This is a genomic window from Streptomyces sp. BRA346 (genome assembly GCF_052851135.1).
Genome location: NZ_JAIWIH010000023.1, coordinates 1 through 54,763, shown reverse-complemented (window position 1 = coordinate 54,763; position 54,763 = coordinate 1). Strand labels below are relative to the sequence as shown.

The 54,763-nt window shown below is 71.6% G+C and carries 57 protein-coding genes and 2 pseudogenes (1 of these 59 cut by a window edge); 31 read left to right on the top strand and 28 right to left on the bottom strand.

Annotated features, from left to right (window positions below):
- Positions 1-481, bottom strand: a pseudogene (locus LCH29_RS26065) (RNA polymerase sigma factor); its annotated part reaches 71 nt to the left of the window's first position; the annotation flags it as partial.
- A gap of 187 nt (positions 482-668) precedes the next feature.
- Here LCH29_RS26065 and trpS point away from each other — a divergent pair.
- The 3 genes from trpS to LCH29_RS26050 all read left to right on the top strand — a co-directional run bounded on the left by trpS (position 669) and on the right by LCH29_RS26050 (position 3,617).
- Entirely contained in the window at positions 669-1,682 is a 1,014-nt protein-coding gene (gene trpS, locus LCH29_RS26060; protein ID WP_123106313.1) for a tryptophan--tRNA ligase, read from the top strand.
- 227 nt (positions 1,683-1,909) lie between these two features.
- The gene (locus LCH29_RS26055; protein WP_446464148.1) at positions 1,910-2,521 is read left to right on the top strand and encodes a 2'-5' RNA ligase family protein; all 612 of its coding nucleotides are present in this window, start codon (positions 1,910-1,912) and stop codon (positions 2,519-2,521) included.
- Between the two features lie 118 nt (positions 2,522-2,639).
- Positions 2,640-3,617: a YihY/virulence factor BrkB family protein gene (locus LCH29_RS26050; protein ID WP_446464147.1), complete on the top strand. Its 978-nt coding sequence runs from the start codon at positions 2,640-2,642 to the stop codon at positions 3,615-3,617.
- A 3-nt stretch (positions 3,618-3,620) separates the two neighbouring features.
- Here the strand turns inward: LCH29_RS26050 and LCH29_RS26045 are convergent, their stop codons facing one another.
- The gene (locus tag LCH29_RS26045; RefSeq protein WP_446464146.1) at positions 3,621-4,976 is read right to left on the bottom strand and encodes a D-alanyl-D-alanine carboxypeptidase family protein; all 1,356 of its coding nucleotides are present in this window, start codon (positions 4,974-4,976) and stop codon (positions 3,621-3,623) included.
- A gap of 10 nt (positions 4,977-4,986) precedes the next feature.
- Between LCH29_RS26045 and LCH29_RS26040 the strand changes: the two genes are divergently transcribed.
- Positions 4,987-5,238: an SCO4848 family membrane protein gene (locus tag LCH29_RS26040; RefSeq protein WP_055547269.1), complete on the top strand. Its 252-nt coding sequence runs from the start codon at positions 4,987-4,989 to the stop codon at positions 5,236-5,238.
- 88 nt (positions 5,239-5,326) lie between these two features.
- A complete protein-coding gene (locus LCH29_RS26035; protein ID WP_446464145.1) occupies positions 5,327-6,694 on the top strand; it encodes a metallophosphoesterase in 1,368 nt (455 codons plus the stop codon).
- A 240-nt stretch (positions 6,695-6,934) separates the two neighbouring features.
- Here the strand turns inward: LCH29_RS26035 and LCH29_RS26030 are convergent, their stop codons facing one another.
- The 6 genes from LCH29_RS26030 to LCH29_RS26005 all read right to left on the bottom strand — a co-directional run bounded on the left by LCH29_RS26030 (position 6,935) and on the right by LCH29_RS26005 (position 12,712).
- Positions 6,935-8,362, bottom strand: coding sequence for a serine/threonine protein kinase (locus tag LCH29_RS26030; RefSeq protein ID WP_446464144.1), 1,428 nt, complete (start codon positions 8,360-8,362; stop codon positions 6,935-6,937).
- A 223-nt stretch (positions 8,363-8,585) separates the two neighbouring features.
- Positions 8,586-9,359, bottom strand: a complete 774-nt coding sequence (locus LCH29_RS26025) for a succinate dehydrogenase iron-sulfur subunit (protein WP_446464143.1) — start codon at positions 9,357-9,359, stop codon at positions 8,586-8,588.
- A complete protein-coding gene (gene sdhA / locus LCH29_RS26020; protein ID WP_123107237.1) occupies positions 9,359-11,113 on the bottom strand; it encodes a succinate dehydrogenase flavoprotein subunit in 1,755 nt (584 codons plus the stop codon). The genes LCH29_RS26025 and sdhA overlap by 1 nt, the downstream gene beginning before the upstream one ends.
- A 24-nt stretch (positions 11,114-11,137) precedes the next feature.
- A complete protein-coding gene (locus LCH29_RS26015) occupies positions 11,138-11,608 on the bottom strand; it encodes a succinate dehydrogenase hydrophobic membrane anchor subunit (protein ID WP_446464142.1) in 471 nt (156 codons plus the stop codon).
- A gap of 5 nt (positions 11,609-11,613) precedes the next feature.
- A complete protein-coding gene (sdhC, locus tag LCH29_RS26010; RefSeq protein ID WP_123107239.1) occupies positions 11,614-11,994 on the bottom strand; it encodes a succinate dehydrogenase, cytochrome b556 subunit in 381 nt (126 codons plus the stop codon).
- Positions 11,995-12,151: 157 nt separating this feature from the next.
- Positions 12,152-12,712 carry a 2-oxo-4-hydroxy-4-carboxy-5-ureidoimidazoline decarboxylase gene (locus tag LCH29_RS26005; RefSeq protein ID WP_446464251.1) on the bottom strand — a complete coding sequence of 187 codons (561 nt, stop codon included), beginning with the start codon at positions 12,710-12,712 and terminating at the stop codon, positions 12,152-12,154.
- A 168-nt stretch (positions 12,713-12,880) separates the two neighbouring features.
- Here LCH29_RS26005 and LCH29_RS26000 point away from each other — a divergent pair, with 168 nt between their 5' ends.
- From LCH29_RS26000 to LCH29_RS25985, 4 genes are all read left to right on the top strand, one after another.
- Positions 12,881-14,536, top strand: coding sequence for a beta-N-acetylhexosaminidase (locus LCH29_RS26000; RefSeq protein WP_446464141.1), 1,656 nt, complete (start codon positions 12,881-12,883; stop codon positions 14,534-14,536).
- A gap of 496 nt (positions 14,537-15,032) precedes the next feature.
- On the top strand, positions 15,033-15,959 hold the full coding sequence (locus tag LCH29_RS25995; RefSeq protein ID WP_446464250.1) for a DUF4328 domain-containing protein: 927 nt from the start codon (positions 15,033-15,035) through the stop codon (positions 15,957-15,959).
- A gap of 55 nt (positions 15,960-16,014) precedes the next feature.
- Positions 16,015-16,659 (top strand): RNA polymerase sigma factor, encoded by a 645-nt coding sequence (locus tag LCH29_RS25990; RefSeq protein ID WP_446464249.1) that lies wholly within the window; start codon positions 16,015-16,017, stop codon positions 16,657-16,659.
- Positions 16,659-17,858: a hypothetical protein gene (locus LCH29_RS25985; protein WP_446464140.1), complete on the top strand. Its 1,200-nt coding sequence runs from the start codon at positions 16,659-16,661 to the stop codon at positions 17,856-17,858. Before LCH29_RS25990 ends, LCH29_RS25985 begins: the two co-directional genes overlap by 1 nt.
- 252 nt (positions 17,859-18,110) lie before the next feature.
- On the opposite strand, the gene LCH29_RS25980 is transcribed toward LCH29_RS25985, so the two are convergent.
- Both LCH29_RS25980 and LCH29_RS25975 read right to left on the bottom strand, forming a co-directional pair.
- A complete protein-coding gene (locus LCH29_RS25980; protein ID WP_446464248.1) occupies positions 18,111-18,683 on the bottom strand; it encodes a L,D-transpeptidase family protein in 573 nt (190 codons plus the stop codon).
- Between the two features lie 6 nt (positions 18,684-18,689).
- Positions 18,690-19,019, bottom strand: coding sequence for a hypothetical protein (locus LCH29_RS25975; RefSeq protein WP_446464139.1), 330 nt, complete (start codon positions 19,017-19,019; stop codon positions 18,690-18,692).
- 133 nt (positions 19,020-19,152) lie between these two features.
- Here LCH29_RS25975 and LCH29_RS25970 point away from each other — a divergent pair, with 133 nt between their 5' ends.
- From LCH29_RS25970 to LCH29_RS25960, 3 genes are read left to right on the top strand one after another with little or no spacing between them, the layout of a single operon-like run.
- Complete coding sequence (locus tag LCH29_RS25970; RefSeq protein ID WP_446464138.1) at positions 19,153-20,727, top strand: acyl-CoA mutase large subunit family protein; 1,575 nt, start codon at positions 19,153-19,155, stop codon at positions 20,725-20,727.
- 42 nt (positions 20,728-20,769) lie between these two features.
- Positions 20,770-21,369 (top strand): SecDF P1 head subdomain-containing protein, encoded by a 600-nt coding sequence (locus tag LCH29_RS25965; protein ID WP_446464137.1) that lies wholly within the window; start codon positions 20,770-20,772, stop codon positions 21,367-21,369.
- A gap of 14 nt (positions 21,370-21,383) precedes the next feature.
- On the top strand, positions 21,384-21,596 hold the full coding sequence (locus LCH29_RS25960; protein ID WP_055546847.1) for a hypothetical protein: 213 nt from the start codon (positions 21,384-21,386) through the stop codon (positions 21,594-21,596).
- A gap of 1 nt (position 21,597) precedes the next feature.
- On the opposite strand, the gene LCH29_RS25955 is transcribed toward LCH29_RS25960, so the two are convergent.
- Entirely contained in the window at positions 21,598-22,308 is a 711-nt protein-coding gene (locus LCH29_RS25955) for a B3/B4 domain-containing protein (RefSeq protein ID WP_446464136.1), read from the bottom strand.
- Positions 22,309-22,360: 52 nt separating this feature from the next.
- Entirely contained in the window at positions 22,361-22,498 is a 138-nt protein-coding gene (locus LCH29_RS25950; protein WP_446464135.1) for an SCO1431 family membrane protein, read from the bottom strand.
- A gap of 185 nt (positions 22,499-22,683) precedes the next feature.
- Between LCH29_RS25950 and LCH29_RS25945 the strand changes: the two genes are divergently transcribed.
- On the top strand, positions 22,684-24,093 hold the full coding sequence (locus LCH29_RS25945; protein ID WP_446464134.1) for an amidase: 1,410 nt from the start codon (positions 22,684-22,686) through the stop codon (positions 24,091-24,093).
- Positions 24,094-24,285: 192 nt separating this feature from the next.
- On the opposite strand, the gene LCH29_RS25940 is transcribed toward LCH29_RS25945, so the two are convergent.
- The gene (locus LCH29_RS25940) at positions 24,286-24,498 is read right to left on the bottom strand and encodes a hypothetical protein (protein ID WP_446464133.1); all 213 of its coding nucleotides are present in this window, start codon (positions 24,496-24,498) and stop codon (positions 24,286-24,288) included.
- Between the two features lie 102 nt (positions 24,499-24,600).
- Here LCH29_RS25940 and LCH29_RS25935 point away from each other — a divergent pair, with 102 nt between their 5' ends.
- Complete coding sequence (locus LCH29_RS25935) at positions 24,601-25,386, top strand: HipA family kinase (RefSeq protein ID WP_446464132.1); 786 nt, start codon at positions 24,601-24,603, stop codon at positions 25,384-25,386.
- Here LCH29_RS25935 and LCH29_RS25930 read toward each other — a convergent pair.
- Positions 25,361-27,376: a BTAD domain-containing putative transcriptional regulator gene (locus tag LCH29_RS25930; RefSeq protein ID WP_446464131.1), complete on the bottom strand. Its 2,016-nt coding sequence runs from the start codon at positions 27,374-27,376 to the stop codon at positions 25,361-25,363. The genes LCH29_RS25935 and LCH29_RS25930 overlap by 26 nt on opposite strands.
- Before the next feature lie 430 nt (positions 27,377-27,806).
- Here LCH29_RS25930 and LCH29_RS25925 point away from each other — a divergent pair, with 430 nt between their 5' ends.
- Positions 27,807-28,703, top strand: coding sequence for an alpha/beta fold hydrolase (locus LCH29_RS25925; RefSeq protein ID WP_446464130.1), 897 nt, complete (start codon positions 27,807-27,809; stop codon positions 28,701-28,703).
- A 4-nt stretch (positions 28,704-28,707) separates the two neighbouring features.
- Here the strand turns inward: LCH29_RS25925 and LCH29_RS25920 are convergent, their stop codons facing one another.
- Both LCH29_RS25920 and LCH29_RS25915 read right to left on the bottom strand, forming a co-directional pair.
- On the bottom strand, positions 28,708-28,893 hold the full coding sequence (locus LCH29_RS25920) for a hypothetical protein (RefSeq protein WP_446464129.1): 186 nt from the start codon (positions 28,891-28,893) through the stop codon (positions 28,708-28,710).
- A gap of 12 nt (positions 28,894-28,905) precedes the next feature.
- Complete coding sequence (locus tag LCH29_RS25915; RefSeq protein ID WP_446464128.1) at positions 28,906-29,499, bottom strand: TetR/AcrR family transcriptional regulator; 594 nt, start codon at positions 29,497-29,499, stop codon at positions 28,906-28,908.
- A gap of 114 nt (positions 29,500-29,613) precedes the next feature.
- On the opposite strand from LCH29_RS25915, the gene LCH29_RS25910 reads away from it, so the two are divergent.
- A complete protein-coding gene (locus tag LCH29_RS25910; protein ID WP_446464127.1) occupies positions 29,614-30,702 on the top strand; it encodes an AI-2E family transporter in 1,089 nt (362 codons plus the stop codon).
- Positions 30,703-30,800: 98 nt separating this feature from the next.
- Here LCH29_RS25910 and LCH29_RS25905 read toward each other — a convergent pair whose 3' ends face one another.
- Both LCH29_RS25905 and LCH29_RS25900 read right to left on the bottom strand, forming a co-directional pair.
- Positions 30,801-31,667: a hypothetical protein gene (locus LCH29_RS25905; RefSeq protein WP_446464126.1), complete on the bottom strand. Its 867-nt coding sequence runs from the start codon at positions 31,665-31,667 to the stop codon at positions 30,801-30,803.
- Between the two features lie 63 nt (positions 31,668-31,730).
- The gene (locus LCH29_RS25900; RefSeq protein WP_446464247.1) at positions 31,731-32,843 is read right to left on the bottom strand and encodes a tetratricopeptide repeat protein; all 1,113 of its coding nucleotides are present in this window, start codon (positions 32,841-32,843) and stop codon (positions 31,731-31,733) included.
- Between the two features lie 347 nt (positions 32,844-33,190).
- Here LCH29_RS25900 and LCH29_RS25895 point away from each other — a divergent pair, with 347 nt between their 5' ends.
- The 3 genes from LCH29_RS25895 (at position 33,191) to LCH29_RS25885 (ending at position 35,037) form a co-directional block, all read left to right on the top strand.
- The gene (locus LCH29_RS25895) at positions 33,191-33,568 is read left to right on the top strand and encodes an ATP-binding protein (RefSeq protein WP_446464125.1); all 378 of its coding nucleotides are present in this window, start codon (positions 33,191-33,193) and stop codon (positions 33,566-33,568) included.
- 353 nt (positions 33,569-33,921) lie between these two features.
- A complete protein-coding gene (locus tag LCH29_RS25890) occupies positions 33,922-34,695 on the top strand; it encodes a helix-turn-helix domain-containing protein (RefSeq protein ID WP_446464124.1) in 774 nt (257 codons plus the stop codon).
- Between the two features lie 162 nt (positions 34,696-34,857).
- Complete coding sequence (locus LCH29_RS25885) at positions 34,858-35,037, top strand: hypothetical protein (protein ID WP_446464123.1); 180 nt, start codon at positions 34,858-34,860, stop codon at positions 35,035-35,037.
- 80 nt (positions 35,038-35,117) lie between these two features.
- Here LCH29_RS25885 and LCH29_RS25880 read toward each other — a convergent pair whose 3' ends face one another.
- Entirely contained in the window at positions 35,118-35,525 is a 408-nt protein-coding gene (locus tag LCH29_RS25880; protein ID WP_446464122.1) for a hypothetical protein, read from the bottom strand.
- Between the two features lie 109 nt (positions 35,526-35,634).
- Complete coding sequence (locus LCH29_RS25875) at positions 35,635-36,177, bottom strand: MepB family protein (RefSeq protein WP_446464121.1); 543 nt, start codon at positions 36,175-36,177, stop codon at positions 35,635-35,637.
- 26 nt (positions 36,178-36,203) lie between these two features.
- On the opposite strand from LCH29_RS25875, the pseudogene LCH29_RS25870 reads away from it, so the two are divergent.
- Positions 36,204-36,539: pseudogene (locus tag LCH29_RS25870) on the top strand (aldo/keto reductase); the annotation flags it as partial.
- A 16-nt stretch (positions 36,540-36,555) separates the two neighbouring features.
- On the opposite strand, the gene LCH29_RS25865 reads toward LCH29_RS25870, so the two are convergent.
- Positions 36,556-37,155 carry a TetR/AcrR family transcriptional regulator gene (locus LCH29_RS25865; RefSeq protein ID WP_446464246.1) on the bottom strand — a complete coding sequence of 200 codons (600 nt, stop codon included), beginning with the start codon at positions 37,153-37,155 and terminating at the stop codon, positions 36,556-36,558.
- Between the two features lie 119 nt (positions 37,156-37,274).
- Here LCH29_RS25865 and LCH29_RS25860 point away from each other — a divergent pair, with 119 nt between their 5' ends.
- Positions 37,275-38,294 (top strand): aldo/keto reductase, encoded by a 1,020-nt coding sequence (locus LCH29_RS25860; protein ID WP_446464120.1) that lies wholly within the window; start codon positions 37,275-37,277, stop codon positions 38,292-38,294.
- 207 nt (positions 38,295-38,501) lie between these two features.
- Positions 38,502-38,906, top strand: a complete 405-nt coding sequence (locus tag LCH29_RS25855; protein ID WP_446464119.1) for a VOC family protein — start codon at positions 38,502-38,504, stop codon at positions 38,904-38,906.
- Positions 38,907-38,916: 10 nt separating this feature from the next.
- Here the strand turns inward: LCH29_RS25855 and LCH29_RS25850 are convergent, their stop codons facing one another.
- On the bottom strand, positions 38,917-39,630 hold the full coding sequence (locus LCH29_RS25850) for a FadR/GntR family transcriptional regulator (RefSeq protein ID WP_446464118.1): 714 nt from the start codon (positions 39,628-39,630) through the stop codon (positions 38,917-38,919).
- 167 nt (positions 39,631-39,797) lie between these two features.
- Here LCH29_RS25850 and LCH29_RS25845 point away from each other — a divergent pair, with 167 nt between their 5' ends.
- The 4 genes from LCH29_RS25845 to LCH29_RS25830 are packed head-to-tail and all read left to right on the top strand — an operon-like array spanning position 39,798 to position 43,611.
- The gene (locus LCH29_RS25845; RefSeq protein WP_446464117.1) at positions 39,798-40,313 is read left to right on the top strand and encodes a gluconokinase; all 516 of its coding nucleotides are present in this window, start codon (positions 39,798-39,800) and stop codon (positions 40,311-40,313) included.
- Positions 40,314-40,333: 20 nt separating this feature from the next.
- The gene (locus LCH29_RS25840; RefSeq protein WP_446464116.1) at positions 40,334-41,731 is read left to right on the top strand and encodes a GntT/GntP/DsdX family permease; all 1,398 of its coding nucleotides are present in this window, start codon (positions 40,334-40,336) and stop codon (positions 41,729-41,731) included.
- Between the two features lie 48 nt (positions 41,732-41,779).
- On the top strand, positions 41,780-42,550 hold the full coding sequence (locus tag LCH29_RS25835; RefSeq protein ID WP_446464115.1) for an SDR family oxidoreductase: 771 nt from the start codon (positions 41,780-41,782) through the stop codon (positions 42,548-42,550).
- Between the two features lie 26 nt (positions 42,551-42,576).
- Positions 42,577-43,611 (top strand): L-idonate 5-dehydrogenase, encoded by a 1,035-nt coding sequence (locus LCH29_RS25830; protein ID WP_446464245.1) that lies wholly within the window; start codon positions 42,577-42,579, stop codon positions 43,609-43,611.
- A 302-nt stretch (positions 43,612-43,913) separates the two neighbouring features.
- Here LCH29_RS25830 and LCH29_RS25825 read toward each other — a convergent pair whose 3' ends face one another.
- Complete coding sequence (locus LCH29_RS25825) at positions 43,914-44,786, bottom strand: D-alanyl-D-alanine carboxypeptidase family protein (protein ID WP_446464244.1); 873 nt, start codon at positions 44,784-44,786, stop codon at positions 43,914-43,916.
- 163 nt (positions 44,787-44,949) lie between these two features.
- Positions 44,950-46,476 (bottom strand): FAD-dependent monooxygenase, encoded by a 1,527-nt coding sequence (locus tag LCH29_RS25820; protein ID WP_446464114.1) that lies wholly within the window; start codon positions 46,474-46,476, stop codon positions 44,950-44,952.
- 69 nt (positions 46,477-46,545) lie between these two features.
- Here LCH29_RS25820 and LCH29_RS25815 point away from each other — a divergent pair, with 69 nt between their 5' ends.
- Together LCH29_RS25815 and LCH29_RS25810 are read left to right on the top strand one after the other, a co-directional pair.
- On the top strand, positions 46,546-47,202 hold the full coding sequence (locus LCH29_RS25815; protein ID WP_446464113.1) for a TetR/AcrR family transcriptional regulator C-terminal domain-containing protein: 657 nt from the start codon (positions 46,546-46,548) through the stop codon (positions 47,200-47,202).
- 4 nt (positions 47,203-47,206) lie between these two features.
- Positions 47,207-48,541: a CoA transferase gene (locus LCH29_RS25810; protein ID WP_446464112.1), complete on the top strand. Its 1,335-nt coding sequence runs from the start codon at positions 47,207-47,209 to the stop codon at positions 48,539-48,541.
- Positions 48,542-48,547: 6 nt separating this feature from the next.
- Here LCH29_RS25810 and LCH29_RS25805 read toward each other — a convergent pair whose 3' ends face one another.
- Complete coding sequence (locus tag LCH29_RS25805) at positions 48,548-50,851, bottom strand: serine/threonine-protein kinase (protein ID WP_446464111.1); 2,304 nt, start codon at positions 50,849-50,851, stop codon at positions 48,548-48,550.
- 198 nt (positions 50,852-51,049) lie between these two features.
- On the opposite strand from LCH29_RS25805, the gene LCH29_RS25800 reads away from it, so the two are divergent.
- Positions 51,050-51,337 carry a hypothetical protein gene (locus LCH29_RS25800; protein ID WP_446464110.1) on the top strand — a complete coding sequence of 96 codons (288 nt, stop codon included), beginning with the start codon at positions 51,050-51,052 and terminating at the stop codon, positions 51,335-51,337.
- 99 nt (positions 51,338-51,436) lie between these two features.
- Here LCH29_RS25800 and LCH29_RS25795 read toward each other — a convergent pair whose 3' ends face one another.
- A complete protein-coding gene (locus LCH29_RS25795; protein WP_446464109.1) occupies positions 51,437-51,976 on the bottom strand; it encodes a TetR/AcrR family transcriptional regulator in 540 nt (179 codons plus the stop codon).
- 162 nt (positions 51,977-52,138) lie between these two features.
- On the opposite strand from LCH29_RS25795, the gene LCH29_RS25790 reads away from it, so the two are divergent.
- Together LCH29_RS25790 and LCH29_RS25785 are read left to right on the top strand one after the other, a co-directional pair.
- Entirely contained in the window at positions 52,139-52,537 is a 399-nt protein-coding gene (locus LCH29_RS25790) for a PPOX class F420-dependent oxidoreductase (protein WP_446464108.1), read from the top strand.
- Entirely contained in the window at positions 52,534-53,379 is an 846-nt protein-coding gene (locus tag LCH29_RS25785) for an SDR family NAD(P)-dependent oxidoreductase (RefSeq protein ID WP_446464107.1), read from the top strand. Before LCH29_RS25790 ends, LCH29_RS25785 begins: the two co-directional genes overlap by 4 nt.
- Before the next feature lie 28 nt (positions 53,380-53,407).
- Here the strand turns inward: LCH29_RS25785 and LCH29_RS25780 are convergent, their stop codons facing one another.
- Complete coding sequence (locus LCH29_RS25780) at positions 53,408-53,833, bottom strand: hypothetical protein (protein WP_446464106.1); 426 nt, start codon at positions 53,831-53,833, stop codon at positions 53,408-53,410.
- A 311-nt stretch (positions 53,834-54,144) separates the two neighbouring features.
- On the bottom strand, positions 54,145-54,456 hold the full coding sequence (locus tag LCH29_RS25775) for a hypothetical protein (protein ID WP_446464105.1): 312 nt from the start codon (positions 54,454-54,456) through the stop codon (positions 54,145-54,147).
- Positions 54,457-54,763 lie beyond the last annotated feature (307 nt).

Genomic DNA, 54,763 nt, shown 5'->3' with positions numbered 1-54,763 from the left:
GCGACTTCACCGTGCCGCGCGGCCAGCCCAGGGCCGCCGCGGTCTCCCCCTCGTCCAGATCCAGCAGATAGCGGTAGGTGACCACCCACCGCTGCGGCTCGCTCAGCTGCCCCAGCGCGGCCATCAGCCGCGCCCGCCGCTCGTCCGCGAGCGCCATGGCCGCCGGATCCGCGCTCTCCGGTATCGCCGGATCGGCCCCGGCCATGGCCCGCTCCCGGTCGACCGCCGTCTGCTGCCGACGCGCCGAGCGCACCGCGTTCCGCGTCTGATTGGCGACGATCCGCAGCAGCCACGGCCGGAACGCCGCGTCGTCCTTGAAGGTGCCCAGCGCGAGATACGCCTTCACGAAGGCGTCCTGCACCACATCCTCGGCGTCCGCTCCCGCGCCCAGCAGCGCGGCGGTGCGCAGCGCTATCGGCGTGTGGGCGCGCACCAGCTCGGCATAGGCCCCGGTCTCCCCGGCCCGCACCCGAGCGATCACGCCCGCATCCGGCCCTGTTTCGACGAGCCCTGCTTCGTCCTGCGCTGCGTCCTGCGCTTCGTCCTGCGCTGCGTCCTGCGTTTCGTCCCGCGCGACGAGGTCCCCCTCCCGCGCCCCCTCACGAGTCCTCACACCTTTGATACACCGGCGGACCGAGTCCGGTTCCACACCTGAGAGAATGGGTGACATGGCCCTTGATCGTCCCCGTGCGCTCTCCGGTATCCAGCCCACCGCAGGCTCCTTCCACCTCGGGAACTACCTCGGTGCGATCCGGCAGTACGTCGCGCTTCAGGAGACCCACGACGCGTTCTACACCGTGGTCGACCTGCACGCGATCACCGTTCCGCAGGATCCGGCGGAGCTGCGCGCCAACAGTCGGCTCGCCGCAGCCCAGCTGCTCGCCTCCGGTCTCGACCCGGACCGCTGCACGCTCTTCATCCAGAGCCATGTGCCCGAGCACGCCCAGCTCGGCTGGGTGATGAACTGCCTCACCGGCTTCGGCGAGGCCTCCCGCATGACCCAGTTCAAGGACAAGTCGGCCAAGCAGGGTGCCGACCGGTCGACCGTCGGCCTCTTCACGTACCCGATCCTCCAGGTCGCGGACATCCTGCTCTACCAGGCCAACCACGTCCCCGTCGGCGAGGACCAGCGCCAGCACATCGAGCTGACCCGCGACCTCGCGGACCGTTTCAACGGCCGCTTCGGCGAGACCTTCACCGTTCCCGACGCGTACATCGTCAAGGAGACCGGGAAGATCTACGACCTCCAGGACCCGACGGTCAAGATGAGCAAGTCGGCCTCCACGCCCAAGGGCATCGTCAACCTCCTCGACGAGCCGAAGGTCTCGGCGAAGAAGATCAAGAGCGCGGTCACCGACCTGGAGACCGAGATCCGCTTCGACGAGGAGAAGAAGCCCGGCGTCAGCAATCTGCTGACCATCTACTCCACCCTCACCGGCAGCTCCATCAAGGAGCTGGAGGGGAAGTACGAGGGCAAGGGGTACGGCGCGCTCAAGACCGACCTGGCCGAGGTGCTGGTCGAGTGGGTGACGCCGTTCCGCGAGCGGACCCAGGAATACCTGGCGGACCCGGGGACGTTGGACGGAATCCTGGCCAAGGGCGCGGACAAGGCTCGTGCCGTCGCCGCCGAGACGCTGGCGCTCGCCTACGACAAGGTGGGGTTCCTGCCCGCGACGCGGTGAGCGTCCCGGTGGGCCGCGCGTCGAGCGTCCCGGTGGGCTCCCAGGACGCGCGGGGCCCCGGCGGGCGCCGGGGGAGTGTACCGCGGCCCACCCCTGACCAGGGGGTTCTTCGGCCCGAGTGCCGAAGAATCGAGGAATCTAGCCGCGAAGGCGGCACAGCCGCCACACTGGCACCGGTGCAGCGGACTGAAGCCCAGCAGCCCGGGAGGGCCAGGAGGGAGAACGCAGTGGGGACCGTAACGCTCGGCGTTTCGATCGCGGTCCCGGAGCCGTACGGCAGCTTCCTCCAGGAGCGGCGCGCGGGCTTCGGGGACCCGGCCGCCCATGGCATTCCCACCCACGTCACCCTCCTGCCACCGACCGAGGTCGACGCCGCGGCGCTGCCCGCCGTCGAGGAGCATCTGGCCCAGGTCGCGGCGGTGGGGCGGCCGTTCCCGATGCGGTTGGAGGGGACGGGCACCTTCCGCCCGATCTCTCCCGTCGTCTTCGTCAAGATCGTCGAAGGCGCCGAGGAATGCATGCTGCTACAGGAGCGGATCCGGGCGGCGCACGGGCCGTGCGCCCGTGAGCTGCTGTTCCCGTACCACCCCCACGTCACCGTCGCGCACGGGATCGACGAGGAGGCGATGGACCGGGCGTTCGCGGAGCTGAAGGACTTCGAGGCCGCCTGGACGATCAACGGCTTCGCGCTCTACGAGCAGGGGACGGATGGAGTCTGGCGGCTCGACCGCGAGTATCCCTTCGGCGCGGGCGGGCCCGGCGAACAGCCCCAGACGGCCACCCCGGTGGTGCCCCGTCAGGTCGATCTCACCCGCCCGGCCGCGCCCTCTCCCTGGTGACCTCCCGCCCCGCCCGATGAAGCGGTCGGCGGAATGGCGTAGCGAAAGTCGTGGAGTGGCCGAGAAACGGGAACCCGCCGCCGAGGAGTAAAAATCGGCGGAAGGGTAGTTGTTGATCATGGACTGGCTGACCCGGTTGCCGCTCATCGGCCCCGCCCTCGCCCGCGTGATGCGCACCCACGCCTGGCGTTCCTACGAACGGCTGGATCGCGTCCACTGGACCCGCCTGGCGGCCGCGATCACCTTCATCAGCTTCCTCGCCTTCTTCCCCCTGGTCACCGTGGGGGCGGCCATCGGCGCCGCGACGCTCACCGAGTCGCAGATGCATCAGCTCCAGCGGAAGCTCGCCCAGCAGATCCCCGGCATCTCCGGTCAACTCGATCTGAGCGGCCTGATCCAGAACGCCACGACCATCGGGATCGTCGCGGGCGCCCTGCTGCTGTTCACCGGCATCGGCTGGGTGGGCTCGCTGCGCGAATGCCTGCGCGCCGTCTGGGAGCTGGAGGAGGATCCCGGGAACCTGGTGACGCGCAGGCTCAAGGACGGCCTGGTCCTCATCGGTCTGGGCGGCGTCGCCCTCGCCTCGTTCGCGGTCTCGACGCTCGCCGTCACCGTCGTCCGCCGGCTGACGCAGCTCCTCCACATCCCCGAGCACGGGGTGGGCGGCTGGCTGTTGTGGATCGCCGCGTTCCTGATCGCCGTCTCCGCCGACTTCCTGCTGCTGTGCTACGTCCTGACCTGGCTGCCCCGGGTCGAGCCGCCGCGCCGGAGGGTCGTGGTCGCGGCGCTCATCGGCGCGATCGGCTTCGAACTGCTGAAGCTGCTGCTGAGCAGCTATCTGCGGGGAGTGGCGGCCAAGAGCATGTACGGGGCGTTCGGCGTGCCCATCGCGCTGCTGCTGTGGATCAACTTCACCGCGAAGCTCACGCTGTACTGCGCCGCCTGGACCGCCACCGGATCGGCTGCCGAGGAGGCGGGCGAGAAGGCCGCCGAATCCGACGACGGGGACGGGGACGGGGACGGGGACGGGGATGAGGGTTCCGCACCCCTCGGGCCGAGCGGCCGGGCCGAGGGGCCCGGCCGCTCGGCGGCGTGACGTTCACCCCCGGCGCGGCCAGCGGCGGTGCACCGCGTACGCCACCGCGCCCAGCACGGCCAGCGAACCGGCCGCGATCCCGGCCGCCGTCCACATGCCGCCCGAGTCACCGCCCGAGATGGACGCCTGGGTGTGCTCGTCCCCGTTCTTCTTGCCGTCCGCCGAGGCATGGCTCTGGTTCAGGCCCGCCGGTCCGGGGCGGACGAGGGTACCGACGGGATTCACCGAGTCGGCCGCGTTGAACCCCCAGTCGAGCAGCTTCGCCGTCTCCTTGTAGACCCCGTAGGGCTCCGACTTCTGCGGGTTCATGACCGTGACCAGCAGCACCCGCTTGCCGCGCTGGGCCACCCCGGTGAAGGTGGAGCCCGCCTTGCTCGTATAGCCGTTCTTGACCCCCGCCAGACCCTTGTAGGGCTTTACGTCGATGCCGGTCAGCAGGCGGTCGGTGTTCTGGATCCCGAAGCTCATGCGGACCTTCTTGCCCTTTTTGTCCTTTTTGTATTCCCCCGGGAACTGGGCGGTCGCCGTCGCGCAGTACTCCCGGAAGTCCGCGTTCTGTAGCCCGGACCGGGCGAACAGCGTGAGGTCGTACGCGCTGCTGTACTGGCCGTCCTCGTCATAGCCGTCCGGCGTGACCACATGGGTGTCCAGCGCGTTCAGCTTCTTGGCGTGCGCCTGCATGTCCCGCACGGTCGCCGGGACGCCGCCGTTCATCGCGGACAGGACGTGCACCGCGTCGTTGCCCGAGCGCAGGAAGACGCCCAGCCACAGGTCGTGCACCGTGTAGTCGAGGTTCTCCTTCACCCCCACCAGACTGCTGCCCGCGCCCACCCCGGCCAGGTCGGACGCCCGCACGGTGTGCTTCTGCGTCTTGGGGAACTTCGGCAGCACGGTATCCGCGAACAGCATCTTCAGCGTGCTCGCGGGCGGCAGCCGCCAGTGGGCGTTGTGCGAGGCCAGCACCTTGCCCGACTCGGCGTCCGCGACCATCCAGGACTTACCGCTCAGCTCCTTCGGCAGCGCGGGCGCGCCCCGCTTCGGATCCACCTGGGTGCCGGGTCGGCCGAGCCGCGCCCCGCCCACCGTGGACATCCGGGCGGGAGGCTTCGCGGCCTCGGCCCCCTTGGCGCCGCCCGGGTCGTCGGCGGCGAGAGCGGGGGAGGCGAGCAGGGGGGACATGAGGGTGGACAGCAGCAGGGCGGCGATGATGGCCGGCGGCGCGGCGGCGCTTCGCGACGTGAAGGTGTTCGAAGAGATCGGCACGTCTGCGAACGTACCCGCAGCCGTGGCGGACGGCGAAAGTGCCGCCACCTTACGGGCGGTGGCCCCCCGCGTGGAGGTACGCGGCCGGGTGCCCATACTGGAGACCATGAAGCTCAGCCGCCCCGTGTCCTGGTTCCTGCTCGCCTTCGGGGTCTGGAGCTGGGTCATCTGGTTCACCTTTGTCAAAAACCTGTGGAAGGACGCCAGCGGGCTCGCTTTTGACGACGCCGGCGACCCCACCGCGTACTTTTGGGTGCATCTGCTGCTCGCGATCACGTCCTTTCTCTTGGGGACGGCCATCGGGGTGATCGGGTTGCGTGGGTTGCGCGCTCTGCGCCGAAATGACGCCGAAGAGTAGCCGTCCGGACAGTTCCACAGCCGCGTAGCCACACAGCCGCGTAGCCACACAGCCGCGTAGTCACATAGCCGCATAGGGGAGACCAGGGATGGTCGTGCTCTTCGTCCTGATCGCACTGGCCGTCGTCGGTCTGCTCGTCGGCGTGCACTGGTACGTGTGGCGGCGGCTGATCCGCGACACGACCGCGCCCGGCGGACGGGCCCGCCGTACGGGCACGGCGGCGGCCTTCGCGCTCCCGCTGATCAGCGTCGGGGCCCTGGCCGCGGGGCGTACGGGCGTGCCCTTCCCGATCCAGCGGGCGCTGGCCTGGCCGGGGTACCTGTGGCTCGCGCTGCTGCTGTACCTGACCCTGGCCCTGCTGGTCGGCGAGGCGGTACGCCCCGTCCTGCACGCCTGGCCGAAGCGCCGCCGCTCCGTCGCCGCCGAGATGGCCGCAGCCCCGGCCCCGGCCTCCGATCCGGCCCCGGCCCCGGCCCCCGATCCGGCCCCGGACCCGGCCCCGGACCCGGTGCCCGCCGCCGCGACGGGAGGCACCGCGACCGTGACGGCGGAGGCGTCCCGGACACCCGAGACCGCGGAGGCACCCGCGACGGCCGGGGTGACCGACGCCGCCGAGACCGGACGTACGACGACCTCGCGGCGGCTGTTCGTCGCCCGGGCCGTGGCCACGGGTGCGGCGGTGGCGGCCGCCGGAACGGTCGGGTACGGCACGTACACCGTGCTGCGCGGGCCGCGGGTCAAGCGCGTCACCGTGCCGCTCGCCAAGCTGCCGCGCCGCGCGCACGGCTTCCGGATCGCCGTCGTCAGCGACATCCACCTCGGCCCGGTCCTCGGCCGCTCGCACACCCGGCGCGTGGTCGAGACGATCAACCGTACGAACCCCGACCTCGTCGCCGTCGTCGGCGACCTCGTGGACGGCAGCGTGGCGGACCTCGGCCCGGCCGCCGAGCCGCTGCGCGGGCTGCGCAGCCGTCTCGGGAGCTTCTTCGTCACCGGGAACCACGAGTACTTCTCCGGCGCCGAGCAGTGGGTCGACCACGTCCGCGAACTCGGCGTCCGCCCTCTGGAGAACGAGCGCGTCGAGCTGCCCTGGTTCGACCTCGCCGGGGTGAACGACGTGACGGGGGAGGACGAGGGGCAGGGGCCCGACTTCGACCGGGCGCTCGCCGACCGCGACCGGGCGCGGGCGTCCGTCCTGCTCGCCCATCAGCCGGTGGTGATCGACGACGCGGTGGAGCGGGGCGTCGACCTCCAGCTGTCCGGCCATACCCACGGCGGGCAGCTGTGGCCCGGGAAGTACGTCGCGGCGCTGGCCAACCCGACCGTGGCGGGGCTGGAGCGGTACGGCGACACCCAGCTCTACGTGACCCGCGGCGCGGGCGCCTGGGGCCCGCCGGTGCGGGTCGGGGCGCCGCCGGACGTCACCGTCGTGGAACTGGCCTCAACGCGCGCCTGACGCCCATTCCGGGGCGCGGTGCGCGGCCGGTACGGGCTGCTCGTCGGCCACCGCCGCGCGTCGCGAATCCGGCGGCCACGGCGAGCAGTTCGACGGGATCGAGGGCCGAGGACCGCCGCCGCGCCCGCGCGCCCGGGGCCAGGCCGACGACCAGCGTCGTCAACCGCCGCCCGAACGGGGCGCCCGAGCCGTCCCGGGAGGATCCGAGGACGGCGGCACCGGCCGTAATGATCTTGAGGGCTACGAGCCCTTCGTGCTCTTCTCGAAGGAGCTGAGGAAGACGCCGAGCGCCTGCTTGTTCTCCTTGGCGTTCCAGTCGTGGGCCGGTGTCGTCCACCGGATGGAGAAGCCCCGGCCGCCGCCGACCAGGAAGCCGCGGCCGAACGTGCGGAGCCGGTCCTGCCCGACCGCGGTGCTCCACTCCATGTCGGCGGCCTCCCAGTCGCGGTAGTCGACCCGGCGGATGTCGTCGATCCGCTGGAAGCCGGGGTACAGCTTCTCGATCGTCGGGATGAGGCGGCGCCAGCCGTCGACGGGGTCCTCTTCGGGGCCCTGCCCGAAGGTCACCACCAGATTGCGGTCGTCGCCCTCCGCGGCGAACTTGATGTGGAAGCGCGAGCCGCTCTTGACCTGCTTCCAGCCCTTGGGGAGGTCGATGGAGAACCCGCCCGCCTCGCTCGTGTAGCGGTAGTAGCCGGGCGGCGGAGGGTCGTCGGGGCCGGGGTAGGCACCGCCACCGCCTCCGGCGGGGGGCGGCGAGGAAGAGGGGGACGACGGGGGCTGACCGGGGGCGGACGATCCGGGCGGGGCCGAATCGCCGGGTGCGGAGGACGGGGGGTCCTCGCGCGGCAGGCTGGGGGCTCCGCCCGTCGGCGGGGCGGAGGGGGAGGTGTCGGAGGCGCGGTCGTCGCCGGTCAGGCCGCTGGTGGTGGCCAGGGCGAACACGGAGGCCACCGTTCCGAGGACCAGGGTGGCGACGGCCAGCGCTAACGGCCCGACGCGGCGCTTGCCATGGCGGCCCTCGGGCCCGCCGTCGCCTCTGCCGCCTCCGCTTCCTCCTCCGCCGCCGCGCCGTGCCGACGGGAACCACGCCTCGTACGTATTGCGCAGCCACGGCAGGCGCGGCGCGGAGCGGATCGGGACGGGTTCGCCCTCGTTGAGGATGCGTTCCAGGGCCTGGCGCACCACCGGTGCGGTCAGCCGCTCCCGCGGATCGTCGCGCAGCAGCCCGTGGATGACCTGGACGAGCGGCCCCGCGTGCGGCGGGGACGGTGCGGGTTCCTCCCGGATGATCCGCAGCGTCTCCTCCGGCGAGGCCCGGCTCCGGTGCGGCGGACGGCCCTCGACCATGGCGAACAGGACCGCGCCCAGCGCCCACAGGTCCGACGCGGCGCACGCGCCGGTGCCGCGCGCCTGCTCCGGGGAGGCGTACGCGGGGTCGGTGACCTGCCGCGACGGCTCGGTGCCGACGTGGCCGAAGCCGGACAGGACGACCTCGCCGTCCGAGCGCATCAGGACCCGCGCGGGGCTGATGTCACCGTGGACGATGCCCGCGCGGTGGGCGGAGTCGAGAACGGCGAGGAGTTGCAGGCCGATGCGGGTGGCACGGACCGGATCCAGCCCGCCGCGCCATTCGAGTTCCACACTTAACGGGCGGCTGTCGCTCATGGGCCGGCCGATTCGTTCCTCTGCGCCGCGCTCCTGCGTGCCGGTCACGCTTTCACCCCTTGATGAACGTGCCCCATCCACCCTCTTCCCCTGGAGGTACGTCGAGGTCGCGGCGGGCGTTCAACGGCTGTGAAAACGCTATGAGTCGCCACAGCGCGACGGGCCCGCCCCCGGGCGAGGGGGCGGGCCCGTACGAACCAGCGGAAGCCTCAGCGGCGACGGTTCAGAAGCGACGCGTGATCAGCGCGCGCTTCACCTCCTGGATGGCCTTGGTGACCTCGATGCCACGCGGGCACGCGTCGGTGCAGTTGAAGGTGGTGCGGCAGCGCCAGACGCCGTCCTTGTCGTTCAGGATCTCCAGCCGCTGCTCACCGCCCTCGTCGCGCGAGTCGAAGATGAAGCGGTGCGCGTTGACGATCGCCGCCGGGCCGAAGTACTGGCCGTCGTTCCAGAACACCGGGCACGAGGAGGTGCACGCGGCGCACAGGATGCACTTGGTGGTGTCGTCGAAGCGCTCGCGGTCCTCGGCGGTCTGGAGGCGCTCCCGCGTCGGCTCGTTGCCCGTCGTGATCAGGAAGGGCATCACATCGCGGTAGGCCTGGAAGAACGGCTCCATGTCCACGACCAGGTCCTTGAGGACCGTGAGGCCCTTGATGGCCTCGACCGTGATGGGCTTCTCCGGGTTGATGTCCTTGATCAGCGTCTTGCAGGCCAGCCGGTTGCGGCCGTTGATCCGCATGGCGTCGGAGCCGCAGATGCCGTGGGCGCAGGAACGGCGGAAGGTCAGGGTGCCGTCCAGGTCCCACTTGATCTTGTGGAGGCCGTCGAGGACGCGCTCCTTGGGGTCGATGTCGAGCTGGAAGTCCTCCCAGTACGCCTCGGCCGCGACCTCCGGGTTGAAGCGCCGGATCCGGAAGGTGACCGTGATCGTGTGCGCGGCGGTGGCGTCGGCCGGCTCCGGAGCCTGGTCCTGCTTCTCAAGCGTGGGGGTGCTCATCAGTACTTACGCTCCATCGGCTGGTAGCGGGTCTGCACGACCGGCTTGTAGTCGAGGCGGATGGACTCGGAGCCGTCCGCGCCCACCTCTCGGTACGCCATGGTGTGCCGCATGAAGTTGACGTCGTCGCGGTTCGGGTAGTCCTCGCGGTAGTGGCCGCCGCGCGACTCCTTGCGGGCCAGCGCGGAGATGGCCATGACCTCGGCCAGGTCGAGCAGGTTGCCCAGCTCGAGGGCCTCCAGGAGGTCGGTGTTGAACCGCTTGCCCTTGTCCTGGACGGAGCAGTTCTTGTAGCGCTCGCGCAGGCTGCCGATCTCCTCGACGGCCTCCTTGAGCGTCTGCTCGGTGCGGAAGACCATGACGTTCTTGTCCATGGTCTCCTGGAGCGCCCGGCGCACCTCGGTGACCCGCTCGGTGCCGGTGGCGTCGCGCAGGTTCTCGACCTGGTCGCGGACGAACCCGGCCGGGTCCTCGGGGAGTTCGACGAAGTCGGCCGTGGCGGCGTACTCCGCGGCGGCGATGCCCGCGCGGCGGCCGAACACGTTGATGTCGAGCAGCGAGTTGGTGCCCAGCCGGTTGGCGCCGTGCACGGACACGCACGCGACCTCGCCCGCGGCGTACAGGCCCGGCACGACGGTGTCGTTGTCGGACAGCACCTCGCCCTCGACGTTGGTCGGGATGCCGCCCATCGTGTAGTGCGCGGTGGGCTGGATCGGGATCGGGTCGGTGTACGGCTCGATGCCCAGGTAGGTGCGCGCGAACTCGGTGATGTCCGGCAGCTTGGCGTCCAGCTGCTCCGGCGGCAGGTGGGTCAGGTCGAGGAAGACGTGGTCGCCCTCGGGGCCGCAGCCGCGGCCTTCGCGGATCTCCGTGTAGATGGACCGTGACACCACGTCGCGCGAGGCCAGGTCCTTCATGACCGGCGCGTACTTCTCCATGAAGCGCTCGCCGTCCTTGTTGCGGAGGATGCCGCCCTCACCGCGGGCGCCCTCCGTCAGCAGGATGCCCATGCGCCAGATGCCGGTCGGGTGGAACTGGAAGAACTCCATGTCCTCCAGCGGCAGTCCGCGCCGGTACGCGACGGCTTGGCCGTCACCGGTGAGGGTGTGCGCGTTGGAGGTGACCTTGAAGAACTTGCCGCAGCCGCCGGAGGCGAAGACGACGGACTTCGCCTGGAAGACGTGCAGTTCGCCGGTGGCCAGCTCGTACGCCACGACACCGGCGGTGCGCTTGACCCCGTCGACCTCGGTCATCAGGAGGTCCAGGACGTAGAACTCGTTGTAGAACTCCACGCCCTCCTTGACGCAGTTCTGGTACAGCGTCTGGAGGATCATGTGGCCGGTGCGGTCCGAGGCGTAGCAGGACCGGCGGACCGGGGCCTCGCCGTGGTTACGGCTGTGGCCGCCGAAGCGGCGCTGGTCGATCGTGCCGTCCGGGGTCCGGTTGAACGGCAGGCCCATCTTCTCCAGGTCGAGGACCGAGTCGATGGCCTCCTTCGCCAGGATCTCGGCGGCGTCCTGATCGACCAGGTAGTCGCCGCCCTTGATCGTGTCGAAGGTGTGCCACTCCCAGTTGTCCTCCTCGACGTTCGCGAGGGCGGCGGCCATGCCGCCCTGGGCGGCGCCGGTGTGGGAGCGGGTCGGGTACAGCTTGGTGAGCACCGCCGTACGGCTGCGCTTCGTCGACTCGATGGCCGCGCGCATGCCGGCGCCGCCGGCGCCCACGATGACGGTGTCGTACTTGTGGATCTTCATGAGTGGATACCTCAGCCCCGGGGCCTAGCGGATGTTCGGGTCGAAGGTGAAGATCACCAGGGTGCCGAGCACGATGGTGAATCCGGCCGCCGTGTAGAGCAGCCCCTTCAGCCACAGGCGGGTGTTGTCCCGCTCCGCGTAGTCGTTGATGATCGTGCGCAGGCCGTTCGCGCCGTGCAGCGTGGCGAGCCACAGCATGATCAGGTCCCATGCCTGCCAGAACGGCGAGGCCCAGCGGCCGGCCACGAAGGCAAAGCCGATCTTGGTGACACCGCCGTCCAGCACCAGCTGGATCAGCAGATGGCCCAGGACGAGGACGACCAGCACGATGCCGGACAGGCGCATGAAGAGCCAGCCGTACATCTCGAAGTTGGTACGGGTCGCCTTGGGCGTCTTACGGGTACGGGCCCGCGGCGGCTCGATGACCGGCGCCGGGTGGTCCACGTCGTACGCGCTGACGGCGTCGGTCGCGGGGGTGGTGGTCTCGGCGGACATGTGCGTCAGCTCCCGAACAGTTCGCGCAGCGTGTGCTGGAGGATCGGGTAGAAGGCACCGGCCATGAGGACGGCCCAGATTCCGACCACGGACCACAGCATCTGGCGCTGGTACTTCGGGCCCTTCGACCAGAAGTCCACGGCGATGACGCGCAGCCCGTTGAGGGCGTGGAACAGGATGGCGGCCACGAGGCCGTACTCCATCAGGTTCACGATGGGCGTCTTGTACGTCGCGACCACGTCGTCGTACGCCTCGGGGGACACACGGACGAGCGATGTGTCCAGGACATGCACGAACAGGAAGAAGAAGATGAGGACGCCGGTGACTCGATGAGCCACCCAGGACCACATGCCTTCCCGGCCGCGGTACAGCGTTCCAGCCGGCACGGAAAACCCTCCGGAAGCGGGGACTGGGGCCTGCCGGCTTGACTGTCGGTCGGGCCCGGCCGGGTACGGTCCACCGGCCCTGGCCATCGTAGCGACGTGCTGTCGGAACGCTCGCGCGGGGGGCTCAGGTGTGATCAAAGAAGCACGTGTGGGCAGGTCACGCGGGTCTGAATCGGGAGATATCCGACATAGGTGCACCCGGGGTCGCCAGCCGGGTGAGCCGCCCGCGGGCGATGCGGCGCAGCTCCTCGGCGGCGTTGACCCGCTCCTCCTCCGGTTCGTTCCCCAGCCGGTCCCGGATTCCGGTCAGCAGCCGGTCCAGCGTCTCGTCGGGGGCCAGGCCGTCCAGGCAGATCACGAAGGCATGGCCGAAGCGCTGCTCGTACGCGGCGTGCGCGGCACGTAACGCGGTGTGCGCGGCCAGCGAGCCGACCCCGGTCTCGGCGGGCGGCGGATGGCCGGTCATGGACTCGTCGGCCAGCGCCTCGGCGAGATCGGCCGGGGTGAGGTCGTAGCTCGCCTCGTCCCCGGCGGCCAGCAGCGCGTCGAGATCGGGGTACGGGCGGTGGTCCGCGATCAGCCGGGCCCAGCGGCGGCTGCCGCAGCAGGAGAGCAGCGCCGCCTCGGCGGCGTCGGCGGCCAGGCGGTTGAGCCGGTCGAGGCTGTCTGTGGTGCTGAAGCTGGACAGCGTGGACTCCTTGGGCGCGCGGGGACACAGGGGGCGCGTGGGGGAGGTGTGCTGGGAAGCGTGAGCAGTACACGGTAACGACGCGAAGAGGTAGGTGTGGCGGAGAGAGCGTAAATTCACTCGTAGGGGGACGTTTTATGGCGTGAAGTAGACATCGCGGCCCAGCACAGCACAGTCCGACAACAGGAGGTGCGCGCCATGGGGTTGCCCGTCGGGGCCGCCAAGGCGGCCATCCTCCGCGGCAGCGTCGCCGGCGCCGCCGCGACCGTCGTCCTCATCGGCCTCGGCTGTCAGCAGACGCAGCCCACGCAGCACGGCTCGGGCTCCCCAGGGGCTCCCTCCGTCCCCACGCGGCACACCGCGGGCTCACCGGCCACCCACGCCAGTACGGCGCCCACCTCCGCCTCTCCCACCTGGCCGCGCTCCACCGCACCCCGCACGATCCCCTCCGTCCGCGAATTCACGCCGCGGTCCGGGCCCGGCTGGAAGCCCGGCAAGAACAGCCGGGTGGTCGCCGACCTCAAGGGCCCCCTCGCCGATGAGGCCCGCATGACCGCCGCCGAGCTGGGGCTGCGCACCGCCTCCGGCACCCCGCGCCGCGGTGATCTGTCCCTCGCCGTCGCGCCCGGTCAGGGCGGCGGCGCCGAGGGGTACACGCTCACCGTCCGCAAGGGCAGCGCCCGCGTCACCGGCCCGGCCACCGCGGGCGTCTTCTACGGCACCCGGACCGTGAAGCAGGCCGTTGCTTACGGCGGCAAGCTCCCCGAGGGCGTCATCCACGACCGCCCCGGCCGCGCCCAGCGCGGGCTGAACCTGGACATCGCGCGCAAGTTCTACACCGCCGGATGGATCGAGGCGCGGCTGCGCGAGATGGCCGACCTCAAGCTCAACCAGCTGGGCCTGCACTTCTCGGACGACCAGGGATTCCGTATCCAAAGCGATACCAACCCCGGGATCGTCTCGCCGCAGCACCTCACCAAGGCCCAGGTCCGGCGGATCGTCGCGCTCGCCCGGCAGCTGCACATCACGGTCGTGCCCGAGATCGACTCGCCCGGCCACCTCGGCGCGGTGATCAAGCAGTACCCGGAGCTCCAGCTGCGCAACGCGGGCGGCACCTCGTTCCAGGGCGACGTGGACATCTCCAAGCCGGGCTCCGCCCGGATCGTGGACCAGCTGATGCGCGAGTACGCCCCGCTCTTCCCCGGCCGCTACTGGCACCTGGGCGCCGACGAGTACCTGGCGCTCACCGTCAAGGACCCCGAGGCGTCGTTCCCGCAGCTCGTCGCCGCCGCGAAGCGCCAGTACGGCTCCCGGGCCACCGTCCAGGACCTGGCCACCGGCTGGCTGAACGACCGGGCGGCGGTCGCCCGGTCGCTCGGCAAGGAGCCCAAGGCGTGGAACGACGGCTTCTTCAGCGGCGGCGTCATCGCGCCCGACAAGAACATCGAGGTCGAGTACTGGACCGGCCGCACCCGCTGGCCCGCCCGGCCGCCGGTGGAGTACCTGCGCGAGGGCCGGAACGTGGTGAACCTCAACTCCGAGTACCTCTACTACGTGCTCGGCGAGCCCAACGGCTTCTATTACCCCACCGGCAAACGCATCTACGACGAATGGACGCCCGCCACCCTGCGCGCGACCCAGCCCGTCTCCGACAAAAAGCTGACCGGCCCGAGCCGCATCCTCGGCGCCCGCTTCGCGGTCTGGTCCGACCATCCCGAGGCGCAGACCGAGCAGCAGGTGGCCCGGGGCATCCGGCTGCCGCTCGCCGCGCTCTCCCAGCGCCTGTGGAACCCCGGGAAGCCCCCGCTGAGCTGGTCCGCCTTCACCCGTCTCGCCGAGCGGCTGGGAGTCTGAGCAGCACGAGGCAGGGCAGAACGCGGCACGAGCCAGGCACGGGAAGGCAGGGGGAGAAGGAGGGACGGCCGGGGCCGCCACCCCCCACAGGAGAGGCCCCGACCGCCGTCCAGCGCGGGCCCGTGAAGGCCCTTGCTCCTTATAGCGTCGCACGCTTCGAATGCGTCACACCCGCTGTGGACCCGAAACCTGACCGTTACGGGCACGCGCACGGGCCCGCCCGGCGTGTCCATGCCCTGGGCCGACTCTGGACGGGACCGGTCGGATGCCCGTAACGTGCAGGTCCGCGCTGCGGGCGCGGTCAGATTTATTTTCTCGCGTGGCTCCGATCGGGCCACGTCCCCAGGGGGATCAAGAAATGTATCCGTGCGGGAACTGCCGCGCTGTCGCCGTCGGCCCCGACGGTCGCTGCGCGGCGTGCGGCACCTATCAGCAACAGCTGAATCCGGCTCCGACCACCGGACCCGGGGGATACGCCGCGGCGCCGCCCGTGAACATGCCCGCGGCGGGCGCCATGCCGCCGGGCGGCGTCGACCTGCGCCGCGGACTGTCCACGGCGCTCACTGTGCTGTTCTCTCTGATGATTCCCACGCTGATCCTGGTCATGATCGGGCGCGGGGGCCAGTACGGTGTCGTCTCGGACATGCTCAGCAACAACGGCGATGTGTCCCTCGACGACGCCAACGAGGCCGACGCCTTCTACGTGGCCATGACCGGCCTCAACGCCCTGGTCGCCATTCCGGCCACGATCGTGTGGGCCATCTGGTTCCGGCGGCTGCGGCGGAACGCCGAGGCGTTCGCGCCCGGCCAGCATCGGATGAGCCCTGGCTGGGCCGCCGGGGCCTGGTTCACCCCCGTGGTGCAGCTCTGGTTCCCCAAGCAGATCGCCAACGACATCTGGCGCGCCAGCTCCCCGCAGGGACCGCACCAAGTCAACCGTGGTCTGCTCAACGGCTGGTGGGTGACCCTCCTCGTCTCGATCGGCGTCGGCTTCATGGGAAGCGTGCAGTACACGGCCGCCGACACGAAGCTGACGCAGATGGAGAGTGGCGACGTCAGCGGCTTCGGCGAGGTGCGCGGGGTGATCGAGGACATGAAGTCGGCCCTCGGCATCAGCATCTTCGCGATGGTGATCACCATCGCCGCCGCGATCCTCGCCCTGCTGCTCGTCCGCCAGATCACCGCCATGCAGGAGCAGCGCGCCGCGCTGCCGCCGCAGGGCCCGCAGGGCCAGATGCCGCCGTCCCCGTACGGCGCGCCCGCGCCCAACCCGTACGGTGGCGGCGCCCCCGCCAACCCGTACGGCGCGCCCGCCTCGTCCCCGTACGGTGGTGGCGCACCGCAGATGCCTCCGGTCGTCCCGCAAGCCCCGCCCGCCCCGCCGTCCGGCCCTCCCGCCGGGTCGCCCTACGGGCAGGGCTAGCGCGCCGCCCGGCATCGCTGGACCGAGACTTCTCCGAGTGGGGCAGGAAGAGAGCGTGCAGGGGGACGACGCGGAACTGACCGCCGCGGTGAACGCGGCGCAGGATGGGGACGAGACCGCCTTCCGGACCGTGTACCGATGCGTGCACCCCCGGCTACTCGGTTACGTCCGCACCCTGGTCGGTGACGCCGACGCGGAGGACATCACCTCCGAGTCCTGGCTCCAGATAGCCCGCGACCTCGGACGGTTCAGCGGGGACGCCGACCGGTTCCGCGGCTGGGCCGCCCGCATCGCCCGCAACCGCGCCCTCGACCACATACGGATGCGCGGCCGCCGCCCGGTCATCGGCGGTGACGAGACCGAGCTGGAGGCCCGGGCGTCCGAGGCCGACACCGCCTCAGAGGCGCTGGAGTCCCTCGGCACCGGCCGCGCGCTCAGCCTCGTCGCCCAGCTCCCGCAGGACCAGGCGGAGGCGGTGGTGCTGCGGGTGGTGCTCGGACTGGACGCCAAGAGCGCGGCCGCGGTCCTCGGCAAACGCCCCGGCGCGGTACGCACCGCCGCCCACCGCGGCCTGCGGCGGCTGGCCGATCTCCTCGGTGACACGCCCGTGCTCGACGGGATACCCGGGCAGCGGGAGACGGGGGTGGCCAGGTCCGCGGGTGTGACGGAATCGGGCGCGCCAACGCAGAAAGACATGTGATGGCCGACGACCACCGCTATAGCTGGCTGGATGACATGGCCGCGGAGCGGCTGCTTCGCGGTGAACCGGTCGAGGGGCAGCACGGCACCCCCGACGGCCGGAACGATCGGCCGCACGCCGAAGCGGAACGCCTGGCGGCCGTGCTCGGCGCCGTGGCCGAGGCGGGGCGCCGCACCGACGGCGCCAACGCCGACAGCACCGCCCCGCTCCCCGGCGAGGAGGCGGCGGTGGCCGCTTTCCGCGCCGCCCACGCCAAGCCGTCGGTGGTCGCCATTTCGGCGGAAGGCCAGGTGGGGGACAAGTCAACGCGCATAGCGCGACCGGCCGACCCTGCCGCGCCGCGGACCGGATGGCGCGGGAGGCGGCGTCCGCTGCGCGCGGGCATGGTGGCCGCGGTCGCCGGGTGCGCGCTGAGCGGCTTCGCGGTCGCGGCGGCGGCCGGTGTGCTGCCGTTCGGGCAGAGCGGCGGCACCCCGGGCCCGGGCTCGAGCGTGTCGGACACCGGCCCCGGGAGCGGGGAGTCGGCGCGGCCGGAGATCTCCGAGGACGACGGCTCGCCCGATCCCCACGCCCCCGGCACCTCGGAGGGTGCCCAGGGCCGCGGCGTGCCGGGCGGCCACGACGGCAAGGGCAAGCACGGCAAGCACGACCGGCAGGACAAGCCCGGCAAGCAGGGCAAGGGCAAGGGGGCGAAGTCCGGCGCCTGGGGCACCGGCACCGGCCCGGACAACGGCACCGGACAGCGTGCCCTGGGCGCCTGCCGCCGCTACCTGGCGGCGGAGGCCGGAACCGGCCCCGGCGTCGGCCCGGAGGCGATGCAGAAGCTGAAGCGGGCGGCGGGCAGCCGGTCCGCGATCCACGGCTACTGCGTACGGCTCGTCGGCGACGACCCCGTTCCGCGCGGCGGTACCGACGATACGGGCACGTCCGCCGGTACCGGGGACGACTCCGGGAGCGACGACGGCGGGTCCTCCAACCCCGCGCCCCCGCCGCCCTCCGGGGACGGCGGCGGTACGCCGAGCCCGGAGCCCACGCCGTCGTCCGACACCCCGTCGAGCACCCTGTCCGGCACCCCGTCGAAGGAACTGTCCGACACCCCGTCCGGCGGCTCGTCCGAGACCTCGTCCGGCGGCTCGTCCAAGGACTCGTCCGCGACGCCGTCCGACTCCGCGACGCCTGCGAAATCCGGCGCTCCCTGAGGCGCCCGCGCACCCCCCGCGCATCTGGTGTGACGTTTTTTTCAGGGGTGACGCTGTAAGAAACGGGCCGACTGGTCATCGGCCGCGCGAGAGCCGAGGTTCCCCCCGTACCGACGGCTCCGCGCATCGGCGCGGGCAGAGCACGTTCCCCCGGCTCTGCCCGCGCCACCCCTTTCTTTGCACACTCAGCCGGCGCCGCTCTCGCGGACCGGGTTCTCACCGTCGTGGTCCCTCCATTGACGGTTGCGGCCCTTACTTGTAGACCACGACCTTGTCGCCCGCTTTCACTTGGTCGAAGACCGCCGCGATCTTCTTCTTGTCGCGGACGTTCACACATCCGTGCGACGCCCCGTTGTAGCCGCGGGCGGCGAAGTCGGCCGAGTAGTGCACCGCCTGGCCGCCGCTGAAGAACATCGCGTACGGCATCGGGGTGTCGTAGATCGTCGAGACGTGGTCCCGGCTCTTGAAGTTGACCTGGAAGAGCCCCTCCCGGGTCGGCGTGTACTGCGAGCCGAAGCGCACGTCCATGGCCGAGACGACCCGGCCGTTGATCATCCACGCCAGCGTCCGGCTGCTCTTGCTGATGCACAGCACCCGCCCGGTCAGGCACCGCGAGTCCGGCTTGGCCGGCGGGTTGGTGGTCGGCGGGTACAGCTCGTCGCGGGTGGGCGGGGTGGTGCGGGACCGCAGGGAGGTCCAGGTGCGGCTGTCCACCGAGCCGGTGGCCGGCAGGCCGCGGGCGCGCTGGTAGGAGGTCACCGACGCGCGCGTCACCGTGCCGAAGTAGCCGGTCGGGTTGCGGTCGAAGTGCCCGAGCCGGCGCAGCCGCGCCTAGAGTTCGCGCACCCGTTCGCCGCTGGTGCCGAAGGCGATGACGGGCGGCGCCACCCGCGGGGCGCCGCGCGGCTTCGCCGCCACCCGGGTGCGGGGCGGGGCGGCCCGGTGGGGCGTGGCCCGCGGGGTGTGGGTGAACGTGCGGTGCGGGCGCGGCGCTGCCGTAGGGGTGCGGGGCGCCGCGCTCGCCGTGCTCGCGCCCGCACGCGGCTCCGCTCTCGTATGTCGCTGTCCGTCCAGGGTCACCGTCTCGCCCCGGCAGCCCGCCACGAGCGCCGCCGCGGCGGCCGTGGCGAGTGCGGTGCGGACGACCGATCTTCCATGCATGGATCCCCCTCTTCACCGGTTCGTCGCCCGGAATGTTGCCCGGGGCTGCCATGCGCCGAACATCGGCGCATGCTGTGAAGAAGGCCCTGAATGGGTACAAGGGCAGGTATAAGCCACCAGAAGGCAGGGACCCATGGCGCGCGAGTCGGAGTCGGGATTCCCGATCGAGCCGGTGTACGGGCCCGGCCGCGACCGCGGCGCGCTCGGCGAGCCCGGCGCGTACCCCTTCACCCGCGGCGTCTATCCGTCGATGTACACCGGCCGTCCGTGGACGATGCGTCAGTACGCGGGGTTCGGCACCGCCGCCGAGTCCAACGCCCGCTACCGGGAGCTGATCGAGCACGGCACGACCGGTCTTTCGGTCGCGTTCGACCTGCCCACCCAGATGGGCTACGACTCCGACGCGGCGCTCGCGCACGGCGAGGTCGGCAAGGTCGGCGTCGCCATCGACTCGATCGAGGACATGCGGATCCTGTTCGACGGCATTCCGCTCGACCAGGTCTCGACGTCGATGACGATCAACGCGCCCGCAGCGATGCTGCTGCTCCTCTATCAACTCGTCGCCGAGGAGCAGGGGGTGCCGGGGGAGCGGCTGACCGGCACCATCCAGAACGACGTCCTCAAGGAGTACATCGCGCGCGGTACGTACATCTTCCCGCCCGCACCCTCGTTGCGGCTCATCGCGGACATCTTCCAGTACTGTCGGACTGCCCTGCCCAAGTGGAACACGATCTCGATCTCCGGTTACCACATGGCCGAGGCCGGTGCCTCGCCCGCGCAGGAGATCGCGTTCACGCTCGCGGACGGCATCGCGTACGTCCGTACGGCGCTCGCGGCGGGCATGGGCGTGGACGACTTCGCGCCGCGCCTCTCCTTCTTCTTCGTCTCCCGTACGACTCTCCTCGAAGAGGTCGCCAAGTTCCGCGCCGCGCGCCGGATCTGGGCGCGGGTGATGCGCGAGGAGTTCGGGGCGCGCGACCCGAAGTCGCAGATGCTGCGCTTCCACACGCAGACCGCGGGCGTCCAACTCACCGCCCAGCAGCCCGAGGTGAACCTCGTCCGGGTCGCCGTCCAGGGGCTGGCGGCGGTGCTCGGCGGCACCCAGTCGCTGCACACCAACGCCTTCGACGAGGCCATCGCCCTGCCCACCGCCACCTCGGCCCGGCTCGCGCTGCGCACGCAGCAGGTGCTGGCGTACGAGACGGACGTGACGGCGACCGTCGACCCGTTCGCGGGCTCGTACGCGGTGGAGGCGCTGACCGACGCCGTCGAGGAGGCGGCGGTGGACCTGATGCGCCGGGTGGAGGATCTGGGCGGCGCCGTGGCCGCCATCGAACAGGGCTTCCAGAAGGACGAGATCGAGCGCAACGCGTATCGCATCGCCCGCGAACAGGAGGCGGGGGAGCGGGTGGTGGTCGGGGTCAACCGGTTCCGGACCGACGCGGACGAGCCGTACGAACCGCTGCGCGTGGACCCGGCCATCGAGGAGCGCCAGCGCGACCGGCTCGCCCGGCTCCGGGCCGGGCGGGACCGCGCGGCGGTGGGGGCGGCGCTGTCGGCGCTGAAGAAAGCGGCCGAGAGCGAGCCGGGCACGGCCAATGTGCTCTACCCGATGAAGGACGCGCTCGCCGCGCGGGCCACGCTCGGCGAGGTGTGCGACGCGTTGCGGGAAGTGTGGGGCACGTATGTCCCGGCTGATGCATTCTGAGCGGTAACGGCTGTATCCGGGGGGTCAGGGGGGATGGGTCCGATGAGGGCTTCATGGGGGCGGGCCGCGGCGGCGGTCTGGTGCGCGCTGGCCGCGACGGCGATCGCGGGCTGCGGCGGCGAGGGGGAGGACCGGGTCTTCGGCGGGCCGAGCGGCAGCGCCGCGTCATCGCCCTCCGCCGCGCCGCCCTCGGCCGTGGCGCGGGACGCGGAGCCGCTGCGGTTCCTGCCCGTCGAGGCGACGGCCCAGGGGGCGTGTCCGAGCCGTACGGCGCTGGGCGCGAGCCCGGACGCGTACGCCACGTACCGGGACGCCGCGGCGGACACCTGCTACGTGGTCACGCCCGCCTCCGGTATGACGGCGCGTCCCGCCTGGGCGAAGGCGGGTTACGAGGCGACGTCGGGCGCGGGCTGGGTCGTGACCGTCGGCCTCACCGGCCGCGACCGTGCCCGCTTCGCGCGGCTCACCGGCACGCTGGCCGCGCAGGCGCCGCCGCGGAACCAGCTCGCCATGGTGCGCGACGGCACGCTGCTGTCCGCGCCGTCCGTCGCCCAGGCCCTCACCGGCGGCACCGTCCAGATCTCCGGGAACTTCACCGCGGACTCGGCCCGGAAGCTCGCCCGGGACATCCGCGGCGGGTGAGCGACACTGGGGTCATGTCTGCTCCCCGCCGCACCTGTCCGGTCTGCACCCGTGAGATCGCGGTGGTCGGCGGGCGCTTCGCCCGCCACGATCCGCCCGGCCGCCGCTCCGACTACGAGCTGGTGTCGTGCCCCGGATCGCGGCGGATCGCGCCGCTGCTGACCACCCCGCCGAAGCTGTTCGGCGGGGACGAGCCGCCGACTCCGGGCCAGCAGCCGCTGTTCTGAGTCAGCTCACGAGCCGGGAGGCGAGCACGACCCCGGGGCTGGACTCGGCCAGCGCCTCGCCGAGCCGGTCACCGGCCGCCGTCAGCGCGGCGTCGTCCATCGGCCCGAGCGCGTCCAGCACGAACATGGCGCGGGTGGTGGTGTGGGTGAGCCGGGTGCGGGTGCACTGCCGCCAGTTCCACCGGCGGCAGGTGACGCCCGCGTCGTCCCGCCACACCACCTCGCCGGGCGCGGGGTGCTCCACGGCGGGCTCGCCGCTCGCCGTCGTCTCGAACGCCTCGTCGCCCGTGGCGCGCACCAGCCGGGCCGCGCCGGTGTAGTGGTCGAGGTCTTCGCCGCCCAGTGGGATCACATGGCCGACCGAGATCGCGTTGTAGAGGTCGGTCAGCCGGTCCACCCGGGGCAGCCCGGCGTCCAGCCTGCGCAGCAGCGCCTCCGCGCTGGGCCGGGTGCGCTGCGGCTTCGCGCCGAAGCCGCGGAACGCCTCGCGCCAGGCGGCCAGATGCGGATGCTCCTCCACCGGCTCGCCCCCGAAGCGCTCCCGCGCCTCCGTCTCGGCGGCGGACAGCCACTTCTCGCTCAGCTCGTCACTGGGCCCGGGGCGCAGGCCCTCTGCGGTGATGAGCAGCGCGCGGTAGTCGGGGCGCAGCGCGTGCACGGCGGGGTCGACGGTGGCGGAAGCGAGCCAGTGGGATGCGGTGGACGTCGTCATGCGGTCCACTATGACATACGTATCAGTGCATTGTTTTGCACTGTCCGCGGTCCTAGAACAGGCCGATCTGGACCGTGAGCATCGCCATCACGATGGCGAGGACCCAGCCGATGGCGTGCTCCACCAGCTCGTCGCGGTCGGAGCCGGAGGGGCCGCCGGTGCCGGTGTGCGGGACGGCGATCTCGGTCATGCGGGTCGTCCTTGCTACTGGGAGAGGCTGAGTCTGCTGGGAGAGGCGCTTGGAGATGCTGCGGAGGATGGTGATGATGGTGATGAAACGGGCAACCACTGTTGCCCAGGGTGCGTGGCGTCCCCTCCCCGGGTAAAGGGGGAGTGGCCTAATTCACCTCTGTGTGAGAGCGAGGAGGTCCATCGTTGACCAGCGTCATTCCGAAGGGGCTGGGCCAGCAGGTCAAGGCGCTGGCCGACGGCGAGGTGACCTCGCGGGCGCTGGTCGAGCAGGCGCTGCGCCGCATCGCCGAGACCCAGGCCACCCTCAACGCCTTCCGGCGCGTCCGGACCGAGGCCGCGCTGCGCGAGGCCGCCGACGCCGACCGGCGGCTGGCGGCGGGTGAGCGGCTGCCGCTCCTCGGGGTGCCCATCGCGGTCAAGGACGATACGGACGTGGCGGGCGAGCCGACCGCCTTCGGCTGCTGCGGCGACTTCCCGGCCAAGACGGAGGACGGCGAGGCGGTGCGGCGGCTGCGGGCGGCCGGGGCCGTGATCGTCGGCAAGACGAACACGCCCGAGCTGGGCCAGTGGCCGTTCACCGAGGGCCCCGCCTTCGGCGACACCCGCAACCCCTGGAACCTCGCCCACACCCCCGGCGGCTCCTCCGGCGGCGCCGCGGCCGCCGTCGCCGCCGGGCTGGTCCCCGCCGCGCTCGGCTCGGACGGCGCGGGCTCGGTCCGCATCCCGGCCGCCTGGAGCCATCTCGTCGGCATCAAACCGCAGCGCGGCCGGATCTCCACCTGGCCGGACGCCGAGTCCTTCAACGGCATCACCTGCAACGGCCCCCTCGCCCGCACCGTCGCCGACGCCGCCCTGCTGCTGCACGCGGCCAGCGGCAACCGCGACGGCGACCTCCACTGTCCGGACCCCGTGGACGTGCTGTCCGCCCCGGGCCGCGACCCGGGGCGGCTGCGGATCGCCCTGTCGTTCAAGCCCGCCTTCACGGGCACGCCGAAAAGCCTGGACCCGGCCGTCCGCGCCGCCGTCACCCGGCTCGCCGAACGGCTCGCCGCCCTCGGCCACGAGGTCGAGGAGGCCGAGCCGCGCTACGGCGCCGTCGGGCTCGCCTTCCTGCCGCGTGCCACGGCGGGCCTGTGCGAATGGGCGGCCCGCGTCCCCGATCCGCTCCTGCTGGACGTCCGCACCCGCGCCGCCGCCCGCAACGGCCGCCTCCTGCGCGGCACAGCCCTGCGCCTCGCCCGCGCCGCCGAAGAGCCCCTGCGGCGCCGAGTCGGGGCCATCTTCCAGCGGTACGACGTCGTCCTCTCTCCGACGACCGCCACCCCGCCCCTGCCCATCGGCGCCATGGCCCGGCTGTCCGGCTGGCACACCGACCGCGCGGTGATCGCGGCCTGCCCGTACGCCTGGCCCTGGAACGTCCTGGGCTGGCCCGCCGTCAACGTCCCCGCGGGCTTCGCCGACCCCGCCACCACCCTCCCCCTGGGCGCCCAACTCCTGGGCCCGGCCTGTAGCGAACCCCTGCTGATCTCCCTGGCGGCGCAGCTGGAGGCCGACCAGAGGTGGTACGAACGCTGGCCCCGGGTCGAGCGCTAGGGGGGTGTCTTGCCGATCATGCCGGGCTCGCGACGCCGCTGTCCGCGCTCGTCGCGCGCAGCGCCTCCCCCAGCTACCGCTGGGAGGTGCCCCCTGCGCTCTCCTCACGCGGGTTGCGAGCTTCCCCCAGCTACCGCTGGGAGGTGCCCCCTGACGCCGCTCGCTGATCCGGCCTGATCGACAAGACACCCCCTAACGCCGGTCGGCCGCGTGCCGGTCCCGGGCCCGCTCCAGCGCGGCGTCGAAGTCGCGCTGGGTGTCGTCGCACCAGTGCAGCAGATCGGCGAGGAGCAGCCGCAGGGTCTCGCCGGGGCTCCGGCGCCACCCGTCGCCGGAGAGCGTGTAGGTCTGGAGGGCCTCGTTGGCGCGATGCACGGCCTCTTGGTGTGCGCTCGGCGTCGTCATGCCCGGGTGTCCTCTCGTTCCTGGTCGTCCGTCGAAAACTGAAACGCATTGTATATTTGCAACGCAATTCAGGATTGGGGGATGTCGCTTGGGGGGTCTGAGATGAACAGCGCACTGCGCGAGGTGACGGCCGTCCGATACGTCACCCCGCTGCGCACCGGCGGCTCCGTCCCCGGCGTGGTGGAGGCCGACGACCTGGGCACGTACGTCGTCAAGTTCACCGGCTCCGCGCAGGGGCCCAAGGCGCTCGTCGCCGAGGTCATCGTGGGCGAGCTGGCCCGGCGACTGGGATTACGCGTCCCGGAACTGGTCCTGGTGCACTTCGATCCCGCGGTCGCCCAGGAGGAGCCGCACCAGGAGATCCAGGACCTGCTGCGCGCCAGCGCGGGCCTCAACCTCGGCATGGACTACCTGCCGGGAGCCGCCGACTTCACGCCGGACGGGCGGGACGCGCTCGGCCTCGACCCACTGGAGTGCGCCCGGATCCTCTGGCTGGACGCGCTCACCGCCAACGTGGACCGCACACGGCACAGCACCAACCTCATGACCTGGCCCACCAACGGCCACCAGCCGCCCCGGCTGTGGCTCATCGACCACGGCGCCTCGCTCGTCTTCCACCACCGGTGGGAGACTGCCGCGGCCGTGGCGGCCAAGCCGTACGATCTCCGTCACCACGCCCTCGTACGCGGCGTCCCCGCCCTCCCGGCGGCCGCCGCCGAACTCGCCCCCCGGGTCACGCCCCGGCTGCTTCGCGAGATCGTGGCCGCGGTCCCCGGCGCCTGGCTGGCCGCCGAGCCGGGCTGGGCGACGCCCGCCGACCTCCGCGAGGCATACATCTCCCACCTGGCCGCCCGCGTCCGCCTCATGCCCGAGTGGTTCCCGCCGTGATCGCGGCCAGCCAGCGGTCCACCGGACCGGCCGTGAGGAGTCCGCTGGCCGCGCCCGCGAGCTGGCCCGTGGCCGCGAGCAGGCGGGCGTGGGTCCGTTCCAGGGCGGCCCGGTCGCCGATCTCCAGGGCGACCGCCGCCTCCAGGGCGCACAGTGCCTCGTACAGCAGATCGGGCGGCGGCTCCGGCAGGGCCCGCAGCGCCGCCCGCGCCTCGTGCCCGGCACCCGCGCCGAGCAGCGCGAACGGCTCGGCCCACGGGCGGTACGGACCCCAGTCCGCGCCCAGATCGACGCCCCGACCCGCCTCGCGCGCGGACGCCCCGTCCGACAGCCGCAGGCACAGCAGCGCGAGCGGCAGCAGCCCCCGCTCGACGCCGGGCATCCCGGCGCCCGCCAACCGCCGGGCGGCGGCCCGGTACGCGGCCTCGGCCCGCGCCGTCTCTCCGGTCGCGGCGAGCCGCAGCGCCCCGTACCACTGGGTGAAGACGCCCACGAGCGGCAGTTCATGGCGCGCGCCCAGCCGTTCCGCGGCGGTGGCGTGCTCGTCCGCCCCCGCGAAGTCGTCGAGGGCGGCGCGCGCCTGAAGGCGGACCAGGTGGCCCAGCACCTCGTACGTCACCAGCCCGTGCCGGGCGGCCACCGTCACCAGTTCCGCACCGATCGCATCGCGCCGCGGCGCGAGCCCGGCGCGGGTGCAGGACTGCATGAACGCGCCGTTCAGGGCGAAGACCAGCAGCGCCGGATCGTCCAGCCGCCGGGCGATCTCCTCCGCCTCGCGCGCCGCGCCGGGCCCGCGCGGGGAGCGGGTGCCACGCATCTCCAGCGCGACGGTGGCCAGCAGACGGCAGCGGGCCGCGTCGCCTCCCGGCAGCGCGGCGAGGGTGCGCTCGGCCGCGCCGACGATCCGTTCCGCAAGCTCCGGATCGTCGCTCCGGGGCCAGATCGCGGGGACGTCGTAGGCGCCGATGACCCGCGCGGTCAGCTCCGGGTCGCCGCACTCCTCGGCGGCGGAGATGGCCGCCATTCGGTGCTGCCGGGCCGCCTCCAGCCCACCGCCGCCGGTCACCGCGAGGTTCCGGATCAGCCCCACCGCGGACTCCAGCCGAGCCCGCGCCCCACCGCCGACCGTCCGCTCGTAAACCGCCGCCGCCTCCGCCCACAACCGGGCCGCGACCCCGGCGGACTCGTCGAGTCCGGCCCCGCCGACCGCCTCCACCGGAGCGGGGGCCTCCAAGGCGGGGTCCTGGGCCAGGATGTCCGCCTGGAGGCGGCTGAGGCGGGGGGTGGGGTCGAGGCCCAGCTGGTCGATCAGCGTGGTGCGGGCCCGGCGCAGGACGGCGAGGGCGTCGCCCTGACGGCCCGAGCGGTACAGGGCGAGGGCCAGCAGGTGCCAGGCGTCCTCGCGCCAGGGGTGCTCGGTCAGGTGGGCGTCGAGGTCGGGGACCGCCTCGGCGCCGCGGTCCAGGGCGAGCAGGGTCTCGGCACGCCGCTCGACGGCGCGGAGCCGCAGTTCGGCCAGGCGGGAGCGTTCGCCGCGGGCCCAGTGCTCCCGTTCGAAGTCGGCGTACGCCGGACCGCGCCACAGCTCCAGTGCCTCGTCGAGCCGTCGCAGCGCCGCCGCGGGCGGCAGTTCCGCGGCGGTGGCGACGGCCGCCTCGAAGCGCCACGCGTCCACCGCGTCCGGCGCGGCCCGCAGCGCGTACCCGGGGCCCTCGGTGACCAGGAGCCGGGCCGGGGACCGTGGCGGACGGTCGGGTTCCAGGGCGCGGCGGAGTGCGCCGACGAAGGTCTGTACGGCGCCGACGGCCCCCGCCGGGGGCTCGTCCCACAGGTCCTCGACGAGCCGGGCCACCGGTACGACCCGTCGGCGGGCCACGATGAGCCGGGCGAGGACCGCCCGGTGCCGTGGCCCCTTCAGCGCGAGCGCGCCGCCGTCGCCCTCGGCCACCACCGGCCCGAGCACACCGAACGCGACCCGTTCCCACGTCACCGGGCCACCGTAACGGGCGAGGGGAGCCTCACCGCCAAGCCGGACTCCCAACGCCGGGCCCGCCACCGGGTACGGCACTCGTGCCACCGGGTGCGGGGGCCTGGCGGGTATCTGGCGCGTCACCGTGCGTCACCGGGTACGGCGCCCGGCCTGCCACCGAGTACGGCGCCCGGCCTGCTACCGAGTACGGCGCCCGCGCTACCGAGTACGGCGCCCGCGCCACCGGGTACGGGGCCTGGCGGCACCCGGCACGCCACCTCGTGCCACCGCTGGCGGGCCCCGCACCCACCAGACTCCGCCCGCCGCCATCCGGCCGATCCGCAAGGCCGCCCCTGCCCGCGCTGACCCGTTGCTGATCCGGGCGCGGCACCCTCGACACGTCCGCCGAAAGACCCGGCGGATCCGCCACCAGCCGAGAGCAGCGCGCGCCATGCCACAGAGCCCCGTCATCCCCGGTTTCGCCCACCACCGCATCCCCGTCAGCGACGACGGCGTCGCCCTCAACGTCGCCGTCGGCGGCACCGGCACCCCCGTCGTCCTCCTGCACGGCTTCCCGCAGACCCACCTGATGTGGCGGCACGTCGCGGCCGACCTGGCGGCCGACCACACCGTCATCTGCCCCGATCTGCGCGGCTACGGCGCGAGCGACAAACCCGCCGAGGCCGACGACGGCACGACGTACGCCAAGCGCACCATGGCCGCCGACATCGTGGCCGTGGCCCGGGCCCTGGGCCACGACCGGTTCGCCCTCGCCGGTCACGACCGCGGCGCCCTGGTCGCGTTCCGGGCCGGGCTCGACCACCCGGACGCCGTCACCCACCTCGCCGCGCTCGACGTGCTGCCGACCCTCGACATGTGGGAGGCGATGCACGGCGTCACCGCTGCGGTCGGCTTCCACCTCTATCTGATGGCGCAGCCGCCGGGTCTGCCGGAGCGGATGATCGCCGCCGCCCCGGACGTCTTCTTCGGCCACTTCCTCGACCTCTGGGGCACGGACCCCGCCGCGATCCCCGCCACCGTCCGCGCCGCGTATCTGGACGCCTGCCGTGCCGCCGTCCCCTCGATCGTCGCGGACTACCGAGCCTCCGCGGGGATCGACGTCGCCCACGACCGGGCCGACCGGGAGGCGGGCCACCGGCTGCGGATGCCGGTCACCGTGCTCCAGCAGGACTGGGGCGCCGCCCTCGGCTTCGACGCGGAGGGGCTGTGGCGCGCCTGGGCGCCCGATCTGCACCACGAGACCGTGGCGTACGGCCACTTCATGGCCGAGGAGGCGCCCGCGGACGTCGCGAAGGCGCTCCGCGCGCTCCTTGCCCGCCCCTCCTGACGGCTCACACCGCCCGCGTCACCGCCACCGCGGCCTTGAGGTCCGCCCAGAAGCCGGGATGGGCGGACACGCGGTAGCCCAGCCGGTAGACGGTCGTCCTGGCGGGGCCGCGGACCCGGAGCCGCACCTCGCTGGGGCCCGGGTACTGCGTATGGACGTGCAGATGCGTGAAGGGGCGTGTGGCTGACACCGCTGCCCCCTGTCAGGCGCCGGAGGGGTCGAGGTCCTCGGCGATCCGCCGCAGTCCCGCGGCCACCTCCCGCGCCGACGGGGCGCGTTCGGGATCGATCAGCCACTGCTGGGTCAGGCCCGCGACCAGGGCCATGTGCACCGACCCGACCGCGCGGGCGAGTTCCTTGTCCTCCGCGCTGTCGGTGGCGTCGATCCCGTGCAGATCCGCCGCCATTTCCGTACGGGACCGCTCGAACGCCTCCGCGATCTGCTGACGGATCTCCGGGAAGCGCTCGGCCTGCGCGAACGCCTCGACGCTGGCCACCAGCAGCGGACGGTCCACGGCCTCGGACCCGACCACCCCCGCCCACATCGCCTCCAGCCGCGGCCCCACCCCGGCATCCCGGGCGGACCCCGCCGACCGGGTCAGGACCTTCTCGCCCCACTCGTGGAGCATCTCCAGAAGCGCGGCGTTGAGCAGCGCTTCCTTCGAGGCGTAGTGGTAGTTGATCGTGCCGAGCGGTGCGTTGGCGGCGGCGGCGATGTCGCGCGAGGTGGTGCGGGCGTATCCCCGCTCCTCCAGGCACTGCTTCGCCCCGGCCATGAGCTGTTCGCGGTGTCGCATGCGGGGCAGCGTACCCCACATCTGAACGCGCGTTCAGGACGATCGTTCAGAATGGTTGCCCCTAGCGCTCCTGGGCAGCAGCGATAGCGAAGCGTGAACGGGGTACGGTGTCCCATGCCTGCCACCTTCAGTTCCGCGAGAACCCGTGCCGCACTCCGCTCATCGGCGCGCATATCCGTCGATGTGCTCCTGGTCCTCGGGATGACCGCGGTGACCCTGTGGCTTCTGGGGCAGATGTGGTCGATCGTCTGGCCGCTCATCATCGGCTTGCTGCTCACCACGCTGACCTGGCCCCTGACGCGTTTTCTCCGCGGGCACGGGTGGCCTCCCGCCGTGGCCGCGTCGGCCGTGACCGCGCTGTTCCTCCTGGTCGCCATGGGTGTCGTGGCGCTGATCGCGGTCCCGGTGGCATCCCAGTCCGGCGAGTTGGTCGACGGCGTGACCCAAGGTCTGCACACGGTGCGCGAGTGGGCCGCCGGGCCACCGCTGAACATCGACGACGCTCAGATCGCGCAGGCAACCGACACCGCGGCCGCCCGCCTGCAAAAGAGTGCCAGCAGCATGGTCGCCACGGTCGTCACGGGAGTGAACGCCGTGGTCGGTGGTCTGGTCACCGCCGTCCTGGCCCTCTTCCTGATGTTCTTCTTCCTCAAGGACGGCCCGCGGTTCCTGCCCTGGCTCGCCCGCCAACTGCCCGGTCGGCTCGCCACCGATGTCCCCACCGTGGCCGCGCGCAGCTGGGACACGCTCGGCGCGTTCGTGCGGTCCCAGGCGCTGGTGGGGCTGCTCGACGCCGTCTTCATCGGCCTCGGCCTGTTGATTCTGGGCGTCCCGCTGGTGCTGCCGCTGGCGGTGCTGACCTTCGTATCCGCGTTCGTGCCGATCGTCGGCGCCCTGTTTGCGGGCTTCGTCGCGGTGCTCATCGCGATGGTGTCCAACGGCCCGACGGACGCGTTGATCACGCTGGCGATCATCGTGGCGGTGCAGCAGCTCGAGGGCAATGTGTTCCAGCCCATGATCCAAAGCCGCGGGCTCGGCCTGCACGCCGCGGTGGTCCTGCTGGCGGTGACGCTGGGCGCCAGCCTGGCCGGTGTCGTGGGCAGCCTGCTCGCCGTACCGGTCGCCGCGCTGATCGCGGTGGTCTGGAACTACCTGCGCGAGCAGCTCAGCGACCCGCTACAGGAGCCGGAACACCTCGGTTAGCCGGGCGTTGGCGGCCTGGCCTCGCAGCGCCCTGCTCGGAGGGTGCCCCGGCTACTCGACGCCCTCCTCGACCGCTGTTCTCCAGCCGGACGGCACGGTTACTGCGTGAAGAAGGACGGCGGGTGGGTGGGGTCCGTCATGCAGAGGAAGAGGCCCGCGTGGCTGCCGCGTCCGACCGTCATGCCGGTCGGCTCGCGTGCCGCGTTGAAGGCCGGGGTGCCCGGTTCGAGGTGGCGTTCCTCCAGCGGCCAGAACCGGTCCGGTTCGCGGCCGCCGTACGTGAACTCGTACGTATCGAACTGCACGAACAGCACGAGCGCACCCCCGCAGACCCCGCACGTCAGTGAATACGGCATGTCCGTCGTCGCCCAGCCCATGCCACCGCCGAGCTTGCAGCCGGGGACCGTCGACACGTCGTCGTACACGTCGTCGTCCAGCCACTCCCTGAGGTCGTCCGGCAGTTCCTCCGGCCACGGGTACTCGACCACCCGCTCCGGATGCAGCGCGCACGGGCGCGGCACCATGTCGCTGTCGTACTCCCAGTGTTCGGCGGGATCGGGCTGTTCGGCCAGCACCTCGCCGACGTCCGCGGCCCGCCGCCAGAACACCCGGCAGGCCTGCCCCCACCCCTCCGGGTGCGGCTGGTCGTGCCAGTCGGGGCACCAGAGGACCTGGGCGAGGTCCGTCCCGGCGGGGAAGGCGATCTCGGGGAAGTCGGCGGCGGTGAACTGAGCCACGGCGACGAGCGGATACGGGCCGAGCGGCCTGCCGTTGATGTCCTTGTGCTCGTCGCAGTACGGCCACGGCTCGGCACCCGGCCACCACAGCGGCCCGCCGATGTGACTGTCCCGCACACCGGGCTCACCCCGCCGGGGATGCAGCCGGACGGTGGTCCGGGCATACGGGGCGATCTCGGGGAGGCTCGTGGCGAGGTCGACGGGCGGTGCGCCGGTGGTGAGGGCCATCGCGGCAGTCTCGCAGCCGCCGTGCGCGGCCGTCTTCGGGGACGGCGCCCGCGTACGGTGCGGTCACGCTCGGGCGGCGATGCGCTCGCCGAGTTCGGCGGCTGCCGGACTGTCGGGCATAGATGTGACGCGGGCGGCGACGTTGGTCAGGCCGTCGTTGATCCGTACGGACTGCACGCCGTCGGCGCAGTCGAGGAACTCCCTCCAGGTGGCCAGAGCCGTCTCGCTGTTGTCGCGTTTGAGCTGGACGTGTCCGAGGTCGGCGAGCACGATCGCCCGGGTGCGCTTGCGGTCGAGGCCGTGGATGTCGAGGGCGAGATGGAGGTGTTCTTCTGCGGCGGTGAGGTCGCCGAGCTTGGCGTGGATCATGCCCGATTCATGGGCCCACCGGCCGTGGCTGTAGTGGCTCGCCCAGGATTGGCCCGGCCGGGACGGCGCCTGCTCGATGGCGGCTTGGGCGGAGGTGAGCATCGTCGTGGCGGTGGGGTGGTCGCCGTCGGCGGCTGCCGCGCGGGCGAGGGTATTGCGGTAGTACGCGAGCGCCTTGGGGTTGTCGAGTCTCCGGCCGCGCTGTTCGCACGCCTCGGCGAGCCGTACGGCGGTGGGAATGTGGCCGAGGTCGATGGCCTGTTCGGCGAGTCCGCGCAAGGCCGTCGCCGCGAGTTCGTTCTCCCCGGCCTCGGCGGCGAGCTTGAAGCTGTGCAGGTGGTATTGCTGGCTCAGCCCCTGGTCGCCCTCGTCACGGGCCATCCAGCCGATCAGGTGCACCAGTTCGCTGGTCGCGGCGAACAGCTCGCGGCCGACCTTGTCCGTGTAGCGGCCGTCCAGCCATCGTTTGACGTCGACGGTGAGGTAGCGCACCGCGAGATGCCGGGCGTGGCCGCCGCCGGTCTCGGAAGCGGCATCGCCCAAGGTGGTGGTCATGGTGCGGACGGCGGCGACTTCGCCCATGCCGACCGCCACGGGGCCGGGACGGTTCACACGGCGGGTGACCGCTTCGGCGTCAGGGAGGTCGAGCGCGGCCAGGCCGACGGCGGCGGATGCGGCGAGGAACTGTCGTCGGTCCACGTCGCTGCCTCCCAGGATCATGACCGAGGTCACGGTATCGGCGAACTCAGACTCATTGTCCTCGGACAGACTGACGGTGAGGACTTGTTCGATGAACGGCAACCACACCTGGGGCACCCGGCGTCCCGTTTCCCATCGGTAGACCTGCTGCCGGTCGCAGAACCCCGTCTTCCCCCAGCGCGCCACTGAGAGTTCGTCCGCAAGCCTCGCCTGGCTGCACTTGGGGCGCCGTGCCGTGCGTGCTGTGCGGATGCGCTCCCCGATGGTCATGTCCGGCCCGATCGTCGGTCCTGGTTCACAACTGGCCTACAGGTGGCAGACATTGCGGCAGCTCCCCACACGCCGCATCCGGGCGTTGACTGATGGTAACCACTCGGTGGGGCAGCCGCCGGGTAGCGGGCGGAAGGAACACCCTCATCATCACCCGAACTGGCACTTCCGCTTCGCACTACACCGTGCTGCTCTCCGCCACCCGCAAGGGCGCCCGCCTTGCCCGGCTGCTCGCGACCGAGCGCATCCGGGCCTGGGAGCTGCCGCATGAGAACGCGGCGCTGATCGTCGCCGAGCTGGCCGCGAACGCCGCGCTGCACGGCCGCGTCCCGGGTCGGAACTTCCGGCTCTCGCTCAACAGGACCTCCGACACGCTCCGCATCGAGGTGAAGGATCCCCGGGCCGACCGCCTGCCCGCCGTTCGTCCGCAATTCGAGACCGGCGATCAGCCGCACGAATCGGGGCACGGGCTGCTGCTCGTCGAGGAGTTGGCGGACCGCTGGGGCGTTCAACCCGAGCTGATCGGCAAGACGATCTGGGTCGAACTCGACCTCCCCACTTGAGCCCGTCCCTCCGGAGGCCGGGAACCCTGGACCCGGTGGGCCGCGCACCGGTGCGGCGGGCCATCAAAGACCAAGAACCCTGGGAAAGAACCCCTCCCAACCCATCCAAACCTCACACTAGTCACCCGGACGGGTGATTCCGCCCAACTCGGCTGGCGCGGGAGCGGATTGGCGCGGCAGGCTCGGTCACAACAATCCCAGACATGCGACGGCCCCCGGCCGGGACTGGCATCCCGAGGCGAGGGCCTGACCACCGAGGAAGAGACAGAGGCTTCCCGATGGCTGAGCAGCACCCTAGCGCGCCTGCGCGCGCCCTATCTCTCGTTCGCCGATCCGTCGGCGGAGTCACTCATGTGAGGGAACGCCACCCGAACCGCTACACGATCGTGGGCAACCACCTCACCCAGCACCGCGACCTCTCCCTCACCGCGATCGGCCTCGCCGCGCACATCCAGTCGCTGCCGGACGGCGCGTCCGTCGACATCCGTACGCTGGCCGAGCGGTTCCCGGAGGGGCGGGACCGGATCGCGGCCGCGCTGCGGGAGTTGGAGGCGTACGGGTACCTCGAACGCGTGCGGGAGCGCACCCCGGACGGTCGGATGGTCACCCGTACGCTCGCGTACAACCACCCGGAGGCCACCCGCACCCGCCGCGCCCGCGAATCGCAACCCGTGGAGCCGGAGCAGCCGGTACGCGAGCCGCAGCCCGTACGGCCCGTACGCGAGCCGCAACCCGAGCCCGCGGCCCCCGAGCGCGCCCACCCCGCAGCCGCGGCGCTCCTCGCCACGCTCCGCCGCGACGACGACCGGTTACTGCTCTCGCAGCGCGACGTACACCGCCTCGCCCCGGCCGTGGCCGCCTGGCTGGAGCGGGGCGCCGCGCCCGACGCCGTACGTCGCACCCTCACCGCGAGCCTGCCGCCCGACCTCCGCCACCCCGCCGCGTTCCTGGCGCACCGCCTCACCGCGCTGCTCCCGCCGCCTCTCCCAGCAACTCCCGCGCCCAGCCCCCGACCGGCGGTCGTGCCCCTCCGGAACTGCAACGGCTGCGACCGTGCCTTCCGCTCGCCCACCCCCGGCGCCCGCTGCCGCGACTGCCGCCACGCCGCCGCACCTGTGGCCGCGTGATCGGCCCGCCCGGAGCGCGGAGGGGACGCAGGGGGCGTATCGCCGTAAACGGGCTTTCGGAGGGTGGATGCCACCCTGCGCCGGAGACCACCGCACCTCATCTGGTCATTCCCTGTTGCTGTGCAGATGGTCACCACGTCACCAGAGAGGTCAGGGATTGCCATGGCTACGGTGAGCGTCCGGTACGTTTCCCCCTTCTCCTGGGTCACTCTCGATGCGAGCGATGCGCTGGAGGTCTTCGCCCTCTTCGGCGACGGCACCATCAGATGCACCTGGCAGAACACCGCCGGTGACGACACCGACTGGTCGGCCTGGCACTCGCTCGGCATCCCCGGGCAGTAGTCCTCCGCCGCCCGCAGGGGCTGGTCCCACCCCTCACGCGGCGGCGGGACCAGCCCCCTGGATCCATCCGGATCTACCTTTTAGTTCTTCTCGCACTTCTTGGTGTCTTTGCTGACACCCATGATCTCGTTGATGTGCCCGAACTTGTACGTGCCCTGGGTCATTCCCTCGAAGCTGACGCACTTGTACCAGGGCGTCGACCCGTCGTTCCAGAACTTGAAGGCGACCTTGGTCTTGAAGCCGCCCAGGCAGTGGTTGTTGTAGTACACCTTGGTGCTCGCGTATCCGGTCTTCCAGGAGAAGTTGATCCGCGAATTGTTCTCATTGCACTTGACGCTGCCCCTGCCCGCCTTCGGCGGAGGGCCCTGTACTGCCGCCGCGGTGGCTTCGGACGCCGAAGTGGGTGCCGCGAATGCCGGTGCGGACATCAGGCCGAGTGCGAGACCGGTGGCGGCGAGCATGCCTCCGGCCATGGTGAGCGTGCGCATGGATTCCCCCGTGGGAAGTCGCGTTTCAGATTGGTCGCGATCACTCAATGCTCCCGGACCGGTAGACGTCAACCCCTAGGCCATGACGGGGCGTTGGGGTCAGCAATGCTCACGGGGAGCTACGGCCGTCACGGCCGTAGAGGGCGTGGGCGCGCGTCATATCGACAGACCCGTCCCCTGTGAAATCCAAGAAGTATTTTGTCTGCCATGCCTGAGTTCTGTTCGCCTGGCGATTGGTCGTGGTCACCCACGGCGGATAGACGCGGAAGCCGCGCTTCCCGCCGGAACCGCCGCGGGACACGATGCCGTGCTCGCACAGCACGTCTCGCGGGAACACGAACTGCCCGAAGTGGCCGCTGTCGCGGCAGCTGATGATGAAAAGGTCAATTCCGTCCTCGGCGTCGAAGGGCCGGATCGGGCCTTCCGTGGATCGCTGCCACACGGTCACGAACTGGCCGACCTTCGTCGGAGTGGTCTTGGCCACGCGAAACCGGACCGACAGCCCGTCGATCGTGAATCCGTGAGCCGCGTATTCGGCGCTTTCCGGTTCCGGCACCGGTCGTGAGCAACGAAAGCCGCTCGGGTTGTACAGCAGCGTCTTCGCCGCCAGCACATCGTCGTGAAACTCCGCCCACGGCTCATTCGTCGCCATCCTCACATCCTGCCAGGGCCGTGTTCATGGTGAGCGTCCAGAACCGCTACAACGTGCTCGACCGGGAGCACGAGCCGGTGCTCGCGGCGTGCGAGGCGGCACGTATCGCGTTCCTGCCGTGGCGGCCGGTCGCGGCGGGGGCGTGGGACGAGACGTCCGAGGTCGCCGCCGTGGCGGCCGAGACCGGCGCCACGCCCACGCAGGTGTCCCTGGCCTGGCTCCTCGGCCACTCGCCGGTCATCCTGCCGATCCCGGGCACCGCCCGGATCGACCACCTGGAGGAGAACGTGGCCGCGGCGGACCTCCGGCTGAGCGCGGAGCAGCGGGATCGCCTCGACCGGGCAGGGGGCGCGGCCGCGTAGACCGCGCGTACACCGCTCAGCGCGGGTGGCGCAGGCCCGCGATGAGCAGCTCGACCAGGGGGCGCGGGTCGTAATCGGCATCGCTGCCCGCGCCGATGCAGAGGTTTCCCACGCCGCGCATCAGCTGGTACGCCTCCACCCCGGGGCGGATCTCGCCGGCCTCGGCCGCGGCGTCGAGCAGTTGGGTGCACACCGGCAGGAGGCGGTCGATGAAGTAGGTGTGCAGCGTGTCGAAGCCGGAGCTGTCGGACCGCAGTACGGCGGCGAGGCCGTGCTTGGTGACCAGGAAGTCGACGAAGAGGTCGATCCATTGCCCCAGCGCGACGTGCGGGCTCGCGTTGGAGGCCAGCAGGGCCGGTCCGGCCTCGGCGCACGCTTCGACCTGGTGCCGGTAGACGGCGATGATGAGGTCCGCCCGGGTGGGGAAGTGGCGGTAGATCGTGCCCATGCCGACGCCCGCCTCGGCCGCGATGTCGCGTACGGGCGCCTCCACGCCTGACCGGACGAAGACCGTGGCGGCCGCGTCGAGCAGCGTCTCCTTGTTGCGCCGGGCGTCCTTCCGCTGGGGCGGGGCCGCGCGCCCCGCGCCGTCCCCGCCCTTGCCGCCGTCGTTCACCGTGCCGCTCCCTTCGCCGTCGCGCTTGCTAAAACGGAACAGCGTTCCGTATCGTCCAAACGGAACGAGGTTCCGTTTGTTCATGATGTCAGCTCCACCCGCAATGGAGGAACACCGTCATGCTCTACCGCACCCTGGGCCGCACCGGCGTGCAGGTCAGCACCCTCGCGCTCGGCGCGATGAACTTCGGCGCGATCGGGCGCACCACCCAGGACGAGGCCACCGCCATCGTCGACGCCGCCCTCGAAGGCGGGATCAACGTCATCGACACCGCCGACATGTACGGCGGCGGCGAGTCGGAGGAGATGGTCGGCAAGGCCATCGCGGGCCGCCGCGACGACCTCGTGCTGGCCACGAAGGCGGGTTTGCCCATGGGGGACGACCGCAACCACCGGGGCAGTTCGCGCCGTTGGCTGGTCACCGCGCTGGAGGACAGCCTGCGCCGCCTCGGCGTCGACCACGTGGACCTCTACCAGATCCACCGGTGGGACCCGAACACCGACGACGAGGAGACGCTGTCGGCCCTGACCGACCTCCAGCGCGCGGGCAAGATCCGGCACTTCGGCACCTCGACGTTCCCGGCCTACCGCCTCGTCCAGGCCCAGTGGGCCGCCCGCGAGCACCACCTGAGCCGTTACGTCACCGAACAGCCCAGCTACTCGATCCTCCAGCGCGGCGTCGAGACGCACGTCCTGCCCGTGACCGAGCAGTACGGCCTCGGCGTGCTGGTGTGGAGCCCGCTGGCCTCGGGCTGGCTGTCGGGCGCGGTCCGCGCGGGCCGGTCCATCGCCACCAGCCGCTCGACGGTCATGCCGGAACGCTTCGACACCACGATCCCTGCCAACCGGGCCCGGCTCGACGCCGTCGAGCGACTGGCCGAGGTCGCCGACGACGCCGGGCTGACGATGATCCAGCTCGCGCTCGGCTTCGTCACCGCGCACCCCGCCGTCACCAGCGCCCTCATCGGCCCCCGCACCCTGGATCACCTGCACGCCCAACTCGCCGCCGCCGACACCGTGCTCCCGGCCGACGTACTCGACGCGATCGACGCCATCGTCGCCCCCGGCACCGACCTCGCCCCGCACGAGAAGCACGACACCCCGCCCGCGCTGCTGGACCCGTCCCTGCGGCGGCGCTGACGGCAACTCGGCGACGTAGAAATCCCGTTGATGTTCGTGGTGACGACCGCTAGATTCAGCCGGGTGACTGCCGGGTCGGCCCCTGAGGGCCATGCACGAGTGAGGCGCCCGGCCTCGGCGTGAGGCCGGGGCGGGCCAGAGCCCCGCCCCTCCATCTCCGTGTTCTTCGTCCGCACCGCGACCATCGCGACCACGACAACACCGGAGATGCCTCACGTGTCCCACGCACACGACATCCAGCTGAACCACACCGCCGTCTACGCCTCGGACCGGCACCGGTCGGCCGAGTTCCTCGCCACGGTCCTGGACCTGGAGGTCGGCGCCCCGTTCGGGCCGTTCCTCCCCGTCGACCTCGGCAACGGCGTCACGCTCGACTACTACGAGAAGCGGGACGAGCCGGTCCAGCCGCAGCACTACGCGTTCCTCGTCCCCGAGGAGCGCTTCGACGCCATGATCGCCCGCCTGGAGGCGGCCGGGGTCACCTATTACGCGGACCCCGGCCACACCGACCCCGGCCGGATCAACACCCTCTTCGGCGGCCGCGGCGCGTACTTCGACGACCCGGACGGCCACAACATGGAGATCATGACCCGGCCGTACGTCCGGCCGTGATCCCCCGGCGCTACGGCGCCAGGATGTCCAGCTCGCGCAGGGCGCCCATGGTGATCTCCCGGGTGTAGCGCTCGGCGCGCTCCGCGTCCCTCGCGCGGACCGCTTCGGCGACCCGGACGTGGAGGGTGACCGCCTCCGGGTCCGGGTCGCTGAACATCACCCGGTGCTCGGTGCGGCCCGCCAGGACCTCGGCGACCACATCGCCGAGCCGCGCGAACATCTCGTTGCCCGAGGCGCGCAGGATCGTCCGGTGGAAGGCGACGTCGTGGACGAGGTAGGCGGGGAGCTGCTGGCCGCGGGAGGTGGCGACCATGTTGAGCGCGTGCTCGGTCAGCTCGGCGCACTGGGCGGCGGTGGCCTGCTCGGCGGCCAGGGCGGCGGCGGCCGGTTCGATGGCCGAGCGCAGGGAGGTCAGGGAGCGCAGCTGGCGGGGGCGGTCGGGGCCCGCCAGCCGCCAGCGGATGACCTGCGCGTCGAAGACGTCCCACTCCTCCGGAGGGAGGACGGTCACGCCGACGCGGCGGCGGGAGCGGACCAGGTGCATGGACTCCAGGACGCGCACCGCCTCGCGGACCACGGTCCGTGAGACGTCGAAGCGCCGCTCCAGCTCATCGGTGCGCAGCACCGTCCCCGGCGGGTAGTCGCCCGCGGTGATCGCGGGCCCGAGGGACGCCAGCAACCGAGCGTGCAGTCCCCGCCCCGTGATGGGCCCCTCGTTCTCCATGGAGTCAGACTACGTGGCTGGCCGCTCACGCTTTAAGTATGACTTTTAAATCACGAACTCTTGAATACGTCGTATCAGTGGGGTTGAGTGTGCTGCCAGCGGTGCCGAGGTCGAGAACGACAGTCGAGGAAGACAGCAGCACCGGAGCAGACAGCGAGGTTTTCCACATGCATGCCCCCCTGGTCGTCGTCATGGGAGTGTCCGGCACGGGCAAGACCACGATCGGCCCCCTGCTGGCGGACGCGCTCGGTGTGCCGTACGCCGAGGCCGACGACTTCCACCCGCCGGCCAACATCGCCAAGATGTCGGCCGGGACCCCGCTGGACGACGAGGACCGCAGGCCGTGGCTGGACGCCATCGGCGCCTGGGCCCATGAGCACATCGGTCACGGCGGCGTGGTCAGCTGCTCCGCGCTCAAGCGGATGTACCGGGACCGGCTGCGTGCCGCCGAGCCCGGGGTCGTCTTCCTGCACCTGACCGGTGAGCGCGAGCTGATCGCCGACCGGATGAAGGAGCGCAAGGGCCACTTCTTCTCCGGCGAGATGCTCGACTCGCAGCTCGCCACCCTGGAGCCGCTCCAGCCGGACGAGCACGGCGTCGCCGTGGACATCGCGCCGGACCCCGAGACCATCACCGAGCGGGCCGTCGCCGCGCTGCGGCAGCGGCAGCCCGGACACCAGTAGCTTCACGTTAGGAACCCTCCGTGACCAGACTCAGCGTCGAGATGCTGGCAGCGGACACCGTCGACCCGATCACGTCGGCCGGTCACGCACAGCTGGGCATAGCCGTCCTCGTCGGCATAGCCGTCCTCGTCCTGCTCATCACCAAGACCAAGCTGCATGCGTTCTTGTCGCTGACGATCGGCTCGCTGGCGCTCGGCGCCGTCGCGGGGGCGCCGCTCGACAAGGTCATCACCAGTTTCTCGGGCGGGCTGGGCGACACGGTGGCGGGCGTCGGCGTGCTGATCGCCCTCGGCGCGATCCTCGGCAAGCTGCTCGCCGACTCCGGGGGCGCCGACCAGATCGTGGACACCATCCTCGCCAAGGCGAGCACCCGGACGATGCCCTGGGCGATGGTGCTCATCGCGGGGATCATCGGCCTGCCGCTCTTCTTCGAGGTCGGCATGGTGCTGATGATTCCGGTGGTGCTGCTGGTCGCCAAGCGCGGCAACCTCTCGCTGATGCGGATCGGCATACCGGCGCTCGCGGGTCTGTCCGTGATGCACGGCCTGGTGCCGCCGCACCCCGGCCCGCTCGCCGCGATCGACGCGGTCCACGCCGACCTGGGCGTCACCCTGGCGCTCGGCGTCCTGATCGCGATTCCGACCGCCATCATCGCGGGCCCGGTCTTCTCGCGCTTCGCCGACCGCTGGGTCGACGTCACCCCGCCGGACCGGCTGATGCCGACGCGTCCCTCGGAGGACCTGGAGCGGCGGCCCGGCTTCGCCGTGACCGTGGGCACCGTGCTGCTGCCGGTCGTGCTCATGCTCATCAAGGCGCTGGTCGACATCGCCGTGGACGACGTGGAGAACACCGTCCAGCGGATCGCCGACGTCATCGGCAACCCCCTGGTCGCCCTGCTGGCGGCGGTGCTGGTGGGCATGGTCACCCTCGGCCGCGCGGCGGGCTTCACCCGGGACCGCATCGCCACCACCGTGGAAACCTCGCTGGCCCCGATCGCCGGAATGCTGCTGATCGTCGCGGCGGGCGGCGGCTTCAAGCAGACGCTCATCGACGTCGGCGTCGGCAACATGATCATGGATATCTCGAAGGACTGGAACGTCTCCGCGCTGCTGCTCGCCTGGCTGATCGCGGTCGCGATCCGGCTGGCGACCGGTTCGGCGACCGTGGCCACGATCTCCGCCGCCGGGCTGATGGCGCCGCTCACCGCCGACATGTCGACCACGCACGTGGCGCTGCTGGTGCTGGCCATCGGTGCCGGATCGCTCTTCTTCAGCCATGTCAACGACGCGGGATTCTGGCTGGTCAAGGAGTACTTCGGGATGAGCGTGGGGCAGACGGTGCGGACCTGGTCCGTGATGGAGACGGTCATCTCGGTCGTCGCGCTCGGCTTCGTCCTGCTGCTGTCACTGGTGATCTAGCACTGAGTTGGCACCGGGGATTTTGAGAACCGAGAGGGTACGAACGCCATGACGACACATCCGCTCTTCGACATCACGGGCTGCACCGCCCTGGTCACCGGCTCCAGCCGCGGCATCGGCCAGGCGCTGGCCCGCGGCCTGGTGGAGGCGGGCTGCACGGTGGTCCTCAACGGCCGCGACCAGGCGGCCCTGGACAAGGCCGCGGCCGAACTGGGCGGCGCCGAGGCGGGCGTGCACACCGCCGCCTTCGACGTCACCGACGGCCCGGCCGTCGCCGCCGGGATCGCCGACGTGGAGGAGCGGGTCGGCCCGCTCGACATCCTGGTCAACAACGCCGGGATGCAGAACCGCGCACCGCTGCTGGAGTTCACCGACGAGGCTTGGCGGCAGATCGTGGACACCAACCTGACCAGCGCGTTCCTGGTGGGCCGGGAGACCGCGCGGCGCATGACCGAACGCGGCCACGGCAAGATCGTCAACATCTGCTCGCTCCAGAGCGAGGTGGTCCGCCCCGGCATCGCCCCCTACTCGGCCACCAAGGGCGCGCTGAAGATGCTCACCAAGGGCATGTGCGCCGACTGGGGCCCGTACGGCATCCAGGTCAACGGGGTCGGCCCCGGCTACATCGAGACCGAGCTGACCCGGCCGCTCGTCGAGGACGAGCAGTTCAGCACCTGGGTGCGCGGCCGCACCCCGGCGGGCCGCTGGGGCCGCACCGAGGACCTGATCGGGGCGCTGCTCTATCTCGCCTCGCCCGCCGCCGACTTCGTCAGCGGACAGGTGCTGTACGTCGACGGCGGCATGACGAGCCAGCTGTGAAGCACATGACAGAGGAGGCAGGGCGGATGGTGCTGGGCTGTGTGATCCACGGACAGGGCGACCTGCGGGTCGACGAACTCCCCGAACCGGAGGTGGCGCCCGGACAGGCGCTGGTGGCGATCCGCTACGGCGGGATCTGCGGGTCGGACCTCCACTACCACCAGCACGGCGGCGTGGGCGACTTCCGGCTGAAGCAGCCCATGGTGCTGGGGCACGAGGTCGTCGGCACGGTCGTGTCGTACGGCGAGGGCGCGGACGGGCCCGCCCCCGGCACCCCGGTCGCCGTGCACCCGGCGACGCCGTGCGGGGTGTGCCCCGAATGCGCGAGCGGCCGCGCCAACATCTGTAGCGACACCCGCTACCTGGGCAGCGCGGCGCGCTTCCCCCACGTACAGGGCGGGTTCGCGTCCCGTATCGCCGTACCCGCAGGGCAGCTGCGGGTCCTGCCCGAGGGGCTGGAGCCGCGCCGGGCCGCGCTCGCCGAACCGCTGTCCGTCGCCCTGCACGCGGTGCGCCGCGCGGGCGATCTGGCCGGACGCCACGTGCTGATCACCGGCTCCGGTCCGATCGGCTGCCTGGCCGTCGCCGCCGCCCGCGCGGCGGGCGCGGCGAGCATCACGGCGACCGATGTGCTGCCCCGGGCCCTGGAGTTCGCGGCGGCGGCCGGTGCGACGGCGTGCGTACGGGCCGACGACCCGGACGACCCGAACTGGCCCTCCGAAGCGGTGGACGTCGCGATCGAGGCGTCGGGCGTGGCCGCCGGGCTCGACACCTGCCTGCACCGGGTGCGGCGCGGCGGGGTCATCGTCCAGCTCGGCATGCTCCCGCCGGGGCAGAGCCCGTTCGCCGGAAACCTGCTGGTCGCCCGGGAGATCGACCTGCGCGGCGCGTTCCGCTTCCACGAGGAGTTCGACGACGCGCTGCGACTGCTGGCGACGGAGCCGTCGTTCGACGCGCTGATCAGCGGGGTGCGGCCGGTGGGGGAGGCGGTGGAGGCGTTCGCCCAGGCGGCCGACCGGCGCGAGTCCTGCAAGGTGCTGCTGGACTTCGAGCAGGCGTGATCCCGAGGTAGGGCTGTCCCTGGAGAAGGCGCCGGGTGCCATGGGGTCCGTACCGGCCATGGCACCCTACGGCCGACGGGCGTCCCGACGACGTTGTCCGGACGCCACCGCGAACGGCGGCGGCTACCTCGTCGGCAACATCAGTGTGAGCGCGCGGGGCAGAACGAGTACCACCCGAGGGGCTGGGCAACGAGGCCCTGTCCCCCTACCGCCAGGCGGGCGCCGCCTGACCCACCACGTCCGATGACGAAGGGCCTGCTCGCGCGGTTCGCGAGCAGGCCCCTTGCGGCGTTCGTGCGCGGCTACTTCTTGAAGCCGTAGTTCAGCAGCTTCTTCGCGTCCGCGGTGCGGTTGGCGACCGAGGACGAGGCGAGGACGGTGCCGATGACCGTCTTGCCGCTGCGGGTGGCGGCGAAGACCAGGCAGTACTTGGCCTCCGGGCCCGAGCCGGTCTTCACGCCGATGGTGCCCGAGTAGGTGCCGAGCAGCGGGTTGGTGTTCTCCCACGTCATGTTGCGGTAGCCACCGCTCTTGGTGACGGTCTTCTGGGTCGTCTTCTTCGTTTTCACGACCGAGCGGAACGTCGAGTACTTCATCGCGCTGCTCGCGAGCTTCGTCAGGTCACGCGGCGTGGAGTAGTTCTTGCCGTGCCCTATGCCGTCGAACGAGTCGAAGTTCGTGTTCTTCAGGCCGAGGCTCTTGGCGGTGGAGTTCATCTTGCCGATGAACGACTTCACCCGCGCGGCGCGGGTCGAGCCGCTGCCGAACTTGTCGGCCAGGGCGTACGCGGCGTCACAACCGGACGGCAGCATCAGCCCGTAGAGCAGCTGGCGGACGGTGACCTTGTCGCCGACGATCAGACGGGCCGAGGAGGCCCAGTTGTTGTCGACGATGTAGTCGCTGTACGCCTTTTGGATCGTGACCTTGGAGTTCAGGTTGAGGTTCGGCTGGGCCAGAACCACCCGGGCGGTCATGATCTTGGTGGTGGAGCCGGTGGAGAGACGGGTGTCGGCGGCCTTCTTGTAAAGGTCCTTGCCCGTCCCGTTGTTCATCACGTACCCGCCCTTGGCGGTGATCGTGGGCGCAGCGGCGGAGGCGGCCTGCGCCGGGACGAACGCCCCGGAGGCCAGCACGGATCCCGCGGCGAGAACGCTCAGCGCGGAGAGGCGACGCATGCGCTTGGTGGTGGTTTTCAAATGAATACTCCAAATGTCCCATCGGCGTCGGCGCGGCCGTCCAGAGGGAAAGCCGTCGAGCCGGGGACGCATGAGAGCGGTCAATGGATGTGCGCTCCGCGATGGTAGCCGTACCCGCTGTTCGGTTTCCCGTCGTATCGCCCTACGCGCCCAAGGTGGTGAGATATCCGGTCACCTCGTCCGCCCGGTCGGCCGCGCACCCCACGTACCCGTCCGGCCGGATGACGACGACGCCCTGATCGCCGTACCCGGCGCGGAGGTGTCCGTCCGGGTCGAGCAGATCGGGTGCCGGGCCGCCGACACGATACGCAACCACGGACGCGCGGTCGGGGGCGGGCGGTTCCGCGCCGCCGAGTGCGAGCACCGTCACATGCGGGCCGCGGAAGGCGTCGAAGAGGTGGAACGGGGTGCCGTCGGGGAGTGTGCAGGGGGCGTCGGGCGCCCGGTCGCCCGCCCGCAGCGCGGTCGCGTCGTCCGGTGTCCGCCAGTCGACGGCGAGGGTCGTACCGCGGTACGTCAGCCCCAACTGGTGCACCTCCGCCGTCCGCCGGGGCTCCTTCGGTTCCGCGCCGCCCTCCGCCTCGGCGCGGTGGATGCGGGTGCTGATGCCCAGCACCCCGGCGGCGACCGGCATCCGCTCCTCCTCGTAGCTGTCCAGCAGCACGGGATCGGCGCCGCCGCGCAGCACGGCGCCCAGCTTCCAGCCGAGGTTGTACGCGTCCTGGACACTGGTGTTGAGGCCCTGGCCGCCCGCGGGGGAGTGGATGTGCGCGGCGTCGCCCACCAGGAAGACCCGCCCCTCCCGGAACCGTTCCGCCATCGCCGCCCGCGCCCGGAACGGTGACGCCCACCGCACCTCGCCCACCTCGGACTCCGCCAGATGCGTCCGGTCGACGATCAGCCGCCGCACCGCCTCCGGGTCCGGGTCGGGTACGGCGCTCTCGCTCTCGTATTGCGCCACCGCCTGGAAGAGGCCGGTCCCGGCGAGCGGGCACAGCGCGAAGGCGCCGCCCCTGGCGTGCTGCCACACGTGCCAGTGGTCGCGGTCCAGGCCGGTCAGGCCGGTCAGTGTGACGTCCGCGACCAACAGCGGACGCGGGTCGACGGTCTCGCCCGCCATGCCGATGCCGAGCGCTTTGCGCACCGTGCTGCGGCCGCCGTTGGCGGCCACGGCGTAGGCCGCCCGTACGGTGGCGGTCGAGCCGTCGGCGTACGAGAGGTGCGCGGTGACGCCGTCCGCGTCCTGCGTGAGCCCCGTGCACGCCGCGCCGAACTCGACCTCGCCGCCCAGCTCGCGCAGCCGCGCGTACAGGATCTCCGCGGTCCGCCACTGCGGCAGCATCCAGATGTCGTGGTACGGGGTGCCCGGGGTCGGGCCGGTGCGGACGATCATCTCGAACGCCCCGAGCCGCCGACCGTCCTCCCACCCCATCATCGGCGGGTACGGCCCGCCCGCCGCGCGGACCGCGGCCATGACCCCGAGGTCGTCGAAGACCTCCTGCGTCCTCGGCTGGAGCCCCTTGCCGCGCGACCCCGGGAACAGCTGCTCGCCGCGCTCCACGATCCGCGCCACGACGCCGCGCCGGGCGAGGTCGACGGCCAGGGTGAGCCCGGCCGGGCCCGCCCCGATGATCAGCACGTCCGCGTCCTTAACGTTGTTAAGTCCCATGCGGTCGAGAGTGCGCTTAACATTGTTAAATTGTCAAGGAGGGCGAGGCTGAGCTGCGAGGATGACCCCATGGCGACAACACGACTGGACCGGGACCAGGTGGTGGACGCCGCGCTGCGGCTGCTCAACGAGGTGGGCCTCGAAGGGCTCACCCTGCGCCGCATCGCCAAGGAGCTGAACGTCCAGGCGCCCGCCCTCTACTGGCACTTCAAGAACAAGCAGGCCCTGCTCGACGAGATGGCCACCACGATCTTCCAGCGGCTGGCCGAGGAACCGGGGAACCTCGATGAGGCGATGACCTGGCAGGAACGTCTCATCGAGGGCCAGCACGCCCTGCGCCGCGCCCTCCTGCGCTACCGCGACGGGGCGAAGGTGTTCAGCGGCACCCGCTTCACCCGCACCGACCACGCCGTCCCCATGGAGGCCCACCTGCGCGCCTTCGTGGCCGCGGGCTTCACCCCGGGCGCCGCGGCGCGCGCCTCGTTCATCGCGTACGCCTTCACCCTCGGGTTCGTGACCGAGGAGCAGGCCGTCGAGCCCATGGCGGGCGAACGCACCCCCGGCTACGACGTCGCGGAACGGGCCGACCTCATCGGCCCCGACTACCCGCTCGCGGCCGCCGCCGGGGCGGACCTCTTCCTGGACTACGACGCCCGCTTCGAGGAGGGGCTGCGCACGATCGTCGCGGGCATCGAAGCCACGCTGGGCCCGGCGGCAGCACAATGACCGCATGACGATCGACTCCGCGACCGCCCACGCCTGGGCGGCCCTCGGCGGCCCACCCGCCCTCGCCGAGCGGATCACGTACGCCCCGGCGGGCGAGGTGCTCCCCGCCCGGCTGCCGGTACGGCAAGTGGCCCGGGCCACCGTGGGGGTGTGCTCGCTGGCCGCCGCCGAACTGGCCGCGCGGCGCGGCGGCGGTGCGATCCCCGCCGTACGGGTGGAGGAGGGCGCGGTCGCCACGGCGTTCATCAGCGAACGCCACCTGCGCATCGACGGCCGCCGCCCCACCTCCTTCGCCCCGCTGTCCGGCTTCTGGCGCACGGCCGACGGCTGGGTGCGCACCCACGCCAACTACCCCCACCACCGCGCCCGGTTGCTGGCCGCGCTGGGCCTGCCGGAGCAGGGCGACGCCGATCCCCTCGCCGCCGAGCTGGCACAGCGCCCGGCGCGGGAGATCCAGGAGACGGCGTACGCGGCGGGCGCCTTGGCCGTGGCCGCCGTGGCGCCGGAGGACAGCGAACTCCCCTTGACCGACATGCCGTTGGTCGAAGGCGTGCCCACGGGCGAGGCCGTGTCCCGACCCCTGTCTCCTGCCGCGCTGCCCGCCGAGGGAATCCGCGTCCTGGACCTGACCCGGGTCATCGCCGGTCCGGTCGCCAGCCGCACCCTGGCCCTGCTGGGCGCGGACGTGCTGCGCGTCGACTCCCCGCGCCTCCCCGAGGACCCCGACGCCCACGCCGACACCGGCTTCGGCAAGCGCTCGACCCGCCTGGACCTCGCCGACCCCCACGACCGCCGCACCTTCGACGAACTCCTCGCCCGGGCCGACGTCGTGGTCACCGCCTACCGCCCCGGCGCCCTCGACCGCTACCTCACCCACCACCCCGGCCTGATCGTCGCCCAGCTCAACGCCTGGGGCTGGACCGGCCCGTGGGCCGACCGCCGCGGCTTCGACAGCCTGGTCCAGGCCGGAACCGGCATCGCCCAGATCGAGGCCACCGCCGACGGCCACCCCGGCGTCCTCCCCGCCCAGGCCCTCGACCACGGCACCGGCTATCTGATCGCCGCGGGTGTCCTACGCGCCCTGACCGACCGAGCCGACACCGGCACCGCCCGCCACCTGCGCTTCTCCCTGGCCGGAACGGCCTCGTGGCTGATGCGCGGCATCACCCCCACCCCGCCGCCCGACGGGACGTACACCCCCGGCCCCTGGCTGACCGGGCGCCCCTCCCCGAACGGCCACCTCCGCTACGCCCTCCCCCCGATCGCGTACGACGGCGCTCCCCGCGACTGGACCCGCCCACCCGGCCCCTGGGGCACCGACGCCCCGGCGTGGGCCTGACGGTCGCTATTTCCGTGTCGGCAGAGGCGTGCGGTACAGCGTGTTGCCGGGTGTGATCACGTACGCCGCATCGCCGATGAGGACCGGCGGGGGTGGGTCGTTGCGTGAATCGGCGTCCCTTGAGCCCCGGTGCGGCTTGCCCATGGACAGATGGCGGCCGGTCAGGGCATCGAGAGTGTGCAGCCGACCCTGCGCGTCGGTGAGAAAGATCTTCCCTTCCCTGACAGCCAGTTGGCTGATTCCACGGGCGCCGCTGTCCTTGTGCCAGGCGATGCGGTCGCGCCGACAGTCGACGGCCGTGATCATCCCGTTGCTCGACGGCGCGTAGGCGAAGTCGTCCGCGACGGTCATCGGAAGGTCTGTGGGGGACTTGAGGGGGATGCGCTTCCAGAGATCGATCCCCGTCTCCGGGTCGGTACGGTCGACCGCGACGTATTCGTCGGCGGGCCCACTGCCCCCTTCAGCAAAGTAGAGCGTGCTGGTGCCTGCCCCAATGGGGCGCAGAGGGGGCCGCGGCGCATCCGGCGCCCCCTCGGCGAAGGCGTACGCCAGGTGCTCGCTGAGGCTGGAGTCGGTGGCTTCGAGGGAGATGTGAGCGAAGGCGCGGTCGTCCTCGTGGGAGCTGACGGTCATGACCACGCTTTTTCCGTTGCTGGCGATGCTTTCTATTTCATCGTCGCCGGCCTTCCAACGGGCGAGAGGACGCGGGTTCTTGGCGTTGAGCAACCACAGTTCCTTCGGACCGCTTTGCACGAGGACGCCGCTGTCGGTGGCGACGAACCCGTCACGGAGGTCGGGGACCTCGAACCTGCGCTCAACTTTCCCGGTGGCGAGATCCAGGGCGACGATGCCGTCGCCGTCACCGTCGGCGGTTTCGCGGGCCTGCGTGTAGACCTTGCCGTCGAACTCCTCGACCCCGACACTCACCTCGGTCGTGGCCGGACGGTCGTAGCTCCAGAGTATTTTGCCGTTCGCCGGGTTCAGCTTGAGGACGAGGCGTCCGCCGTCCTGACACAGCAGGTCTCTGTCAGAGGTGGCCGTGCAGCTGAAGCCGCTCTCCATGGCGTTGGGGACGCCGAGCTCGGCAAGGTCGGTCTCCCACGCGGGGGTGGGCTTCTTGGCGGCCTCCTTGCCCTTGGAACCCCCCGGTGGACCCTCCCACAGGGAACTGCCCCACAGGCTGAGGCCGGTGCCGACCGCGGCGACGGCCACCGCGGTCGCCGCCGCGGCGATCCAGCGGCGCCGAGTGCGTTTCGGGTTCCTGGAGGCGTCGGTCGGAGCGACGGGGGTGGCCGGGTCGGGCGACTCGGTGCGGTAGGGCGCGGGCGCCGTGGGCAACCCGTGCAGCAGCGCCGGGTGAGGGCCGACCGGGGCCTGGCCACCGCGGGCGGCACCGGTGCCGGAGGAGTCGAGTTCGGTGGGTGTTCGGTCCGGCGCCGGAATCCGGAAAGCGACCGTGGCTTGGTCAGGCGGCGTGCCGGCGGCCTCTGCCGCTAGGCGCTCCACGGCGTCCAGGCTCGGGCGGCGTGCCGGGTCCTTGTCCAGACAGGAAGTGACCAGGGCTGCCAGTTCGGGCGGCAGCCCGTCGAGCCGTGGCTCTTCGTAGACGACGCGGTAGGCGACGATGAGAGGATCGGAGCCCTCGCCCGGTCCGCCCTCGAACGGGCTGCGTCCCATCGCCGCGAAGGCCACGACCGCGCCGAGCGCGAACACATCGGCGGCCGCGGTCACCTCGATGCCAGGGTCCCCCGCACGGAACTGCTCCGGCGCCATGAACGGCGGTGTACCGAGCGAGTCACCGGTCCTGGTGAGCCGACGGCTGTCCGTCACCGCTCGTGTGATCCCGAAGTCGATGACCCGCGGCCCGTCCTCGGCGAGGAGGATATTGTCGGGCTTGAGATCGCGGTGCACCAGGCCCGCCCGGTGGACGGCACGCAGGGCCTCCGCCAACTGGCCCGCGAACACAGCCAGTTCCCGCACCTCCCGGATGCGGCCGGAGCGCTCCACGCGGCGCGTCAGCGAGGGCCCCGGCACGAACAGGGTGGCCAGCCACGGAGGGTCCCCGTCGGGGTCCGCATCCACGACCGGAGCCGTGAAGGCCCCGCTCACCCGCTGCGCCGCCGCCACCTCACGACGAAATCGGCTGCGGAACTCGGGGTCCGTGGCGTGCTCCGCACGAATCAGCTTGACCGCGTACTTCCGCCCCGAGACCGAGCGCGCGAGATAGACGACCCCCATCCCGCCGGCACCGAGCCGGTCCTCCAGCCGGTACCCGCCCACCGACTCCGGAACCCCGGCCCCCAACGACACGATTCCCCCTCCTGCGCAACGGCCGCACGCACGCGTGCATCGCGCCGCTGTCCGATCTTCGAGATACCAGGCTATGCGGGCAACGTACCCGGCCGACTCGCCCGGGGCCATCCCACAAAGATCGAAAGTCCCCCGGCCCGGAGCCGTACCAGGTATGCGACGATCTCCGTTCAATGAACGGCGATTTCGGGGGATCTCATGCCGCAGCGTGACGACGGCGACTACGAGCCGGTCTTCAAGAAGAGCAACTGGGGCACGAGCCGGTACGTCTACAACGCCAACAATCCCGTGGGGATGGCCCTGATCGTCTTGAGCGTCGTCTTCGCGCTCGTGATGATGTTCCTGATGCAGGAGCGGAAGGGGCCGTTCGAGCCCCCGAAGGAGACGCCCTGGAGTCCGTCGATCGATGACGATCCCACCTATCCGTGGGACGAGGACCACAACGCGACGCCCTCCGACGGCACGACGCCGAGCCCTGCTCCCTGAGCGCTCACTCTCGCGACGACACCCCCTACGCCCCCTGGGGGCAGGTGAGGGCGAAGCTCTGCCAGTCATTCGGCACTGCCGGCCGACCTCGGGGTCGGGTCAGGCGGGACCGAGCCCGGTGAACAGGGACTGGGTCACCATGTCGGCTCCCTGCGCGGGGGTCAGCTCGGGCATCTCGTGCGAAGCCATGTTGGTGAGGTGGACCAGCAGGGAGCGGGCCCAGCGGTCCGGAAGGCCCGGGCGGATGAACCCTTCGCGGACCGCGCGGGCCATGAAGGCGTCGAGCTGCTCGATCAGCCGACCGAGGCGGGCGGCCGCCGCTTCGTCCTGCACCTGCCGCACGTCCACCGGCCACCGCCTGCTGGCCGTGATGATGCCCTCCGCGTACCGGTGCAGCGCCGCGACCACGGGCGCCTCGTCCAGCCGGGCCTGGGAGAGGACTTCCTCGCAGGCGTCGAGCTTGGCCGTGTGGACGGCGGCCATGAGGGCTTCGCGGGTCTTGAAGCGGCGGTAGACGGTGCGGCGGTCGACGCCTGCCGCCTGGGCGATCGTCGCGATGCTCGTGCCGGGGTCCCGCGCGAGCAGGCGTGCTCCGGTCTGGAGGACCGCGTCCAGGTTGCGTGCCGCGTCAGCTCTCATCGTGACCGGAGCATACGCAGGAGTGGTGCCGACAGGCCAGAAGATGCCACACCGCTCTTGCTTATCTCTCGTTAACTGTCACATAGTTGAGGCGGTTGATCTGTCGGGCGTGCTCCGTCGCGCCGTTCCCCCCTCAGGAGTCATGTGGTGAGCCCGGTCCCTATGTCTGAAAAGCTGAAAGACGCCCTCGATGCCCGGGTGTTCGTCACCGTGGCGACCCTCCAACCCGACGGCAGCCCGCACCAGTCGGTGGTCTGGGTGGGGCGGGACGGCGACGACGTGTTCTTCGTGACGGGCGTCGACAAGCTCAAGGTCCGCAACCTGCGGCGCGATCCACGGCTGAGCGTGACGGTCAACCCGCCCGACGAGCCCTACGGGTACGCGGTCATCAGCGGCACCGCGCGGTTCGAGAGCGCGGGCAGTCGGGGGCGGATGGACGAACTGGCCATCAAGTACACCGGCACGACGTACGCGGAGCACCACCCGGAGTCGTACGCCACCCTCCCGGAACTGGTCACCGTCCGCCTCACCCCGGAAAAGATCGCGGCCCGCTTCCTATGAGCCGAACGACGAAGACCTATGTCATCACCGGAGGCACGGACGGCATCGGCAAGGCCCTGGCCCTCACCTGCCTGAAGGCAGGGCATGAGGTGATGGTGGTCGGGCGCAGCGCGGAGAAGGGCGCGGCGTGGCTGGAGGCCGCGCGACACCAAGGCGCGGCCGCGCGGGCGCACTTCGTGCGGGCCGACCTGAGCCTGGTGTCCGAGACCAGAGCGGTGATCGACCGTATCCGGGCGGCTTTCGCGAAAATCGACGCCCTGGTGCTGTGCGCCCGGCACTTCCGGACCACCCGCCTGGTCACCGCCGAAGGCTTCGAGAACACCTTCGCCCACTTCTACCTGAGCCGTTTCGTCCTGTGCCACGAACTGGCCGACGTGCTCGAAGCAGCCGACACTCCCGTCATCCTCAACGTCGCCGGACCCGGCGGCGATGGCGAAATCCACTGGGCGGACCTGCAACATGAACGCGCCTACGCCGGCCAACGGGCACTCGCCCAAGGCGGACGCCTCAACGACCTGCTCGGCGTCGGCTTCGCGGACAGCCGACCGGAGACGACGATCCGGTACGTACTGCTCAACCCGGGGACGGTCAGTACCAGCTTCTCCGGGCAGTACACCCCGGCCGTCGCGACACAGATCGAGGCCATGCGCCGATCCGCCCAGCCGGTGGACGAGGCCATGGCGCCGATCCTCAAGCTGCTGGCCCACCCACCGGCCGCGCCGCTCAGCGCCATGGTGCGGGGCGAGCCCCTGGACCCGCACGGCCCCGGCTTCGCGATCGAGGAGGCGCGGCGGCTGCGCGCACACACGAAGCGGCTGCTGGCCGCCTGCCCGGAGGGCTGAGGCGGCGAACGCCGCACCGTGCACTCCTTCATGAAGGGTGGCTCGCCATCTCCTGAGGGCAAGGAATCTCCGGTCGCATGCGGTGCGGGCTGCATGCGATCAGGCACACGGACAGGAATCGCTGCCCCGTGAGATACCAACCGCCTACAACATCCTCACCGCTGGTGACCTGATCGACCGCCCGGCCGACCGCATCGGCGAGGCGGTCGGCATCGCGGTCGTGTTCCGACGTGAACGATGCTGCGGAAGCGCGCAGTTGCCCACCGAACCATTCCGCTGCCTGCCGCGGATCGGTCCAGGTGCCGTGGATGAAGGATGCGGGCTTGAGTAGCCAGTGGGCCAGTTCCAGGGGGACGACCTTGCTGGATCTGAACTCCGGATGCAGCGGGCGCCGGGGGCCGTCCTTGAGTAAGTCGTGTGCGGACCCGAGCCAGGTGTAGCCGTGGTGGTGCATGTGCTCGCTCTCTCGGTGAAGAGCGGCCCCCACCCGAGGCGGGGGCCTCCCGGTCTCACCTGCTACTGACGACCGCAGCCGTCGCCATCACCGCAGCCGCCCTGCTGCCCGCCTTCGGTCGGCTCGTCGTCCTCCGGGTCCTGCCGGAGGACGATGCCCTTGAACTCGCGTAAGCGCATCGGGATGATTCCTCTCGGTGCTGTCGGTCGCGGGGGCTCTCCTCGCGCCGTCGTGCACGTGCACCCGTTCCGCGCTGGGCTCGACCTGCCAGGGCTCCGGTCCAGCCGGGACGGGGGTTTGAAAGCGGCCGCTCAGCTCGTGGCGGCCTTCTTGGTCTGCTCCTCCAACGCGGCGCGCATGAGGATTTCCGCGAGGCGGTTCGCGCTGTCGAGCGGAATGCGGCCGAGGGCGACCATGGGGTGCCCAGAGACCGTTACCTCTCCCCGCAGGACGGGCCAGAACAGGTCCTGGTTCTCTACGCCGTGGGGTACGGCTACGTCGGGCGTGAAGCCAAGGCGCCCCAGCGCCTCGCGCAGTAATTCGGCGACGGCCCTTGCCTCGGCTCCGGCCGCCCGGTGGCGCGCGGAACGCATGGCGTCGATGTGTCCCTCGGTGATCTTCATGGCACGTAGCTCCTCGCAAGAGTGGGTGACGGAGTCATTACGGAGCGAATTAATGCCTGCTCAGCGGCGTTGCTCGAAGCTTCTGAGGAATCTCAGCCGAGCGAGCCGCTGGGCGTGCCCCGGGGAGTTGGGCAGCAATCTGCTCGATTTCGGGGACGGCGACCATGATGTGCCCGCGCAGCCGGAGGGTTCGCTGGCCGGCGGACGGGGGGGGTGCCTCTATGTCTTCCGTCAAGACACCCCTGTCGGTTTTGGGGTGGTTCGGGGTTGCTGGGGTTATGCGGCGAGTTCGAGGTCCCTCGGTGTC

Coding starts and splice junctions, on each gene's coding strand:
- trpS (WP_123106313.1), top strand. CDS start 669: ATGGCCCTTGATCGTCCCCGTGCGCTCTCCGGTATCCAGCCCACCGCA.
- LCH29_RS26050 (WP_446464147.1), top strand. CDS start 2,640: ATGGACTGGCTGACCCGGTTGCCGCTCATCGGCCCCGCCCTCGCCCGC.
- LCH29_RS26045 (WP_446464146.1), bottom strand. CDS start 4,976: ATGGGCACCCGGCCGCGTACCTCCACGCGGGGGGCCACCGCCCGTAAG.
- LCH29_RS26040 (WP_055547269.1), top strand. CDS start 4,987: ATGAAGCTCAGCCGCCCCGTGTCCTGGTTCCTGCTCGCCTTCGGGGTC.
- LCH29_RS26035 (WP_446464145.1), top strand. CDS start 5,327: ATGGTCGTGCTCTTCGTCCTGATCGCACTGGCCGTCGTCGGTCTGCTC.
- LCH29_RS26030 (WP_446464144.1), bottom strand. CDS start 8,362: ATGAGCGACAGCCGCCCGTTAAGTGTGGAACTCGAATGGCGCGGCGGG.
- LCH29_RS26025 (WP_446464143.1), bottom strand. CDS start 9,359: ATGAGCACCCCCACGCTTGAGAAGCAGGACCAGGCTCCGGAGCCGGCC.
- sdhA (WP_123107237.1), bottom strand. CDS start 11,113: ATGAAGATCCACAAGTACGACACCGTCATCGTGGGCGCCGGCGGCGCC.
- LCH29_RS26015 (WP_446464142.1), bottom strand. CDS start 11,608: ATGTCCGCCGAGACCACCACCCCCGCGACCGACGCCGTCAGCGCGTAC.
- LCH29_RS26000 (WP_446464141.1), top strand. CDS start 12,881: ATGGGGTTGCCCGTCGGGGCCGCCAAGGCGGCCATCCTCCGCGGCAGC.
- LCH29_RS25995 (WP_446464250.1), top strand. CDS start 15,033: ATGCCCGCGGCGGGCGCCATGCCGCCGGGCGGCGTCGACCTGCGCCGC.
- LCH29_RS25985 (WP_446464140.1), top strand. CDS start 16,659: ATGGCCGACGACCACCGCTATAGCTGGCTGGATGACATGGCCGCGGAG.
- LCH29_RS25975 (WP_446464139.1), bottom strand. CDS start 19,019: ATGCATGGAAGATCGGTCGTCCGCACCGCACTCGCCACGGCCGCCGCG.
- LCH29_RS25970 (WP_446464138.1), top strand. CDS start 19,153: ATGGCGCGCGAGTCGGAGTCGGGATTCCCGATCGAGCCGGTGTACGGG.
- LCH29_RS25965 (WP_446464137.1), top strand. CDS start 20,770: ATGAGGGCTTCATGGGGGCGGGCCGCGGCGGCGGTCTGGTGCGCGCTG.
- LCH29_RS25960 (WP_055546847.1), top strand. CDS start 21,384: ATGTCTGCTCCCCGCCGCACCTGTCCGGTCTGCACCCGTGAGATCGCG.
- LCH29_RS25955 (WP_446464136.1), bottom strand. CDS start 22,308: ATGACGACGTCCACCGCATCCCACTGGCTCGCTTCCGCCACCGTCGAC.
- LCH29_RS25950 (WP_446464135.1), bottom strand. CDS start 22,498: ATGACCGAGATCGCCGTCCCGCACACCGGCACCGGCGGCCCCTCCGGC.
- LCH29_RS25940 (WP_446464133.1), bottom strand. CDS start 24,498: ATGACGACGCCGAGCGCACACCAAGAGGCCGTGCATCGCGCCAACGAG.
- LCH29_RS25935 (WP_446464132.1), top strand. CDS start 24,601: ATGAACAGCGCACTGCGCGAGGTGACGGCCGTCCGATACGTCACCCCG.
- LCH29_RS25925 (WP_446464130.1), top strand. CDS start 27,807: ATGCCACAGAGCCCCGTCATCCCCGGTTTCGCCCACCACCGCATCCCC.
- LCH29_RS25915 (WP_446464128.1), bottom strand. CDS start 29,499: ATGCGACACCGCGAACAGCTCATGGCCGGGGCGAAGCAGTGCCTGGAG.
- LCH29_RS25910 (WP_446464127.1), top strand. CDS start 29,614: ATGCCTGCCACCTTCAGTTCCGCGAGAACCCGTGCCGCACTCCGCTCA.
- LCH29_RS25905 (WP_446464126.1), bottom strand. CDS start 31,667: ATGGCCCTCACCACCGGCGCACCGCCCGTCGACCTCGCCACGAGCCTC.
- LCH29_RS25885 (WP_446464123.1), top strand. CDS start 34,858: ATGGCTACGGTGAGCGTCCGGTACGTTTCCCCCTTCTCCTGGGTCACT.
- LCH29_RS25880 (WP_446464122.1), bottom strand. CDS start 35,525: ATGCGCACGCTCACCATGGCCGGAGGCATGCTCGCCGCCACCGGTCTC.
- LCH29_RS25875 (WP_446464121.1), bottom strand. CDS start 36,177: ATGGCGACGAATGAGCCGTGGGCGGAGTTTCACGACGATGTGCTGGCG.
- LCH29_RS25860 (WP_446464120.1), top strand. CDS start 37,275: ATGCTCTACCGCACCCTGGGCCGCACCGGCGTGCAGGTCAGCACCCTC.
- LCH29_RS25855 (WP_446464119.1), top strand. CDS start 38,502: ATGCCTCACGTGTCCCACGCACACGACATCCAGCTGAACCACACCGCC.
- LCH29_RS25850 (WP_446464118.1), bottom strand. CDS start 39,630: ATGGAGAACGAGGGGCCCATCACGGGGCGGGGACTGCACGCTCGGTTG.
- LCH29_RS25845 (WP_446464117.1), top strand. CDS start 39,798: ATGCATGCCCCCCTGGTCGTCGTCATGGGAGTGTCCGGCACGGGCAAG.
- LCH29_RS25835 (WP_446464115.1), top strand. CDS start 41,780: ATGACGACACATCCGCTCTTCGACATCACGGGCTGCACCGCCCTGGTC.
- LCH29_RS25830 (WP_446464245.1), top strand. CDS start 42,577: ATGGTGCTGGGCTGTGTGATCCACGGACAGGGCGACCTGCGGGTCGAC.
- LCH29_RS25825 (WP_446464244.1), bottom strand. CDS start 44,786: ATGCGTCGCCTCTCCGCGCTGAGCGTTCTCGCCGCGGGATCCGTGCTG.
- LCH29_RS25820 (WP_446464114.1), bottom strand. CDS start 46,476: ATGGGACTTAACAACGTTAAGGACGCGGACGTGCTGATCATCGGGGCG.
- LCH29_RS25815 (WP_446464113.1), top strand. CDS start 46,546: ATGGCGACAACACGACTGGACCGGGACCAGGTGGTGGACGCCGCGCTG.
- LCH29_RS25810 (WP_446464112.1), top strand. CDS start 47,207: ATGACGATCGACTCCGCGACCGCCCACGCCTGGGCGGCCCTCGGCGGC.
- LCH29_RS25800 (WP_446464110.1), top strand. CDS start 51,050: ATGCCGCAGCGTGACGACGGCGACTACGAGCCGGTCTTCAAGAAGAGC.
- LCH29_RS25795 (WP_446464109.1), bottom strand. CDS start 51,976: ATGAGAGCTGACGCGGCACGCAACCTGGACGCGGTCCTCCAGACCGGA.
- LCH29_RS25790 (WP_446464108.1), top strand. CDS start 52,139: ATGTCTGAAAAGCTGAAAGACGCCCTCGATGCCCGGGTGTTCGTCACC.
- LCH29_RS25785 (WP_446464107.1), top strand. CDS start 52,534: ATGAGCCGAACGACGAAGACCTATGTCATCACCGGAGGCACGGACGGC.
- LCH29_RS25780 (WP_446464106.1), bottom strand. CDS start 53,833: ATGCACCACCACGGCTACACCTGGCTCGGGTCCGCACACGACTTACTC.
- LCH29_RS25775 (WP_446464105.1), bottom strand. CDS start 54,456: ATGAAGATCACCGAGGGACACATCGACGCCATGCGTTCCGCGCGCCAC.